The sequence below is a fragment of the Streptomyces sp. NPDC002403 genome (genome assembly GCF_053593015.1).
On record NZ_JBSFBQ010000028.1, the window covers coordinates 54,811 to 103,075 of the forward strand.

Genomic DNA, 48,265 nt, shown 5'->3' on the forward strand with positions numbered 1-48,265 from the left:
GAGGCGGCACGCCAGGCGATGTGACCGTCGGGGCGGATCAGTACGGCCCCGGTGGCGGGCAGGGCGCACAACCGGTTGAAGGACCCGGGGTGTTCCTCACGCAGCCGGCCCCCGTCGAGTCGGTGGACGGTGACGGGGATGCCGGCTGCCGCTGTCGCGGCGTCGGCCTGCTGCTGCCAGGCCGGGGTGTCCGCCGCGGTGACCAGGGTGAAGCCGGGGCCGATGAGGTCCAGGGTGGAGGTGCACCCGTGAGGCCCGCTGATCCGTGTGTGCGGGGCGCGGCGTCCGGGGTCACCGCTCGGGTGGTAGCCGGAGACGTCCAACGGTGGCCGGGTCGCGGTTGCGGGGTCGTCGGGGTCGGGGATGACGGCGGAGGAGCGGTAGGCGGCGGTGAGCAGCAGCTCGTCGTCGATGCGGTAGCCGGTGCGGGCACGTGCGTTGTCGGCGGACACGTCGATGACCTGCCGGGCCACCGGGCGGCGTTCGGCCTGGTAGCTGTCCAGCAGTTCCGGGGCGGCGCGGCCGGCCGTGACGGCGGCGAGTTTCCAGGCGAGGTTGTCCGCGTCACCGATCCCGGTGTTCATGCCGTGCCCGCCGGTCGGAGGAATGACATGGGCCGCATCTCCGGCCAGCAGGACGCGGCCGCTGCGATAGGCGGACGCCAGCCGGGCGTCCATGCGCCAGACCATGGTGTCGCGGACGGTCACCTCCAGGTCCGGGATGCCGGCCGCGGCCCGGACGAGGTCGTCGAGGTGATCCGGGTCGGTGAGGTCCTCGTCCCCGAGCCGGTGAGCGGGGTCGAAAGGGTACTGGTAGATCCAGTGGCGGTCGTTGTCCACCGCCATGAAGCCGCCCCGGCCGGGCGGGGTGAGGAAGTACGACGCGCTCGCCCGGTCGGCCACCACTTCGCCGAGCGGCGCCTCGAAGCGGACGCTCAGAAAGTGGCCCAGCCCCGTCGGACCGTCCATTCCGACGCCCGCACCGGTACGCACCGTACTGGCGGCACCGTCGCAGCCGACGAGCCACTCGGCACGCACGGTGCGCCGCGCGCCGTCGGCGCGGTCCTCCAGCACCGCGCGCACGCCGTCCTCGTCCTCGGCGAAGGACAGCAGACGCACGCCGAACCGGATCCGGCCGGCCGCCGACTCGCGGGCCCGCCGCAACAGGACCGGCTCCAGCGCGTCCTGGGAACAGATCATCCCTGGCGAAGGCGTGTTCACGTCAGCGTTCGCCGCGTCGTGGGCGACGCCGCTGCGCACGAAGTCCGGGTCGACCAGATCCCTGCCCCGGTAGAAGAAGACCTGGGAGGCCGGAAGGCCGACGGCGCGGACCTCGCCTTCGAGTCCGCAGCGTCGGAAGATCTCCATCGAGCGGGCGGAGACCCCGCGGGCCTTGGGGTGACGGGAGACGTCCGGACGGGCTTCGACCAGCAGGTGGTCCACGCCGTACCGGGACAGCAGGTTCGACAGGGTCAGACCCACCGGTCCGCCACCCACGATGAGTACGGGAGTCGTCGTCGGAAAATGCATGTGCTCTCCATGAGGGGCAGGCGGTTCACGGCTTGACAGGGCCGACGTCGGAGCGGCCGGCCACGAGGCGGACCAGGAGCGGCCGGACCGGCGGCCGCCAGCCGTAACGCTCATGTCTTCATTTTGACGTTACCATGGGGTGTGGTGCCCGCTGGACGAACCCACCTGGAGAAGACGAAGCCCATGACCGAGGACCTGGCCGGGGTCAACCCCCGTGGCCTGCACTTCATCGCCGAACTGGCCAACACCGTCCAGGACGGCACCGAGGTGAGCGCGGCCGCGCTCCAAGCCCTCCTGGAACAACACGGCGGCCCGCCGTTCGTGCTCACCGAGTCCGATGCCCGGCGGATGCGCCAAGCCACCGCCCGACTGATCGGCATTCTGGCGATGAGCGACGAGGACCGGGCGGCCGAGGCGATCAACACCCTCCTCGACGAGCACCCCGCCAGGCCCCACCTGGTTCGGCTCCCCGGCCGCCCCTGGTCCCTGCACAACAAAGTGCCCCACAGTGCCGACCCCACCCAATGGCTCCTGTCCACCACCGCCCTGGCCCTCGGTCTCTGGCTCAGCGAACGAGGCCGGTGCGCCTGGGGGCAGTGCGGCGCGCCCGACTGCAACCACTACTTCATCGACACCGGCCGCCGCGCCCCCCAGCGCTACTGCACACCCCGCTGCGCCACCAGGGTCCGGGTGGCCTCGCACCGAGCCCAGCGGGGCAGGTAGGGCCACCCCGACGCAGACCCCGGCCTGGGGTGCCGGACACGCGGCGGGCCCGGGTTCGACGGACCTCCGTCGAACCCGGGCCCGGTCAGAGCGCCGTTGTGGGATTCAGGCTCCGGCCCTGTCGCCGTCGCCGTCGACGACGGCCCGCTCGATCGCGGCATTGACGGCGGCGACGATGGTCTCCGAATCGGCGCCGGTACCGACGTGACCGGCGAGCGCGGTGATCGCGGCGGTCTGGGCCGCCATCCGCTTGTCCATGGACCGGATGCGGGCCTGCATGTCCTTCAGGATGGATTGCGGCTGCCATGTCGGGTTCGTCGAATGGTCCGCCGCGTCCGTCGGGCCGCCGATCGCGTCGGTCTTCCACACGGCGTCGAAGATGTCGCGCTTGGTGATTCCAGCCATGGGGTCCTCCTCGTGGTCGGAGCCGGGGTTCCAGCTCGCGGGGTGCTTGAGTCGCTCGGAGACGTCGGTGCGGAGCTTGGCCATGGTGAAACCACGGGGGTCGACCTTGTCGTTCGACCACTCCAGGTGGCCTATCACGGACTTCGCCGACCATTTGTGCGCCCGGCACAGCGCGGCCTGCACGCGGACGATCGCGTCGTACTGGGCGGCCGGCCACGGGTCCTTGCCGTCGCCGAGGTTCTCGCACTCCCATCCGTAGAACCGCGCGTTGCCGTCGACCCCGTCGCTGTTGCCACGGGTGGGCGGAGTCGGCCGGGAGCCGTACGACTCGGCTATGACCTGCGCCAGCACCTTGGGGTCACCGCCGCCGGCGTGATTCGCGCGGCCCCAGCCGACCATGTGCACCTGGCCGTTCTTCGCGATCATCCCGTGGCACAGCGGACCGGGCAGGTCGGGATAGCCGTCGCGGACCATCCGGACCGTCGCTGCGGTGCCCTTGGTCACGGTGTGATGCACGATACTGCCGTTGACCGGGCCCCAGGGACCCTTCGAGTTGCGGTTGTGGGTACGCCAGTTGCCGACCTCGACCACACGCACGCCCTCGGCGCGCAGCGCCTTGAGGACCGCAGAGGCGGACAGAGGAGTAGCCATTCGTTTCCCTTTCAGCCCGAGGTGTACGTGACGTCGAGGCGGCCCTTGCCGGTGAGACCGTTGTTCGTGCCGCCGCCGATCGATTCGACCGCTTCCACCCACAACTCCGGACCGCGCCGCGTGCTGTTCGCCGCGGACACCTTGTACTTCTTACCGTTCGCCACCTTCCGCACGAGGGTGCGGCGGGTCGCGGTGACGTCCGGTTCACAGGAGTTCCATACCCCCGTAACGACACCCGGACTCGGCCGAGTGGCCAGCAGTGTGTACGACCTGGGAGCAGCGCACAAGCCGGTGCCGATCTCCCATCGGCCCCGGCGAGGAAGCGCCGGGGCCGACAGCGGCGGATCCTGTACGTCTGGCGAGGGGGCCGTCGCCCTTCGGCGTCGAGGCGTTGATGGTGGGTCAGGGGGCTGTCGTCAGGAGCCCGGGCGCATGCGTCCTGGCTTGACGCTGCCCGGTGATCAGGGGAGCGCTTCGAGCAGGGGGATCGTCTGTTCGGGCCCCGGGAGCGCGTTGATCTCCTCTCGGACCCGCTCGGCGGTGCGGCGGAAGCGGGCGTCGGCGAGCACGGCCGATAGCTTCGTGCGCACCTCCTCCGGGGTGAGGCGACCGGGTCCGGAATCAGGGCGGTGCCGAGCTCGACGCACCGCCGCGCGGCGCGGGCCGGGTCGGCGACTATGCGCGATGCTCCAGCGTCCGGCGGGTGACCGGCAGTTGGCAGGCGCTGCCGGGCTCGCAGCCTTTCGACGGCGAGGTGGGCGTTGTCCAGCACAGCGAGGAGTGCAGGATCGAGTCGGTCTGTGAGGTCGAGCAGGCCCGAGCGGTCCAGGAGGCGGTTCGCGAAGCCCATCCGTACGAGGAAGCGGTCATCCATTTCCTGCCTCTGTATGAGCCGTGAGCCGGTCAACGACCGCACGCCTCGACGCCGCTCGCTGACATCGCTACGGGGACGGTCCCTTCGTCGCGGTTCGGATCGTCTCTGGGGCCGTGCCGCCGAGCCGAGAGCGTACGATCGTACGCCTCAAGGTGTACGATCGTACGCATGGAGACGCACTACTTCGCCGACGACCCGCGCACCAACCTGGAGCGGATGCTCGCGGGTGACCTCTACATCGCCGATGACCCGGAGATCGCCCGGCGCCAGCAGCAGGCGATGAGACTGGCCGCCCGCTATCAGGCTGCCTGCATCGAGGACGCCGGCACGGCCCGGCCGCTCCTCGCCGAACTGCTCGGCTCCGTGGGGGAGGGCGTCGATGTGCGGCCGCCGCTCTCCGTCGACTACGGCAGCAACATCACCATCGGCGCCCACACATTCATCAACTTCAACCTGACCGCGCTGGACGTCGCGCAGATCGTCATCGGTGAGCACTGCCAGATCGGCCCCAACGTGCAGTTGCTCACGCCCACCCATCCCGTCGAGCCCCAGCCGCGCCGGGACAAGCTGGAGGCCGCACTTCCCATCACCATCGGTGACAACGTCTGGCTCGGTGGTGGCGTCATCGTGTGCCCGGGGGTGACGATCGGTGACAACTCGGTGATCGGCGCCGGAGCGGTGGTCGTCAAGGACATCCCCGCGAACGTCGTCGCCGTCGGCAATCCGGCCCGCGTCGTCCGCGAGATCTGACGGCGCCCGCATGACCACCGGACGTACCGACCCGCAGCGCCGTGAACGGATTCTCGCCGCCACGCTCGACCTCATCGCCGACGAGGGCGTCGCAGGCGTCTCCCATCGCAAGATCGCCGCCCGTGCCGGAGTGCCGCTCGGTTCGATGACGTACCACTTCTCAGGCATCGACGAGCTGCTGCGCGAGGCCTTCACCCGGTTCGCGGACCGGATCGTGGCCGCTTTCGACGTCCGTCTCGGCCGGGCCGTCGGCCTCGAAGAAGTCCGTGAAGCCGTCACCGATGTCATTCACACGCTCTCCGAGGGCCCCCGCCGTGACCTGATCCTCACTCAGGAGCTCTACACCCTCGCGGCCCGCCGCCCGGAGTACCGGCAGCTGTGCCAGACGTGGATGCAGCGAAGCCGCCGCATCCTCGAACGGCACTTCGACGCCACCACAGCGCGCCAAGTGGACGCGCTGATCGAGGGGTTGACTCTGCATCGGGCCCTGGACGACACCCCCCTCGATCGTGAGCTGACACGCCTGGCCGTCGCCCGTATCACCACCGCGGCGTAGCCGCTCCTCGACAGCCCGTGGGGCACGGACCTGACACCGTGCCCCACGGGCCTTCCGGGCTTCGGCAACGTTGCAACGCAACAGCCTGGCAACAGCCGGGTCCGCCACCGCTTCGACCAGCCGGAATGCCTGGGGCGGGGTGGGTCGGCGCGATGGCAACAGGAAGCTGCGTTGCGCCTGTTCCCCGCCTGCGGACCGCAACGGCCCGGAGCTCCGCCATTCTGTGACTCCCCGTCCTGCAATCCGCCGGACGGGTGAAGGGTCCTGTCGCTCCGCGGCGGGCCGAACGGATAGAGGTCTTGATGGACCGGCCGCTGTTGTCGCTGAGAACGACCTTGGTGTTGCTGCTCGCATTACTCGCCGGCGCAGCGGCGGGCGGGCTGACCGCACTCGCCGGTGAAGGGACGCCGCGGAGCCTGCTCGCGGGGCTTGCCGCCGCAGGACTGGCAGTCCCCTTCTTCGACCGCCTCATCGACACCGAGGACAGCGGTCTTCGGCAGCGCGCGGATGCCGGAGCCCGGGAGGGGGAGAGAAATGGGTGAACTGCGGCCGCTGGGCGACGACCTCACCGAGCCTTCCCGCGCTCTCGCCCAGGCTCTGCGGGAGCTGTTCGAGGGCATGGAGGTGTCCGTACGGCGGTACGCGGCCCGGCGCCGACGAGATCCCGGCACCTTCTCCCGCTACCTGAACGGTACCCGCCTGCCCCCGTGGCAGGTGATCACCGACCTCTTCACGGATCTCGCCCAGCACCGTGGTTCCGCAGTCACGACCGAGGCCATCGAGTTCGTACGGGGGCTGTACGGGTCGGCCGTCGACGCCGCGTCCTCTCCCAAGCACGCGGTGGAGATCCTGGAGCAGCAGCTGGCCGACGCCGACCGGGTTTCCCGACGGTCGAGCGTTCGCGGCGACGTCCTGGGTGACGCCCTGCTGGACCGTACCCACCGCATCGCCGACCTGGAAGTGCGCCTCAGCCAGCTGGAGGCCGACCGGAGTGCCGAGCGGAAGCGGGCGGACGAGCTCGCGGCCGCCCACCCCGATGTCTCCGGACTGCTGCAGGAACGCGACTCGCTGCAGCTCGATGTGGAGCGGTTGGCGGCGGAGCTCCGGGAGGCACGCGCACAGCGTGCCGCAGCCGAGGACCGCTGCAGTCTGCTCGAACGCCAGCTGGACGCCGTCGAGAGGTCCACGGCCGCGCTGCCTGCCGCGCCGCAGCCCCAGGACATGCCCAAGATCCTCATCGTGGACGACCAGCCGGGCAACCTGCTGGCGATGACCGCGGTGCTGTCGACGCTCGATCAGGAGCTCGTCACCGTTTCCTCCGGGCGGGAAGCGCTCAAAGCACTGCTCGATCACGACGACTTCGCGGTCATCATCATGGACGTCCAGATGCCGGAGATGGACGGCTACGAGACGTGCGCGCACATCAAGCGCCGCCCTCGGACCCGCGACGTCCCCATCATCTTCCTCACGGCGATGGGGGTGGACTCGGAGCACTCCGCGCGCGGATACGCGGCCGGTGCCGTCGACTACATCAGCAAGCCGTTCGACCCCTGGGCCCTGCGTGCCAAGGTCGCCGTGTTCACTTCCATCTATCTGGAACGCCGTACCCAGCAGTGACTGCCCGGAGATCCGGCCGAGGGCGCGGTGACCCGGACGGCTTGCCGCGGCACGGCTTTCAACCGGTCCCGGGGCCGCCGCCCGACCTGCGGCTCGCCTTCGTCAAGGACGGTCTGGAGAGCAGCACCATGCTCCTGGACCGGGATTCGGCCGGCTGCGTGGTGGTCGCCGGTGGCCCATTCGCCGGTGAGCCCTGGCCCGAGGGAATGCTCGATGCCGGGCCCGGCCGCATCGGTGGTCCGGAGTGTGCGGTCATCGGTCCGCAGGCCCAGATCGAGATCAAGCGGTGACGCCCGTCTGGGACCCGTCCCGGCCCCGGCGAACCAAGGACGGGCGATGCTGGGACACTTTCAGCATGCCGACTGTTGAAACCTCGCCCGGAGTGTCCATCGCATACGAGACGTTCGGTGATCCCGCTGATCGGGCCGTCCTGCTCGTGATGGGCTTCGGCGCCCAGATGATCGCCTGGCACGAGGACTTCTGCCGTGCGCTCGCGGAACGTGGACGCCATGTGATCCGGTACGACAACCGCGACTGCGGGCTGTCCACCAAGTTCGACGATCACCCCGTCGACATGGGCCGGTTCACCGGCGCCGTGCGTTCGGGAGACATCTCCTCCGCTCTGGCGATGGCGCCCTACACCTTGCAGGACATGGCCGACGACGGGCTCGGCCTGCTCACCGCGCTCGGGATCGAGCGAGCTCACGTGGTCGGATCCTCGATGGGCGGCATGATCGCCCAGACGATGGCCATCAGCCATCCGGAGCGAGTGCTGACTCTGACGTCGATGATGTCGTCGACCGGCGAGCCCGACTACGGCCAGTCCAGTCCCGAGGCCCAAGCAGTGCTCCTCAGTCCGAAGCCGACGGATCGCGAAGGGTACATCGCAGCAGCGGAGAAGGACCTGGTGTGGGCCTCGAAGCGGTACGGCAGTCCGGCGCTCCTGCGTGAGCTGGCTGCCGCGAGTTACGACCGCGCCTATTACCCGGCCGGAGCCGGGCGGCAGCTCGCTGCGATGATCCTCAGCGGATCACGCGCCGACGCGCTCCGCGAGCTCCGAGTGCCTACCCTGGTGATTCATGGCCTGGACGATGTCCTGACCGACCCCAGTGGCGGGAGGCGCACCGCCCAACTGGTGCCCGGAGCGGAGCTCTTGCTGATCCCGGACATGGGGCACGACCGCCCCCGTGAAGTCTGGGGCGAGATCATCGACGCCTTGGACTCGCACACCGGCTGACGTGGCCGTCATCCGGGTCACACCGTGCCCGGGGCGCGCTGCGCTGTCCGGCCCGCTTGTCCGGAGCGGGTGGACGCTGTCCCGGGTGCGTCGGCCGTCATTCCGCCGCCCGGGCGGATCGGCGTACCTCCTAATGCATGAGGCCGATCCCGGCCAGTACCACCGCTCCGGCCACCAGCCGCAGGCGCCCGAAGGGTTCACGGAAGAACAGCGTGGCGATGACCGCGGCGACGAGGATGCCGGTCTCGCGCAGTGCGGCGACGGCGGTGACATCGCCATGGGCCTGGGCCCAGATGACCAGGCCGTACGCGGCCATGGAGAGCACCCCACCGAGCAGACCGGTGCCGAGGACCGGGCGGACCTGCGCGAACAGCGCCCTCCGGCGTCGGGTCAGTGCGATCAGCGGCAGGACCGGGCCCTGGCACAGGAAGAGCCAGGCGATGTACGACAGGACGTCGTCGGCCTGCCGTACGCCCGTGCTGTCGACGAGGGTGTAGGCGGCGATGATCACTCCCGTTCCGATCGCGGCGGCCAGGGCCGGAAGCCGGGCGCGGCCGAGGCGGCCGTTCGCCAGGGCCAGTGCGGCGAGGCCGCCGGACACCAGCAGCACGCCCGCGCCCTGGAGCGGCGTGAGCGTGCCGTCGAGGACGGTGACCGAGACGATGGCCACGAGCAGCGGCGCAACACCGCGGGCCAGGGGGTACATCTGCCCGAAGTCCCCCAACTGGTAGGCGCGCAGCAGGAACAGTTGGGAGGCGACCTCCAGCGCCGCGGAGGCCACCAGGAACGGCCAGGCCTGTGCCGGGGGAAACGGGGTCAGGCACACCAGGAGAGCCGCACACCCGGTGTAGGCACAGTTGATGAGCGCGAACCCCACGAGTTTGTCCGGAATCCGGTGGGCCATGGCGTTCCAGACCGCGTGCAGGACCGCGGCCGCGAGAACGGCAGCGGTTACGGCGGGGAAAGCTGATGCGGGCATGACGGAGTGACTCCTGCCGAGGGAGGTCTGGAACGGAATTCCACGATAAGCTACACGCATGGAACAGAATTCCGATGCCGGGGGCCGGCTCTCCGCACAGGTCAGGGCCCGACTCCCGGAGCTCCGCGAAACCGAGGCCCGGGTGGCACAGGTGGTGCTCGACCAGGGCGCCGCGTTGGTCCACCTCAGCGTCAGCGACGTGGCCGCGATGGCGGGCACCGCGCCCTCCTCGGTCGTGCGTGCCTGCCAGCGGCTCGGCTTCCGGGGCTTCCAGGAGCTCAAGATCGAGGCCGCCCGGCAGGTGGTGGAACCGCCCTCGCCGCCGACGGACGACCCCGCCGCCCACGCACTCGCCGAAACGGTCCGTGCCTCCCGCGACGCCTTGGACGGCGTCGCCTCGACCCTCGACACCACCGCGCTCTCCGCGGCGGCCGACGCGCTCCAGGCCGCACCACGCGTCGTCGTCGCGGCAGCCGGGCTGTCGGCCGCCGTCGCCCTCGACGCGGCGTACCGGCTGCGCGCCCTGGGCTGTGTCGTCGACGCCCCGGCCGACCCCCTCACCGCCGGCCTCGCCGCCGCCCAACTCCCTCCGGACGGTGTCTGTCTCACCATCAGTCACACCGGAGCGACCCGCACCACGGTCGACACGGCCCGCCGCGCCCGGCTCGCCGGGGCCACGGTCATCACCATCACCAGCTACGCCCGCTCGCCCCTCAGCGAGACCAGCGCCCATGTCCTCGTCGCGGGAGGTCAGGACCTCGTCTTCGGACTGGAGACCTCCGCCAGCCGTATTGCCCACCTTGCCGCGGTGGACGCCCTCGTCCACACCTTGATGGCCCTGCGCCCCGAGACGGCCAGGCGCCATCTCGACCTCTCCGCCGACATCACGGCCGACCATGCCTACTGAGTGCGGGATCCCGAAGGGTGTGGCCGGCCCCTGGACGGCGGTCGCCCAGCACCCCTTGACCTCAAGCCGACTTGAGTCTCCACCGTGATCGCGTTCTGTTGAACGTTGTCGTTCACGGGAGGTGCACCGACGTGATGCTGAAGGAGCACTCGCACGAAGAGCCGGTGGCCCAGTCCATCGGTGTGTGGAGCAGTCAGGCCTACCGGCTGACCGCGACAGGTGAGGCCGGCCGCCTCCGGGCCAGGGAGCGCAAACTGCGGGTGCGTCACCGGACGCACGAAGGCATCCCCGGAGCCGACTTCGTCACGACGGTCAACGTCCTGCGCCGCGTGGTCGCCAACCCCGGCGGCGACGGCGAGCTGCCCGACTGAGCCGGGACGACGGGACCGACGCCGTGCATCCCGGTGTCTCCATCGATCCGGGCAGGCAGGCCGCAGCCCGGCGTGCGGACTCGATCAACGGAGCCTGAACCGGTTCACCCCGGACCGCGGGACCCTGCACGAAGTGCGGGATCCCCCGGTCCGGGGGCGCTCCGGCGTGGGCGTGTCCGCGCCCGGGACTCGTGTGTTCCCTGACGCAACACGGATCAGACCAGCTCGGGTTGCGGCTCCGGCTGCCGTGCCGGTGCGGCCTTCGGCTCCCACAGCCTGGTGGTCCGTACATAGCCGTAGATCACCGAGACCATCGAAAGAATGACCAGCGGTCCGAACACCCATGGATATGCGGCCATCTGCGTCGACAGATAGCGGTAGGACACCAGGAGTGCGGCGAAGACCACCGTGCCGTGGGCGACCAACTGGATTCCCGCCCGGTCCCAACCGCGGTCGAGCGCGCGCAGCGCCGCCTCGATCATGAGCGTGAACACCACGCCGGCGACGATGTCCGCGCCGTAGTGGTAGCCGAAGCCCAGCGTCGCGGCGAGCGTGGCGATCAGCCAGAACGCGCCGGCGTATTGCAGGAATCGCGGCCCCTTGCGGGAATGGATGAAGATCGCGGTGGCCCATGCGGTGTGCAGGCTGGGCATGCAGTTGCGCGGGGTGATCTCGTCGAACGGCATGTGGTGCGGGGTGCTGAGGGGCGGCGGTGTGTCCGGCCACAGGTTGGCCAGCGCCCAGTGTCCGCCGTCGGCGCCGTAGGCGAAGATCGGCCCGACCACCGGGAAGATCATGTAGATGCCCGGCCCGAGCAGGCCGATGACCAGGAAGGTGCGCACCAGATGGTGGCCCGGGAAGCGGCGCTCAATCGCCACTTTACGTAGCTGGTAGACGGCGACGACGACCGCGGCCACCGCGAGCTGGGCGTAGACGTAGTCGAGGAAACGGGCGCCGATCGGACCGGTGGATTCGACGAGGCGGCCCACCAGCCACGACGGGTTGCCCAATGCGTGATCGGCGGTTGCCACGTACTGGTCGAGCACCTGCGTGCGGGTCTTGGATGTGATGAGGAGCCAGGTGTCGCCGGTCTTGCGGCCGGTCACCAGCAGCAGGCCCAGCCCGACGCCCTTGAGCAGAAGGAGACGCTCCGAGCCCGTGCGGCGCGTGACGGCGATGACCGCCCAGCCCAGAATCACCCACAACGCACCGTTGCCGAAGGGGTGGCCTTCGGTCACCCTGGCGTCGGCCGCCCACCGCACCAGGAAGATGACGAGGTCGATTCCGATCGCGACACCGGTCGCGATGAACCGCTGTCGCCAGGTGAGCACCACCATCATCAGACCCATGCTGGCGTACAGCAGGAATCCCGATTTGGGGGCGACTATCACCTCTTGTACCTGGGTGGTCATCGGCCCCGGTAGGCCGTAGTGACGCGCGGCGATCTCCAGTGCGATCAGGAATCCGAGGGTTACCACCGCCGCCGCGGTCCACAGTATCGCCCGCGGTTGACGCCACGCGGCGAAGATGGTTTTGCGGTCTATTCGCGAAAACACCCGCGATGCTCTAGGTATCAATTGTTTGGCCGATTTGTTAGATATTGGCTGGATGGGTCACTCTTCGTGCCGGACAGCATGGATTTCCGGTGAATGACGGGCGATTAGGGCGCTCGTCGCGAGTTCGAACATGCTATCGGAGTGATGTGGGCGGGTTTGCTGGTCACGGATGGTGCGGCTGACCGTGATCCCCGCTCCGATGGTTCGACGCCTCGGTCATGGCCGTCGCGCTCCCGAATGCCCGGCGAGCAACGGCAATACGGAAGCCGCCCCGGCGTGCGGGGCTTCCGGCGGCCGGTGACTCCGCCCCTGGGGTGACATCCTGGGCATGTTGGCCCGGGTGCCCGAAAAGGTGTGGATTCTCCTGGTACCAGCAGGGCATGCCCAAGCCTTCGAACTCGCAGCCCGACCACACGGAACCCGGCGCACCGTCCGAAGGGCGACGGCACCGGATCCGCGCCGCGTCACGCCGGGCGCTGCGCGGCATGGCCGGACCCGAGGCCAGGAGCCCGGGCGCGCCACCGGCGTTGCCCGGCCCGCGGTACACGCCACGCGTGAACCCCGTGCTCCAGACGGCCGCCGCCTACGCCTGGCGGATCCTCGTGGTGGGCGCCGTCGTGTACGCGGTCTTCGCGGCGCTGGGGCGGTTCCACGAGGTGGCGGCAGCCGTCTTCCTCGGCCTGGTCGTGACCGCGGTGCTGCGCCCCGTCGCCGATCTGCTGGCCCGTCCGATGCCGCGGCCGGTCGCCGTCACCGTGGCACTGCTCGGCAGCATCGTCCTCGTCCTCGGCGTCCTGACGCTCGTCGGCGAGGCGGTCGCCGGAGAACGTGCCGGGCTGGAACGGGAGTTCAGCGACGGCCTGGGCAGGGTCGAGCACTGGCTGGAAGGGCCGCCGTTCCGGGTGAATCCGAGCACGCTCGACGACCTCCAGACACGGATCGGGCAGTATCTGTCCAGTCATCGCTCCACCCTCATCAGCACGGCCGTCAGCGGTGCGGGCCGACTGATCGAGGTGGTGACGGTGTTCGCTCTGGCGCTGTTCTGCTCGGTCTTCTTCATCCACTCCGGCGACCGGCAGTGGGACTGGTTCTGCGATCAGCTTCCGGAGAAGTCCCGGGACCGGGTGGCGCTCGCGGGCCGGGCCGCCTGGCGTACGTTCACCGGCTACACCCACGGCATCATCCTGGTGGCGGGGACCAACGCCGTGTTCGTGGGACTGGCCCTGTTCGCCCTCGGAGTGCCACTGGCTCTGCCCCTGGCGCTGCTGGAGTTCTTCGCCGCCTTCGTCCCCCTGATCGGCTCACCGATCGCCCTCGCCATTGCGGCCGTGGTGGCTCTGGCGGCGAAGGGTCCGATCGTGGCGGCCGTCGTCCTCGTTCTGATCGTGGTGATCGGTCAGATCGAGGGCCACCTGCTCCACCCGCTCGTGATGAGCCGGGCGGTCCGGCTCCACCCGGTCGTGGTCGCACTGTCGGTGATCGGCGGCGCCATCGCGGCGGGAGTGCTCGGAGCGGTGGTGGCCGTGCCGCTGGTGTCGGTCCTCTGGTCGGTCCGTCAGGCGCTGCGCCGGGCAGGCGAGACCACGCCCGCGCAGGGCTGAGCGGCGTGCGCCGGGGGAGAGGCGCGGCACCGCCCCGCCCCACCGTGTCGTACCGCGGGGCGGGCGCACCGGCTCGCGTCAGCGGGGTGTCGGGTACTGCCTCCTCACCGTCAGGCCCTCCGGCGCATCGATGTGCGCCGTGCCGTCGGCATCGACGGTGATGTCCAGTCGCCCGCCCGCGACGTCGAGCCCCTCGACCTTCAGCGGCCGGTACGCCTCCGCGAAGCCGGGCGCGACCGTGAGCGTTCCGCCGGGGACATCGGCCGAGAGCCCCAGCACCGACTGGAGGACCATCACGGACGAGGCCGCCGCCCAGGCCTGCGGGCGGCACGACGCGGGATAGGGCGACGGGCGGGCGTCGATCGCCGAGCCATGGCCGGCGAACAGTTCGGGAAGCCGGCCGTCGAAGGCCGCCGAAGAATTCAGCAGACCCTCGGAGAGCGACGCGGCCTCCTGCGGGAACCCGGCCCTGGCCAGCCCGTGCACGGCGATGGCCGTGTCGTGCGGCCAGATGGAACCGATGTGGTAGCCGTACGGGTTGTACGCCACGGAGTCGCTGCTCAGCGTCCGCAGGCCATGGCCCGAATCGAGGTCGGGCGCGCCGAGCCTGGCGGCCAGCAGGGCGCTCTCCTCGTGATCGAGCAGGCCCGTGCCCAGCAGGTGGCCGAAGCCCGAGGTGACCGAGTCCACCGGCCTCCTGTCCCCGTCGAGAGCCACCGCCGGGTACGGTCCCCGCTCGTCCTCCACCCAGAAGTGGCGGCGGAAACGGTCACGGAGCCGCTCGGCCCACTCCTCCCACCGGTCGGCGCCGGGGCGGCCGAAGGCGCGCAGCAGGTCCGCACCGCCCCGGGCCGCCTCGTACGCGTACGCCTGGACCTCGCAGAGCGCGATCGGGGACGCGGCGATGCGTCCGTCGCTGTAGCGGATGGAGTCGCCCGAGTCCTTCCAGCCCTGGTTGGCCAGGCCCCGGCCGGTGTGGTCGATGTACTTCAGGAACCCGTCCCCGTCCGCGTCGCCGTGGTCGCGCATCCAGGCGAGGGCGGACTCAGCGTGCGGCAGGAGCTGCTCGACCTGTTCGGGCGCGAGGCCCCAGCGCCAGGAGTCGTGCAGCAGGGTGATCCAGAGCGGGGTGGCGTCGACCGTGCCGTAGTAGCAGGGCGGCAGGGAGAAGTTCTCGTGGAAGTCCTGGGTGGCGCGGCGCACTTCATGCAGGATCTTGCCCGGCTGCTCCTCGGTGCCCGGGTCGGACTTCGTGCCCTGCCTGCGGGCCAGGGTGCGCAGCGTACCTGCGGCGAGGCCGGTGCCCAGCGGCAGCAGCATGCGGGCCGCCCAGAGGGAGTCGCGGCCGAAGAGGGTGAGGAACCACGGGGCCCCGGCCGCCAGGAACTGGTCGGCGGGATTCTCCGGATCGGTGAGCCGCAACCGGTCGAGGTCGGCCGCGGACCGGCTCAGCCAGTGGTCGAAGCGGCGGTCCGCGCTGCGCAGCCGAGGCGTGCGCCAGGGCAGGCTGTCCGCAGGAGGCGCGGGGAACTGGTCGCCCTCCTCGTGCGCCGCGTCGCAGCGCAGCACGGCGCTCCACGAGGCCCCCGGGGCGAGCTCGATCCCGTACTCCAGCCGTCCGGCGGCCGGGTCGACGGCCGCGGGCTCCGGGGAACCGGTGAGACGGACCGCGAAGGTGTCCTGGGACCAGCCGAGGCCGCCCTCGGTGGCGGTGGCGGCGACCGGGGCCTGCGCATGCCCGGACTTGACGCGCTCGATCGGTGCGAGGTCCGTCCCCGCGGTGACGATCAGCCGGACACGGACATGCTGCCGCCCCGCGTTGGTGACGTCGAGGGTCTCCTCCAGGTGCCCGGAAGTGACGCGCCGGCGCCGGTGCAGCGTGACCGCCGGGTCCGGAGTGTCCTCGCCGAGGCCGCGCAGCACACTGCGGAAAGCCGCCCGGTCCGCGCCCTCCAGCCCGCCGCCCACCGGGGCGAGGACGATGCCGTCCGCCGCGACGGTCAGCCGGGACAGGGCTCTGCTGTCGCCGTGGTAGAAGCCGTCGGCGGCACCGTCGAGCTGCCCGTCCGCGCGCGAGATCACGAAGCTCGGCGCGTACAGCGTCACACAGGCGTCATGCAGGAACGGCTGGAGACCTTCGGCCGACGGGCCTGCCCCCGTCTCGGAGTTCGTTATGTCTTGGGTCTTGACAGTGGTGTGCAACAGAGCAGAACCTCTCAGGCATTGGAGCGTTCCAAGAACCCTAACGACGACCTCAGGGCGTTGACAACGGTTTTGGAACGCTCCAATGAACTCGTCCGTTCGCACAACCGGTTCCGGAGACCCTCATGCCCCGCTCCTCCAACACCTCCACGACCAAGGCCGCTTCGGTGACCCTGGCCACGGTCGCGCAGCGGGCCGGAGTGTCTCCGCAGACGGTGTCGAACGCGCTCAACTCGCCCGAGCTGCTGCGTCCGGAGACCCTGGACCGCGTCCTGCGTACCATCGACGAGCTGGGCTACCGCCCGCACCGAGCGGCGCAGACCCTGCGCACCCGCTCCAGCAAACTCATCGGCTACGGCATCCGCCCCACCGCCCCGGGCGTCTCGGCCCCGGTCATGGACCGGTTCCTGCACGCCCTGTCCCAGACCGCGGACGAGGCCGGCTACCGGATCCTGCTCTTCGCCTCACCCCCAGGCAGCACGGGCCTCGACGGGTACGAGGAACTCCTCGACCTTCACAACGTGGACGGCTTCGTGCTCAGCGGCACCGAACGGGGCGACCAGCGCCAGGCCTGGCTGGAGAAGCGCGGTATCCCGTTCGTCGCCTTCGGCCGCATGTGGTCCGGCCGGCCGATCGGCGACTGGGTCGATGTCGACGGCGCTTCCGGTACGGACGCCGCGGTCGAACACCTAGTGGGCCTGGGACACCGCAGGATCGCGTTCCTCGGCTGGCCGCGCGGCTCCGGAGCCGGTGACGACCGCGCCGCGGGCTGGCAGCGCGCCATGCGGCGGCACGGCCTTCCGGTACGCGGCCGGCGGGCACAGAGCGTCGACGACATCAGCTCGGCACAGGCCGCTGTCGGACCTCTGCTGGACGCGGGCGCGACGGCCGTGATCGCCGCCAGCGACATGCTCGCGCTGGGCTGCTACCACGCCCTGCGCGAGCGGCGGGCCGTGCCGGGCGCCGACGTCGCCGTGGTCGGCTTCGACGACAATCCCATGGCCGCGCTGCTGTCTCCCGGACTCTCCACCGTGGCCCAGCCGCTGGAGGCCGTCGGCCGCGAATGCGTCCGGCTCCTGCTGGCCCGGATGTCACAGGCCGGAGCTCCGCCCGAGCGCGTCCTGCTCGAACCGTCCCTCGTCGTACGCGACAGCACGTCCGCGTCGGAGGACTGAGTCACCCCCTGCGCGCCGGTCCACCGTCCGTCGCGCGCAGGCCCATCGAACCACCACCCCCCGCACGCCCGTTCCACGGGCCACCCGTTCACAGCGTGCCCCTTCCGGGCCACTGAGCCGCAAACCCCACCCCTCCTGGAGGAACCCATGGGAACCCGTACGGCCGTCGCAGCGCTCGCCACCTGCGCGGCGCTGCTGGCCGCGACCGGCTGCTCGTCCAACTTCGGCAGCGACAAGGAGCCGGAGCAGGACAAGGCAGCCAAGCAGAAGCTGACGGTACTGATCGCCACCTCGGGGGACGCCGAGACCCAGGCGGTCAAGGCCGCCGCCGCCGCTTACGCGAAGCAGTCGGGGAACACGGTCTCCGTCGAGATCGCCAAGGACATGAACCAGCAGCTCGCCCAGTCCTTCGCCGGGCACAAGCCGCCGGACGTCTTCTACGTCAACTCCGACCAGTTCGCCAACTACGCCAAGGGCGGCTCGCTGTATCCCTACGGCGACCGGATATCCGACGCCGACGACTTCTCCGAGCAGCTGCGGAACTCCTTCTCGTACGACGGGAAGCTGGTCTGTCTGCCGAAGGACACCTCCACCCTCGGCCTGGCCATCAACACCGACCTGTGGAAGAAGGCCGGGCTGACGGAGAAGGACTACCCCAAGAGCTGGGAGGAACTGAGGACCGTCGCCGGCAAGCTCACCAAGAACGGCGTCACCGGCCTGGTCACCAGCGACGAGTTCCAGCGGCTCGGTGTCTTCATGAAGCAGGCGGGCGGCTGGCTCACCGACACCGACCAGAAGAAGATGACCGCCGACACCGCGGAGAACGCCAAGGGGCTCTCCTTCGTCCAGTCCCTCCTCAAGTCGGGCTCGATGAAGTTCGCCAAGCAGGTGGACACCAGCTGGGGCGGTGAGGCGCTCGGCAAGGGCAAGGCCGCGATGACCATCGAGGGCAACTGGCTCGAAGGCGGCATGAAGCTCGACTACCCCGATGTGAAGTACGCCATCGCTCCGCTGCCCGCGGGGCCGGCCGGCCAGGGCACCCTCGCCTTCAGCAACTGCTGGGGCGTCGCCGCCGACAGCGCGCACCGCGACGCGGGCGTCGACCTGGTGAAGCACCTGACCTCCGCCAAGCAGCAACTCGCCTTCGCCGACGCGTTCGGAGTCATGCCGTCGCGGACGAGCGCGCTCAAGACGTACGCCGAGAAGCAGCCCGCCGCCAAGGCCTGGGTGGACGGCAGCGCCTACGCCCAGGGCCCGGTGACGATCGCCGGCTTCGACAAGGTCCTGAGCCAGTTCAACACTGACCTGCAGTCGCTGCGCACCGCCGACCCGAAGAAGATCCTCGCCGACCTTCAGCGCAACGGCGAACAGGCGATCGCGAAGGGCAACTGAGCCCCATGCCCATCCGCACGACGCGCGTGCGCGGAGTCTCCCGTACCACCGGCTCGCCCGGCGCACCTGACAGCGCACCCGGCGAGACCGGTACGACCGCGAAGGCCCGCGCCCGGCGCGCGGGCCTCCGCGGGGAGGGCACCTGGGGCTGGCTGTTCGTCAGCCCCATGGTGCTCGTCCTCGGACTGTTCATGGTGCTGCCCATCCTGATGGCGCTGTGGGTGAGCCTGCTGCACTGGGACGGCCAGTCCAACCCGTTCTCCGGCCAAGCCGATTTCGTCGGCCTGGATAACTACCGGTCGCTGCTCACCCAGGACGGCCTCGACCGCACCCTCTTCGCCACCTCCCTGCGCAACAACCTCTACTACGTGGTGCTGACCGTTCCCCTGCAGACCCTGCTGGCACTGGGCCTCGCCCTGATCGTCAACCAGCGACTGCTGCGGGGGCGCGGCGCCCTTCGTACGACGTTCTTCTTCCCGTCGGTCACCAGCTCCATCGCCGTCTCCACGGTCTTCCTCTTTCTCTTCCAGGGCAGCGGAGCCGTCAACTCCCTGCTGTCCTGGATCGGGATCAAGGGACCGAACTGGTTCGCGGACCCGCGCGGGGTGCTCTCCCTGATCCTGGGAGGTCTGGGAATCGTCGACCCCGAACGGCCCACCGGCATGCTGGCGGACCACTCCGCACTGGGACTGTCGTGGTTCGAATGGCTCTCGGGCCCCTCGGTCGCGATGTGCACGCTCATCCTGCTCGCCGTGTGGACGACCTCCGGCACCTTCATGCTGATCTTCCTCGCGGCGCTCCAGAACATTCCGCGCGAGCTGGAGGAGTCGGCGGCGATGGAGGGGGTCAACCGCCGGCAGATGCTGCGGTACGTGACGTTGCCCGCCCTGCGCCCCGTGCTGTTCCTCGTCCTGACACTCGGGCTGATCTCCACCTGGCAGGTGTTCGACCAGGTGTACGTGATGGGCCAGGGCGCTCCGGGCAATACGACGCTCACGCCCGCCTTCCTGTCGTACTCGGCGGGCTTCGACAACGCGGACTTCGGGCAGGGCTCGGCGATCGCGTTCATCCTGCTCGCCCTGATCCTCGTCCTGACCGCGTTCCAGCGCTGGGTGCTGCGGGAACGCGGCGCACGTACCGGGAGGAACCGATGACCGTCGCCGCCACGCCGGCACGCGACCGGGCCCGTCGCACTCCACAGGACCGGGGCCGACCCGTCCTGAACCGATTCCGCCTGCCGTGGCGGGTGGTGGGGTACGCCGCGGTGCTCGGTCTGGGCCTGCTCTATCTCCTGCCGTTCGCCCTCCAGCTGGTGACGGGCTTCAAGACGGACCCGGATGCCGCCGCGCACCCACTGGCCCTGCTGCCCACCACTCCGACCACGGCCGCCTACCAGCGGCTGTTCGGGCTGAGCCGGGCCGCGGACGGGGTGCCCTTCCTTCGCTGGCTGGGCAACTCGGCCCTGGTCGCGGTGCTGGTGACGGCGGGCCGGGTGCTGTTCGACTCCATGGCGGGATACGCGCTGGCCCGGCTGCGGTTCCGGGGCCGCTCGATACTGTTCGGCTTCGTGCTCGCGGTGATGGCGGTGCCCGGTGTGGCCCTGCTCATCCCGAAGTTCCTGGTGCTGAACACCTTCGGCCTGTTCGACTCGTACACCGGCATGATCCTGCCGCTGCTGGTGGACGCGGCGGGCATCTTCATCATGAAGCAGTTCTTCGAGTCGGTGCCGCGCGAGGTCGAGGAGGCGGCACGGGTCGACGGGGCGGGTGTGTTCCGGATCTTCTGGTCCGTCGTCCTGCCGATGGCCAGACCGGCGTTGATCACCTTGACGATCCTGTCGTTCCAGGGGTCGTGGAACGAGTTCACGCACTTCCTCGTGAGCACGCAGTCCGGCCAGTACGAGACACTCACCACGGGTCTGGCACGCTTCGTCTCCGGCGGACTCGGCGGCGGAACACAGTATCCGCTGAAACTCGCGGCGGCCCTGCTGTCCACCCTTCCGGTGGCCGCGCTCTTCTTCTGCTTCCAGCGCTACTTCGTCAGCGGCGCCAACGCGGGCGCGGTCAAGGAGTGAGAGCTCCCGGCGCTCGCCCGGAGGCGGTCTGAGGGCCCTGTTCCATCACGGTGCCACACCTCGGGTCGGCGCCTGGGGTGTGGTGTCCAGCATTTCCAGCCGGTGCCGCACGGCCTCGACCGCTCCGGGACGCCGGCCCGGTACGTGGTGGCGCAGGGCGTCCAGGGGCGGGCCGAGTTCCTGGGCCCGCCGCGGGTCGCGAAGCTGCTGCCACTGGTGGTGGGCGCGGTCCACGGCGCTCTCCACGGCCGGGTCGTCCGGCAGCTGTTGCCGGGCGAGGCGGGCGTCGGCGGCAGCCATCCACAGCTCGCAGCTACGCGCCGGATCATCGGCCAGACGAGCGAGGTCGGCCCGGACCTCCAGCCAGTGGATGGCCTGCACGGAGCCCGTGCCGTAGGTACGCAGCGCCCACCCCTCCCATATGGCCGCGAGCGACGCGGCCTCGCCGTGCCGCCCCGCGTGGGCCGCGGCGAGAATCGCGGGCAACGGATCCTCCTCGGCCGCCGCCCCGGTGCTCTCCACGGCCGGCGCAGGCGGCTGGTGGGGCTGTACCGGGACCTGGACGGCGGGCGCCGCGGGGGAGGGTACGGAGGGGACGGACGAGTCACCGATGGACAGGAAGAGCGCGTCGCCGGGGCCCACCTGGGCGGCGGCCTGTTCGTGGAGCCGGGCGAGCGGCGGGTTCAGGCCGCTGCGCCAGGTGGTGGCGAAGGCCTTCAGATAGGCCGGTTCCGCGATCTGGCGGCGGGGCGGTGGCGGGACGATCCGGCCGTAGACACGGATCCCGTAGCCGAGCACGAGACCCTCGGCACGGAGCTGCTGCCAGGCTTCCGGGGCGGCGACCATGTCGACGACGACGGTGGTGGAGCCCGGTCGGCGCAGCTTGAGTTCGCTGGCCAGCCAGTGCCACGGCAGCGCGGTGTAGCGCAGGGTGGCAGGCGTGGTCGTCCGGGCGAGTGCGAGGTGGATCAGGCGCTGCTTGTGGTCGAGATGGAGCTGACCGGCTATGTAGAGCGTGAGCGGGCCGGGCGCGGCCGCCGCCGCGCGGATGCGGGTGAGGACGGTCTGCGGGTCGGTCGGGTCCGCGAGTTCGACGATGGTGGCTGCCGACGCGCCCGCCAGGATGCTGGGCGCAACGGCGGCGAGCGTGGGCAGGACGCCGGCCGCGTCGATGAGACAGCCCTTGCCGGCCGGGGCCGCCGCGATCAGCAGCGCGGTCCCGGATCCGATGTCCTCCCCGTTGATCACCACAACAGCACGGTAGCTGCTGCCCGGCCCCTGAACGTAATCAACGACCGACTTCCGTCCGACGCGTGGGCGGTCAAGTGGCTGTTCCGCCGCCCGTATTCATCGCACGGTGAGCGGGGTCTCGGAGTCGACGCGGTTCAGTTTCTCGGGATTGCGCACGTAGTAGAGGCCGTTGACGCGGTCGTCCTCGACACGGATCGCCAGGACACCGTCGATCTCGCCGTCCAGGAGCACCAGGAGTGCCGGACTGCCGTTGACCACGACGGGAGAAAGCGTCATCGAAAGCCTGTTCTTTCTGAGGCCGCCGAGCATGTAGCGCGCCACCTTGCCGGCGCCGACGGTCGGCCGCAGTGCTGCCTGTTTGATGCCTCCGCCGTCGCCCACCAGGACGACATCAGGGGCGAGTACGTCGAGGAGGCCCTGGAGATCTCCGGTCTCCAGTACCCGCCGGAACGACTCCACGGCCGCCCGGGCCTCGCTCGGGGAGACCACCTTGCGAGGGCGGCGGGAATCGACGTGTTTCCGGGCGCGGTGCGCGATCTGGCGGACGGCCGCGGGGCTCTTGTCGACGGCGGCCGCGATGTCGTCGTAGTCGACCTCGAAGACCTCGCGCAGCACGAAGACGGCGCGCTCGGTCGGCGAAAGCGTTTCGAGGACGAGCATCATCGCCATCGAGACACTCTCGGCGAGGTCGACGTCCTGGGCCACGTCCGGCGTGGTGAGCAGCGGCTCGGGCAACCAGGGGCCGACGTACGCCTCCTTCCGGCGCCTCATGGTGCGCAGCCGGTTGAGCGCCTGCCGGGTCGTGATCCGCACCAGATAGGCGCGGTGGTCGAGCACCCGGGCCGGATCGACCCCGGCCCACCGCAGCCAGGTCTCCTGGAGGACGTCCTCGGCGTCGGCCGCCGATCCGAGCATCTCGTAGGCAACGGTGAACAGCAGATTGCGGTGGGCGACGAAGGCCTCGGTCGCCGGATCGGTCGCCCGGCCGTTCATGCCCCGGCCCCTCTCCGTCTCGTCCGGTCCCCGGTCGCCGGCGGCGGCCTTCGAACGTGCATCCACAGCAAGTCCTCCCTCCGGGTGAGCCGTTGGAGCCCGGCTCACCTGCTCCATGCGATCGAGAGTGGGACGGTCCTCGGCGCACGGCTGTGACACGCCGGGTCGAGAACCGCCCCTTGTCCGATGGCTATGCGGTCCGTCCGGCGGTCGCCGGCTCCTCGCCGCGCCCGGCCCGCAGCCGAAGCTGCCGTCGGCGCCCGGTACTTCCCGCGACCCGGTGCAAGCGGTACGAACCGGGCTTGCCCGCCTCGTCGGCCATGTGCTTGATGATGCCCTTGCACACGGCTTCCTTGAGCCTCGCCCCCGGCCGGCCGTCGATGTGGAGCCATATCGCGACGTCGTTGCGGGCGAACTGGAAGATGCCGGTGCGTCGGCCCAGGCTGACGCACTGGGCGGTGAACGCCTGCCTGAGGGGCGAGGGCCGCTCGCCCGCGATCCGGCTGAGGACCGTGTCTGCGGCCCGCGCGCCCAGCGGCATCGCGGCCTGACAGCTCATCCGCAGCGGCAGGCCCGAGGGCGCCGCCGAGTCCCCGGCGGCGACGATGCGCACGTCGTCCACGCTGGTCAACGTCTCGTCCGTGAGCAGGCGGCCCAGGGCGTCGGTGCTCAGCCCGCTTCGTACGGCCAGGTCCGGCACGCCGAATCCGGCGGTCCAGATGGTCACGCGGCTCGGCAGCCGACGGCCGTCGTCGAGCTCCACAGCGTCGCGGGTCACCGCCGTCACCCTCGTGCCGGGGCCGTCGAGCACGGTCACACCGAGCCCGGCCAGTTGCCCGGCGACCGAGCGGCGCCCCCGCGCGTGCAGGTACGGACCGAGCACCCCACCGCAGACCAGGGTCACGGCGTGGCCCGCCTCCGCCAGTTCGGCGGCGGTCTCGATGCCGGTCGGGCCGGCTCCGACGACCGTCACCGCGGCGCCCGCGGGCGCCGCGTCGAGGACCGGCCGCAGCCGCCCCGCCTCCTCCAGGGTGGCGACGGGACAGGCGAACTCGGCCGCACCGGGCACGCCCGGCTCGGCGCTGCCACTGCCCACCGCGTAGACCAGGTAGTCGTATTCGACGGTGCCGCCGGCCGCCAGGGTCACGTTGCCCTCGGCCGCGCCGATCCGGGTCACGGTGTCGACCGCCAGACGGACGCGCTCGCCCAGGACGTCCCGGTAGTCGACCACCGCGTCGTCGGTCCCGCCCACCAGTTGGTGCAGGCGGACCCGGTGCACGAAGGACGGGCGAGGGTTGATCAGAGTGACGGTCACGTCGTCGCGCTGCGTCAGACGATTGGCCGCCATGACGCCGGCGTATCCGCCGCCGATGACGATCACTTCGGTGTTCTCGGCCATGAGGTCTCCTCCGGTTCCGGACGTTCGGCCTCAAGACACCGGATGGCCGGCGGCTGTGACAACATGTGAGGCAGGTCACACCGAGGGCGCGGCCGGGCCGCCCGGAGAGCGATGGCGTCCAGCACCGCAGCAGGTCGGCCCCGCGAAGAAGAGCCAATGACAGCCCCTGGCCGACTTGTTCAGGCAGGACTCTTCGGCCCGGCTCGGCACACTCACTGCTTCGGGGGGCGAAGACTTCTCATGGCCGAACCATGGAAGTGCGGCGACCGGAACGGGATGGGGCCGACCGGATTCGAACCGGCGTCCTCCCACACGCGGTGAAGGCGCGACGACCACTGCGCTACGAGCCCCATCCCGCTGACGATCATACAAGTCGCCCGAACTCCACCGCTCTTGAATCGTCGAAGGGGACGACGGCTCGATCTGTTCCCTTGGGCCACGACGGTTCGATGCGGCGCTCGTTCGTCAGTGGCTCCGCTTCACACAGGTCCCGTCCCGCGCGGGCAGCCTTCCGGTGGCCAGGTACCGGTTGACCGCATCGTCCACGCAGGCGTTGCCGTACTGACCGTAGAGCGCGTGCCGGTTGGCACCCTTGAGGGTGAGCAGCCTGGAGCTCGGCAGCAGCTCGTGCAGTGCCACACTGCCCGAATACGGGGTGCGCGGGTCGCCGGTGGCGGCCACGATCAGGGCCGGCGTGTCACGGTGCACCCGGGTGGGCTTCTCACGAGGCCGGTCCCAGAAGGCGCACGGCCCGATGTTGTCGGTGAGCGGGCCGAACAGCGAGTGCGAGGCCCGACTGCGTTCGATGTCCCGCCAGTACCTCTCGGGATCGCGCGGCACGGACACATCGCCGCAGAGGATCGCGGACTGCACACTGCCGTTGCGTGACCCCTCGTCGGTGAGCGCACCGCGCAGCACCGCGGCGAACTGCGGCGACAGCCGGGTGGGCCTACCTGCTGCGGCCCTGGCGAGCACGGACATCTGCTCTCCGGCCGCAGCTCGCGCCTCATCGGTGTCGTCCGCGGTCCCGGAGAAGACCACGAAGGGCACCTGGGTGTCATCGAGCCGGAACGTGTCCGCACCGGTGCCGACGGTCAGAGAGTGGCGCGCGGAGGCCGCGACGACACGGTTCACCGTGGCGAGCACCTGGCCGCGCGTGCGGCCGAGACCGTAGACGCTGTGGCGCTTCGCCGCCCAGGTGGCCCAGTCCGCGAGGGCCTGCTCGTTCTCGCGCTCCACACCGCGCATCAGCCGCGGGTTGTAGCGGCGCGGATCCAGCGCACCGTCGAGGACCACCCGGTCGTAGCGACCGGGGAACATCTGGGTGTAGGCCGTGCCCAGGTACGTACCGTAGGACCAGCCCAGGTAGGAGACCTTCCGCTCGCCCAGCGCACCCCGGACGACGTCCATGTCGCGGGCCGTGTTGCGTGTGGAGACGTACGGCAGTACTGAAGCGTTGGTGGCCCGGCACTTGTCGGCCAGGCCCTTCTGCAGGGCGACCTGGCGCTCGAAGCTCGCCCGGCTCAGTCCGGCGGAGAGTATCGAGGAGCCGACGGGCCAGTCGCAGTCGAGCGGGGCGCTGCGCCCGACGAAACGGGGATCGAAGCCGATGACGTCGTAGCGTGCACCGGTCTCCTTCATCATGTGGCGAACGAGCGGGGAGTAGCCGAGACCGGGTCCGCCCGGGCCTCCGGGGTTGAACAGCAGAGAGCCGGCCCGGTGGCGGTTGTCGGTGGCAGCGATCCGGGATATCGCGACCTTGAGGGTGCGTCCCCGGGGGCGGGTGTAGTCGAGTGGAACGGTGACATCGGCGCAGCGTGCGCCGGCCTTCTCCAGATCACGGCCGGTGGCGTCGTCCGGGCCGAGGACGCAGCTCCTCCAGTCGAGGCGCTGGTGGTAGTAGCGGCCGAGACCTGCCCCGGCCGTCACCGCTCCGCCGTCGCGGCCCGCGGCTGTCGCCGTCGCGCCGGGCAGCGCGGTGAAGCAGGTGGTGAGGGCGAGGCCCACGGCCGATGCGCGGCGCGCAGCTGCGTTGATGGTGGTCACACGGTCTCCTTGGTGCATGAGGCGGCGGTAGGGAAGACGGCGACGAGAACAGCGAGGAGGCCCGGCCTGGCCAGGGCGACAGAAGGCGGATGGGGGAGCACGGAGCGCGTCCTCGACCCGCGGCCCCGGGCGTTCTCGTCACGCGACCCAGCCTTTCACCGGGCCCGACACCTGGTCATCGTCCCTGGGCAGTACCGTGCGCCTACGTCAGTGGTCCTAGCCACCTCATGGGACACGGCGTCCGGGCGTACGGCGCACCTTCCGGCTCAGCGGCCGACTGCGGTCTCCCGGTCGGTGCGTGAGAGCTTCTCGGGGTTGCGGACGGCGTAGAGCCCCGCGATGAGGCCGTTTTCGAGGCGCACCGCCAGGACCGTGTCGATCCGGCCCTCCCTGCGCAGGATCAGGGCCGGATGGCCGTTGACCTGGGCCGGTTGCAGGGTCGCGGACACGAGCCTGCTCAGCACGTCGACCACCGTCCCGGCACCCACGACGGGTTCCACAGCGGCCCGCACGACTCCGCCGCCGTCGGTCAACAGCACGACATCCGGAGCGATCATGTCGAGCAACCGCTGCAAGTCACCTGTTTCGACAGCCTGTTGAAAAGCCGCGAGCACACTGCGCGTCTCGGCCGGGGACACCACCTCGCGCGGCCGGCGCGCCGCGACATGGGCCCGAGCGCGGTGGGCGATCTGCCGGACCGCCGCGGGAGTCTTCTCGACCGCCTGCGCGATCTCGTCGTACCCGAGATCGAAGACCTCGCGCAGCACGAAGACGGCCCGCTCGGTCGGAGCGAGCGTCTCCAGTACGAGCAGCATCGCCATGGAGACGCTGTCGGCCAACTCGACGTCCTCGGCGACATCGGGTGCGGTCAGCAGGGGTTCGGGCAGCCAGGGGCCGACGTAGGACTCCTTGCGCCGGCGCAGCGTGCGCAGCCGGGTCAGCGCCTGGCGCGTGGTGACGCGGACCAGGAAGGCGCGTGCGTCCCGCACCGTGTCGTGGTCGACGTCCGCCCAGCGCAGCCAGGTCTCCTGGAGGACGTCCTCGGCATCGGCGGCCGAGCCGAGCATCTCGTAGGCAACGGTGAAAAGCAGGTTGCGGTGGGCGACGAACGCCTCGGTGGGTGAGCCCGTCCAACCGGCGTGAGTGCTGGGCCCGGTCATGCCGGCCGCTCGCCCGGTGCTCTCGTCCATGTCGGCTCCCGCCTGTTGCGTCTCTTGTTGTCCGTGTCGCGCACAAGACACCGCCCACCGCACTTCTGTGACGCCGCGGGGCGGTGGCCTTCGTCACATCGCCGTGCTGTCACAGGGGCGTGGCGCCCGGCGCCTCATGTGCGTCAGGACGCTGCGCGGACGATTCGCGCGGCACACGATTCCACAGCGAGGGCGTTGTGATGGAAACCCGTATGAACCTGTTCGACCACGAGATCGGCGCCAGGATCGGCAAGCGGATCTTCGCCGTCAGCCAGGTGATCCAGGAGTCGCCGCTGCCGAAGCCGACCCAGGAACTGGTGCAGCTGCGAGCCAGCCAGATCAACGGCTGCGGCTTCTGCGTCGACATCCACACCAAGGACGCCGCTGCCTCCGGCGAGACCTCGGCCCGGCTGAACCTGGTCGCCACCTGGCGCCACTCCACCGTGTTCACCGAGGCCGAGCGGGCCGCGCTCGCCCTCACCGAGGAGGGCACCCGCATCATCGACGGTTACGAAGGCGTCAGCGATGAGACCTGGGCCCAGGTCCGCAAGCACTACGACGACGACCAGGCCATCGCGCTGGTCTCCCTGATCGCCATGATCAACGCGACCAACCGGCTCGGCGTGATCCTCAACAACCAGGGCGGCGCCTACGAGCCCGGCAAGCTCGCCACCGTCGCAGGCTGACCACATCCACGCCGTCTGGCCGGCCCGCGATCGTCCGATCCGGGCCGGCCAGACGGCACGGTCACCGCATCCCCACCACCACAGGCCGAGCCGCTGCGACGGTTCGGCTCCCGACCCCGATCACTTGACCTCAAGTGCGCTTGACACAAGAGAGTTGGCTACATGACACGTTTCCTCGACATCGTTCGTCCAAGCGCCCGTACAGCCCTGATCAGCGAGTGGCTCACGGGTACCTTCGAGCGTTCGCACACCGCGGCCGATGCCGTGATCGACGAGTGGGCTGCGGCCGAGACACCCGCAGGGCGCTTGGCACAACACGTCTTCCTCTCCACGGACGGCGCCGGTCTGCTCTTCTACGCCCAGTGGACCAGCGACGAAGAGCACCTGTCGTGGGCCCGAGCCCGTCGCGCCGACGTGGTCGGTCGCATCGACACGCTCGTACCGGGAATCGAGCGTCCCGGACTCGACCGAACCCGTCTGCACCGCAGTGTCCTTCACGATGAGGTGAGCCCTGCCGGCATCTTCGCGGTCGGCACGGTGGCGACCGCCGATGCGCAGAGCCTGGTGGGACCGGCTCCGGGCCTGCTCGCGGCACATGTCCACCTCGCATCCAGCGAGGAACGCGCGATCGTGATCACGGAGTGGACCGATGCCGCATCCCACGACGCGGCCGGCTTCGGGGGCACTTCCAAGCGGTACACGCTGCACCACTCGTTCCGTCAGGGATAGGGAGGACACAGCGCCGCGCGGAGCATGGGCGAACCCTCGGACGGATCGCGACACCACGGGCCCCTCGACCCCGGCCCCGACCTGCGAAGGGCAGCATGATCTTCGAAGTCGCCGGCCCATAGGATTGACCCGTATTCCACACGGAGGGGGCTGCGCGTCGTGGATCTTCAGCCGAGAGGGGCTATGCGGTGAGCGCCGGCAGAGCGAGCGCGACGGGGGCACGGGCCGACGACCTGGCGCTCGCGCTCTACCAGGAACTACGGCTCCGCGGCGCGGCCAGTTTCGACGAGGCCGTCGCCGAGCTGGACCTCGGGCCGAGCGAGCGCGAACGTTGCCGCCGCGATCTTCTGAACCTGGGCCTGATCGTGCCCACGGGCACCGAACACGACAACGGGCTGGCCCTCGCCTCCGGCGGCGCGCCCGAAGCGGAGTCCGACGCGGTCGCCGTGGTCAGCCCGGAGATGGCGCTGATCAAGCTCCTGGAGAGCGAACGGGGCCGTCTCGCCGAGGACCTGCGCCACGCCGGGGAGGTCAACGGCCGACTGGAGTCACTGGCCACCCGCTTCCTGCGTGCAGAGGTCCTCGCACCGTCCGCCGAGGTCGAGGTCGAGGTCATCACCGACTACCGGCGTATCCAGCAGGTGTTGGAAGACATCACCGAGACCGTGGAGCACGACCTCTGCGCGTTGCAGACCCAGGTCAGCCACAGCCGCGAGATTCCCGAGCGGACACTGTCCCGCGACCGCCGCCAACTGGCCCGGGGGACACGGGTGCGCTACTTCTTCTCCAGTACGAGCGCCGGCACTCCGCAGGGCATGGAACACCTCACGCACAAGGCGGTCGCGGGAGCCGAGATACGGGTGGCCGCGGACCTCCCGATGAACATGATCATCGCCGATGGGCGGTTCGCCCTGGTGCCGATGGACCCGGACCACCACGACGCGGGCGCGATCCTGGCCCGGGGCCCGTCCCTCGTACGCTCGTACCGTGCCTGGTTCGAGCAGTGCTGGCGCGGCGCCGTTCCCTTCGAGCAGCAGCGCCGGGACGAGCAGGACGCCGCCAGCCTCACCGACCAGCAGCGTGCCATCCTGCGGATGCTCGCCACCGGGATGAAGGACGAGCAGATCGCCCGCAACCTCGGTGTCTCGCTGCGCACCGTCAGCCGCATGCTCTCCGAACTGATGCAGGAACTGGGGGCTTCGAGCCGCTTCGAGGCCGGAGTGCGGGCCATGCGGCTCGGCTGGGTCGACTGAGGCCGAGGAAGCCGCGTCGACACGGACCGGTTTCGGGTCCGGCCTCGGGATCCCGAGGTGTCAGAAGCCGAAGACCGGCTCCTTGGGCGCCACGATCGGGCTGCCGTGCGACGGCGGTACGAGCGCCTCGATCCCGACCGGACGCCCGGCGGGGACCCGGAGCACCGCGGCGAGCCGGTCCGCCCCCTCCGGCATGACCGGACCGGCCCAGGACGCGAGCGCGGATGCCACACTCAACTGAGCCGCGATCAGGGCGAGATGACGCTCACCGCGACCGGGCCTGTGACGTTCGTGGGAACCGGCCTCGGCGAAGGCGGAAACCGACCGGACGACCTCGTCGAGCAGGGCCACCGCCCGACGGGGATCGAAGCCCTCGACACCGTAGGCCTGCCGCAGTTCGGCAACCGCGGCCGTCAGCCGTCGCAGCTCGGTGTCCCAGCCGGGCCCACCCGGCGCGACGTCCGGCACACGACCACCGCACTCGGCCCGGACATCCCCGAACAGGGCGCTCAACCAGGCATTCCACGTGCCGTCGAGCATCTGCCGAGTGCGCTCCAGCCGCTCCGGTCGGAACCCGGACCGGCGCTCCGCGCCGAATATCTCCAGGACATGGCGCCTCACCGTGTCCGAACCGAACTCATTGAGCAGGTCCAGTGCCCACAGACCCGCTCCGCCCTCCGGCGTCAGGCGGTAGAACTCGCTGGTCATATACGTCAGGTCCGGCTCGACCCCCCGCTCCGTCAACAGCGCGGGCAGCAGCACGGCGTCGTAGAAGGCATGCCCGAGGCCGTGGAAGCGGACCGCACGGCCGGGCAGCGGCCTCTCACCGCCCTGCTCGCACAGTTGCAACGCGACCGCCTCGAACTCCGCGTCGACCACCTGGTCCTCGAACCCCTCCACCTGCACCGGCACGCCCCAGCGTCCCGGATGCGAAACGGGCACGTCCGGTAGCCCCTCCTCGGCGAGCCCCTCGCACAGCGCGGCGATCCGGGACGACAGCCCGGCTCCGCCCCAGTGAGCGGCAAGGTCCGCACGGAAGGGCTCCAGGAGCAGGTACAGACGGCGCATCCGCCGCAGGGCGGCGCCCGCCCCGCACCGTGAACACCGCGGGTCCCTCAAGTCACCCCCCTCACCGGGGCGTCCGCAGGAACGACACGCGCCCGCAGGGGTGAGGGCGCCGCAGTGCGGGCATCCACCGGTGACCTGAACACCATGAAGCCACCGTCCGCACGGTTCGCAGTACGGCAGGGGGCGCACCCGTGGAACGACTATCCCCTCGGCGTGCAGCCGGCCGACGACGTTCTGCACCCAGCTGCTGTAGCCACCCGGATGCTGCGGCCGGGCAATACGGTCGAACACGACGCGGGCACGCATCAGATCGGCCTCTATGGCCACGGCGTGCCCGTCGGCCACATCGGCCGGTGTCCTTCCCGTGTCCAGTGCCCTGACCTCCACCGAGCCGGCATGGTTCGCGATGCCGGTGGTGAACAGTACGTCCGTGCCTTCGGCCCGCAAGAACCGCGCCATGACATCGGCCGCGACGTAGGGACCCGCCAGATGCCCGAGATGCAGTTCGCCCCGGGGAGCGATGGGCGTCGCGGTGATCCACAAGGGAGCGGCCGCAGCCGCACCGTCACCTGGCCGGGCCCCCGTACCGCAGCCCGCCGCCGGGCCGCCGGGGGAGGCCGCTTCCTGGCCGCGCAAGATGCTGTTCCGCATGAATATCCGCTATCCGTCCTGGAGATGAGTCGGTGCAAACGCCAACACCGGGCTGCCTCACCCGTGCGGCAAGACCCCGTCCCTCACCAGCCTGGCAAAACAATTCGCGGCCGGGGCGGCCCGGAGCGTGCGCGTTCACGCCGTGACGTGGATACGCCACACCATCCCCGGGAGCCGGGAGCCGGGAGCCGGGAGCCGGGAGCCGGGAGCCGGGAGCCGGGAGCCGGGAGCCGGGTGCTCCTTGATCTCCACGCCGAGATCAACTGCCGGCTGACACGTCATCCTGTTCCCCCGGTCAACCGAGTATTGACAGCACGCGTCTTCAAGATCGAAGCAAGCCACGAGGACGAACATGAGGGGACAGGAAACATGGAAGAGGTCGCGGGTTCTGCGGTCGTGCGAGTCCTGAAGGGTGTGAGCTGGCTCGTGTTCAACGTGGTCGGCGCGGTGGGCGAAGTGCTCGCCACCCACACCCCGTGGAACAGGCGGAGCGGGCGCTCGTCCAGAGGCAGGTAGCCTCGCCGAATGAGGGGCCCCGGAGCGGGCGCTGTCCCCGCGCACCCACCGCTCGGCGCGAGCCGTCCGGCTGCCCGATGAGTGCGTCCCGCAGCACGTCCGGGCCGAGGAGCCGGCCGCCGAGCCCGGGACCGAGCGTGGCCGGCGGCTGTTCGACGAGCACATCGGAGTCGGTGGTCGCCGGCGACATGGGGGAGCGCCCGCGCCGCTTGGGTGAACCGCTAGTGCTTCCAGCCGGAGTACCGTAAGGGCAGATCCGGGTCGACGCCCGCCACGAACGTCACGGCGCACATGGTGGGGCGATCGAATCCCTTGTGTGTCGAGTCGACGGAGTGACCCCTGTGCCGGAGTTGGAGACGCCTGCTGTCCGTGACGCCCGAGAGGTGCTGACCTGCTTCTACCAGGCCATACTCGACAAGTCCGCAGACGATCTCGCCGACCTGTACACCATCGACGCGGTGCACGAGTTCCCCTTCAGCTCTCCCGGTTTTCCCCCGTGTTACGAGGGGCGTGAGGCCGTGCGTGCGGGATACCGGGCGGCCTGGGGATCCAGTCCTGTCCGGATCGACGAGATCAGGAGGATCGCGGTCCACGAGACCGCCGATCCGGGAGTGGTCGTCGCCGAGCACGTCGCGGTGGGAACGCTGCCGGCCAGGAGCACCACCTTCACCGTCCCCGGCCTCCTGGTGCTGCACGTCCGCGGCGGACTGATCGTGCGGGCTCGCGACTACATGGACGGTCTGGGGGTCATCGGCGCCAGGGGGTGAATGCCGGCCACCGGGCCCTGACGGGCGCGGGTCGGCGCCGCCGGGATTCGAGTGAGCCGGCCGGTCGGCATTCCCGCGTCGAGCCGGTGTCGGCCGCGACGACCAGGCCCGGCACGATGGGATCACTTCGGGACGGTGCGGACGCAGCCGCCCCCGCAGACCTGGGCGGGCTGCGGGGGAGCCAGTACCCTTCGGGCATGAGTGATCATCGAACTCCCGTCGTGGAGGGTCGCAGCCTGCCGAGGGGCGTCGCCGGGTATGCCGAGGCGGCGGATGCGCTCGCCGTCCAGTACGAGGAGGTCTCCTTCGACGAAGTCCACCGTGACGTACTGCAATTCGTTCCCGTCGAGCCGGGCCGGATGCTGGACGTGGGGGCAGGGACCGGGCGCGATGCCGCCGCACTGGCGGCTCGCGGACACGATGTCGTGGCCGTCGAGCCGACTGCTGAACTGCGGGAGCATGCCCGGCGGCTCCATACGGGCAGCGGCATCGTCTGGGTGGATGACGCTCTTCCGGACCTGGCGCTGAGCGGTCACCCGGACCGGTTCGATGCGGTCTTCGTCACTGCGGTGTGGATGCATCTGGACGCCGGGGAACGCCGACGCGCGATGGCCAGGGTCGCCGCGTTGCTGGTGCCTGGTGGACGCTTCTTCGTGAATCTCCGTCATGGCCCTGTGCCCGAGGGCCGCCACATGTTCGACGTCTCTGCCGCGGAGACGGTTGAGTTGGGCAGTGTGCATGGCTTGCACACCGTCCATCGCGCCGAGCGTCCCGATCTTCATGGCCGTGACAACGTCCGATGGAGCTCCCTCGTCCTCCGAGCGGACGGGAATCAGTGACCCTGGTGGCCGGCGAGCTCGTGGCGTGACCGGTCCACGCAGCTGGTCCGTCACGCCCCTGCGCGGCTTCGGGCCCGGGATGTTCCGATGGACCGCCCTGCGACCCCGAAGCCGGTCGGCTCTTGACGGGTGGGGCCGCGGCCCGTTGCGGTGCCCGGTCGAATCGGGCGCGGGACTCCTCGATGTGTTCCAAGTACCGGCGCGTCCATCCGCACATGCCGTGGACGGTGTGCCGCAGCGCTTGGCCCGCGTCCGTAAGCGCGTATTGCGTGTGTAGCCGCTGCATCGGCGTGGCCGGACGAGTCCGGGGACGGACGCTCCGTCCTGCCGACCGCGCTCCGGCCGGTTCGCGGGTCCGGCGTCCGAGGCTTCCGCCCGACGTGCGTGCGACAGGTTGCCCGCCATGACTGAGCCTGGCACTTCGCCATCGGGCCACCGATCGGTCGTCGGCCTCGCGCCGCCGAGCCGGGAGCACGGCAGACCCACGGTCGGGCGGCCGGTTGTCACAGGCGTCTGCTGGAATGCGGGCATGACCGTTCATGACGTCGCACGGCGGCTCCCGGACATCCCGACCCTGCGTGACCGGTGCCGTTCCATGGCGATGACGGAGGCGATCCTCGCGCCCGGCAGCCCGTACCGCCGCCACGGGTTCGACGCACACTGGTCTCCGGGGCGTGAACTGGGCTGGATGTACAACGGAGCAGGCGACGAGTACTCGGTCGTCTTCTCGCCCGAGGGCGTGTACATCCGCGGGTTCGATCACGAGTCGCCCATGAGCCCGTACGCGGGTGACGGAAGTGTCTGGCCGGGAGTCGTGGACTCGGTGCCGGAGGTGTTCCGGTCCTGTGTCGATGAGCCGTCCTTCGCCGCCGGCGGGATACCGCATGTGACGGCCTGCCTGTGGCGCGAGAGCGGCGACGACCGGTGGCGAACGGGACAGGTCGAGTACGACGCCGGAGGCAGCGACCCCGACGGGGCGTCGTACCTGTTCTCCTTCCTCGTGGACGGTACGCCCGAGGAGTACGCCGACTGGGCCCGCGGCTACTACGAAACCCCGGTGGACCTCGATGCCGTACGCCACATCCACGCACTGCGCCCGCTGACCCCAGAGGTCGTGGCGGCGCTCAACTCCGATATGACGTTCGAACAGCTGACGGCCGAAATCGCCGCCATCGGCTATCCGCAGTCCGTCCCGGCCCCGCTCCATCCGGACGGCCCATGGTTGTAGTCGGTGGCGGCAGGATGTCAGGCCCCTACGGCAACGACGCTTCGTCCATACACCCTCGGCACCAGCTCTTCGTCGGCACACGGCTGTTCGCCGGCGTCATCGTCCACGGTTCCTGCCCGGCCGGTCGGTGCGTGAGGCGTGGCGGTCCTGGGCGTCGAACGCCACCAGAACGTGCACTCCGGGCCGGAGGGCCCGATCCAGAGCGCGCAGGAGCATGTCCTCCATTCCTCCCAGGGCCTCGGAGAGCTCTTCGGTCACATCGCGTGTGATCTCCTCCGCAACCGCGTCCACGGGGGTGTGGGGCCCGAGCTTGCTCACCGCGGCGGCCGCGCGGGCAGGGGTGAGCAGTGCCGATGCCTGGACCAGGAGCCAGGCGGGAACACCCGCCGCACCCTGCGGCGGTGCCGGACAGGGACGGGCGCCGTCGAAGCGCTCGTCCTCGGCGAAGGCCTTCTGCTTCACCTTCACCACCGGGCGGATGCCGGCGCCCGCAGGACCTGCCTCCTGCCATTCGCCGGCCGGCTTGAGGACGTAGCCCTCGGCGAGGTTGTCCATCAGCTCGGGAAGCCCGAGGAGAGCCGGGACCTTGGTGGGGAAGGCGCAGGGCAGCTCCTGGAGTCTGTTCACCGAGCCGTGTCCGACAGCGGGAACGCAGATGAGCCCGGCGGCGGCCGCGGCTTCACGCAGCACACCGTCGGAGATCCACCACCGGCCCCCGTCCTTCTCGGCCACGGCGTCGAACGGCAGCCACTGCAGGGCCGGCGCGTACCAAACGCCGGTCTGTACCGGCTCGGCTCCCGCGACGGCGGGGACATCCGCGTGCGGGTAGCATCCACCGGCGAGCTCGCCGTAGATCGTCACCACCGCCGCATCGCCCCACGTACCGCGCATCGCCGAGGCGAAACGGGACGCCGCCACCGACAGCGCCGGCCAGATTCTGCTCACGCCGAAGAAACCGTCCAACGCATCGTCACCCAGCAGCTCGCGCCGCTTCGCCGGATGGACCCCGGTGCCGTCGCAGACCACCGCGAAGTGTGCCCCGTGCACCTTCTCCGCCGCGATCCACTCCCGGGCCCCGGACATGCCAAGCCGTTCCCTCGCGGAGATCTTGGGATAAGGACGTAGTACGGAAGCAGTCTCAGTGTCGGACACACGAGGAATTGTTGCTGTGCGCCCACAGCCGGGCAACAGGGATTCACTGCCACGCAGCGTCGGTGATCGAGCCTCTTCACCGGCCAGAAGGTGAGGGGGAGACAGAACCCCGCCCGAGTGGCCGTCGGGGGCGCCCGGAGGGAGTGAACGGGGGCAACCCGCGCGTTCGGCGCGCAGATTGTGGCTCCGGACGCCCTCTCGTCACTCGTGTGGGTGACGACTGTGGGTGCCCTCGTCCGTAGGCTGACTCTGCGTGTGCACGGGGTGGGCGTTCACCCTGGTTCCATTTTCAGTACCGGTACTCGTCCTGGCTCTCGTTCCAGCTGTCACGTCACCTCGCACCTCGCAGATGTCCCGCTGTAGGCCTCCAAGCAGTGCCGTGCGGCGCCCCGGAGGACGGGGCCGTCGGCGGTGGCTTCTTCTCCCCTTCTTCGGTCCCGCGCCGTTTGTCCCTGCTCGCGCAGGCTGGATAGCGCGCCGGCCTTCTCCGGAATCTTCCAAGTAACTGTCTGTACAGAGGAGTTGCTGTGGTCGCGCGCTGCGCTTTCGTCTTCCCGGGGCAGGGGGCCTACCTGCCCGCTGCTCTCGCCCGGCTCGCTGTCGATGAACCCCTGGTCGAGGAGACACTGCACCTTCTGGACGCCGCTGCCGTCCGCCTCGGGCGGAGGGTCCCTTCCCGCCTTCTGCTCGGCGAACGGGCGCCGACACTGTCCGAGTTGGCGGACGAGGCCCCGGCCGACCTGCACACGGCACTGTTCGCCGCCGAGATGGTGCTGTTCCGAATAATGACGGAGCGTCATGGAATCTTTCCCGACGTGCTGCTGGGCCACAGCTTCGGCGAGTTGGTGGCCCTGACCGCGGCCGGTGTGTACGGGCTGGAGGACGGCATGGCGCTGGTGGCCGCCCGCGATGAGGCCTTCGCCGCCTGCCCGCCGGAGCGCGGCGGAATGCTGGCACTGGAGACGTCCGCTTCCCGGGCCGAGGGACTGCTGGTGGGTCTCGGGGAGTGGGAGGTGACCCTGGCCGCGGACAACAGCCCCCGTCAGTGCGTGGTGTCCGGCCCCGCCGAACCCTTGGGCCGGGTGCGGCGAGCCGCCGAGGCGGTTGGCGTCAGGGCGACCTCGCTACGGGTCCCGTACGCCTTCCACCACCGCATGCTTGCCGCCGTGGCCGGCGACTTCACCCGCCGGGCGACCTCGCTGCGGGCCGGACCGGCGCGACATCTGCTGCACTCGGCGATCCTGGGGCGGCGGGTGGACGGCACCGACGCGGTGGCGGAGCTGGTCGCCGCCCACTTGGTGCGGCCCACGCGGTTCACCGATGCGGTCCGCCTGCTTCACGCGGAGGGCGTGGGGGTGTTCGTGGAGTGTGGACCTCGCGGTGTGCTGAGCGACCTCGTGACGGCGACGGTGCCGGACGTAAGGGTCGTCGCCCCGCTGCGACGCCGGGTGAGCGGACCCGAGCTGTCGCAGGCCCTGGGCGGCCTGACGACGCTCTCCACGGCGGTCGTGGTCACCGGGGCAGGGAAGGCCACCGCGGCCTTACCGGGTGAGGGAGTCGGGACCGCCACCGTGGCCGAGGAAGCCTTGCCGGGAGCGGAGGTGCTCCCGGACCGGCGGTCCATCGTGGCCACACTGCGGTCGCTGTACGCGGCGGCGTTGGGGTATCCGCCCGAGGTACTGACCGACGATGCCGATCTGGAGGCGGACCTGGGAGTGGACTCGATCAAGCAGACCGAACTGTTCGCCCAGGCCGCCGCACGTTTCGGACGTGCCCTGCCGACGGACGGCTCGCGCCTGACCAGCTACACCACCCTGGACGCGCTGGCCGGGCTGTTGGGAACACTGCCCACGGACGGCACACGCACGGGGGTGCCGGCATGAGCGGCCGGTCCGACATGCCCGCAGCGCTGGATCTCGCCGGAAAGATCGCGTTGGTCACCGGGGGAGGCAAGGGGGTCGGTGCGGCGATCAGCCGTGAACTGGCCCGGCACGGGGCCCTCGTGGTGGTCAACTCCTTCCACTCGCCGCAGGCCGCCGAGGAGACCGTCGCGTCGATCCGTTCCACCGGGGGCCGGGCGGAGACATGGCGGGCCAGTGTGGCCAAACACGACCAGGTCACCGCGATGTTCGCGGCCCTGGCCGAGAAGCACGGCGGCGTGGACATCCTGGTCAACAACGCCGCACGGGGTGTGTTCGCCCCCTTCCACGACCTCACCGACTCCGAGTGGCAGCGGGCGCTGGACACCAATGTCCACGGAGCCCGCTGGTGCGCGCTTGAGGCGGCACCTCTGATGGCCGCGCGCGGTGGCGGCGCCATCGTGAACGTCTCGTCCATCGGCGCCGGACTGGCCATGGACAACTACCTGCTGGTGGGGGTGTGCAAGGCGGCGCTGGAAGCGATGACCCGGTACCTGGCCGCCGATCTGGGCCCGTCGGGAATCCGGGTGAACACCGCCTCGGCCGGGCTGCTGGACAATTCCACGGCCGCGCTCTTCCCCGGTGCGGACGCCCTGCGGGCGACCTGTGCGGCGGCGGCCCCGCTCGGCGGGGTGGGCCACGAGGACGACCTCGCCCGGCTGGTGGCCTTCCTCGCCTCTCCGCAGGCACGCTGGATCTCCGGCCAGTGCCTGCTGGCCGACGGCGGACTGTCCGTGGGCCGCGCCATGCTCACTCCGCACCGACCCGCACCATCCGTCGCCCCGTCTCCTCCGGCTCCGGCCCGGACCGGTCCCGCGCCGGCCGTCCGCTCTCCCCAGCCGGCTGCGGCGGCCACGCGGCCTCCCGCCGCGGACAAGAACCCGGCCACACCGGCAGCCGTGCGGGTCGGTGACGGCGCCGAGCCGGAGACGGCACGCACGGTGGCCGTCGTGGGCATGGGCCTGGTGGCCCCGGGGGCCGGGAGTCCGGACGAGTTCTGGCGACGGCTGATGGAGGGCGTCCCCCAGTTCAGCGAGCCCGGAGAACGGTTTCCGCTGGAGCACTTCTGGTCGCCCGAGGAAGCCGTGGACCGTACCTGCAGTCGGGTCGCGGGCTACGTCCGCCCCGTACCGGAGCCCGGGAAGGACACCGACGAGGACAACGTGAAGGATGCCGAAAAGGACGCCGAGGAGGACTTCCTCACCGAGTGGACGCGCGCCGCGCTCGTTCAGTGCGACGCCCCGCGTCTGGCGTCCGGAGCCGATGTCCGCACCGTGTGCTTCGCCGGTGCCTGGGCCGAGGGTTCGCAGCATGTGGAGGAGAGCCTGCTCGTCGAGGCCGCCGCCGACGGCATCGTGGAGCACTGGGACGGGAGCACGGCCGAGAACCCCGAGGCGCTGCGTGCGCTGCTCGTCCCGTGGCTGCGGTCCGCGCACCGGCACGCGGGCGTGCCGGCCGGGCACCTGCCGCCGGCAGCCCTGCGCGCCGCCGTGGCGTCTCTGCTCCCCAAGCCGACGCCGGTACAGGTCGTCGACACCGCGTGCTCCTCCTCGCTGTACGCCATCGACCTGGGCGCCCGCGCCGTCCTGGACGGGGAGTGCGACCTCGCCCTGTGCGGCGGGGTGTTCTCCCTCGGCCCCCGCTACAGCGTGTTGTTCTCCCGACTGCGCGGTCTGAGCCGGTCGGGTGCGGTCCGCGCCTTCGACGCGGACGCGGACGGGGCGCTGTTCGCCGACGGGGCGGCATTCGTCGCCCTGAAACGGCTGGACGCCGCCCGGGCCGACGGCGACCACGTCCTGGGGGTGCTGGCCGGGTTCGGCGCGGCGTCCGACGGACGTGGCAGGGCCGTCCACGCCCCCAACGCCGGCGGCCAGGAACGGGCGTTGGCCCGTGCCCGCGCCGTGTCCGGCGTCACGCCCGAGCAGATCGACTGGGTGGTCGCCCATGCCACCGGCACACCGGTCGGCGACCGGGTCGAGCGCGGAGTGCTGTCGGAGCAGTTGCCCCGAGCCTGGTGCACATCGAACAAGTCGGTGTTCGGCCACACCGGTTGGGCGGCCGGAGCGATCTCGGTCGTCCACGCCCTGCAGGGACTGGCACACTCCACGATCCCGCCGCAGATTCCCTACCGCGGCCCTGACGAAGCGCCGCCACTGCGAGTGCCGGCCGATCCGGTGCCCTGGCCACGCCCGGCCGGCCGGCCACGGACAGTGGGAGTGTCGGCCTTCGGGTTCGGCGGGACCAACGGCCATCTGCTGCTCCAGGACGCACCCCGGCCCGGCGAGGCCGCGCCGGCCTCCCTGCCCGCCCCCGTCGAGGACGATCCGGTGGTCGTCGTGGCCTGGTCGACCCATCTGCCCGGAAGCCCGGACGCGGCGGACGTCGCACGCCGTCTGGCCGATGGGCGCAACCCCGCGGCACAGCGCTCGTTCGGAGCGCGGTACCCGCTCCCGCCCTTCGCCGAGGTACCCATCCCCGCACCCACCGCCGAGGGCATCGACCGGGCCCAGCTGATGGCGTTGCAGGCCGTCGCCGCACTCGTCCCGCCCGGCGCCTCGCCCTGGTGGGAGGGACTGGGGGAGTCCTGCGGGGTCTTCGCCGCCCACACCGGTGTCCCCGCCATGTCGCCCGACACGACGGTCCGCTGCCACGCCGCCTCGCTGGGCGAGGCGGTGTGGCGCCCGCTGCCCCGCGGACTCGACCGTGCCGTATTGCGGAAGGCCACCTCGGCGTTCCTCGACGCGGTGCGCGAGCGCACCCGGCCGGGGGAGGACACCCTGGCCGGGCTGATGCCGAACGTGATCCCCGCCCGGGTCGCCGCCCTGCACGACCTGCACGGTCCCACGATGACCCTCGATACCGGGCTCACCTCGGGCCGCAGCGCCCTCCGGGCCGCCGCCGCGCACCTGCGGCGCGGGGAACTGGAGTTGGCGCTGGTACTGGGCGTCAACGGCGCAACCGGGCCCCTGTTCGCACGCCTGCACGGCATCGACGGTTCCCGGGAGCCGGCGGAAGGGGCCTTCGCCCTGGTGCTCACCCGGGCCTCCGTCGCTCGCGACCACGGCTGGCCCCGCCTCGCCGCTCTCGACGCCCTGTTGGGCCGACTTCCCACCGGGCGCAGCGAACCGGACGGGTGGAGCTACCCGGGAGCCGACGACCTGGTGGCTGCCCTGCGGCACATTGTCGGCCGTGTGCCGGTCCCCGCGCCGAAGGTTCCGGCACCAGCGGCATCGGACCGTCCCACCGCAGGTGCTCCGGACTCGGCTCGGCCTGCCGAAGGCGCCCCGGCCCCTGTCACCTGGCGGCACACCCTGAGCTGGGAGGCGGCCGGACCGTGCGGCACCGGCGCACGGCCGCTGCCGGCCCGCACCCTGGTCATCACCGGCTCCCGCCACGCGAGTGCTCTGCGCGCCGAGGTCGAGGCCGGTGTCCACTGCCGCCTGGCCGCCGTCGACGGGGACCAGGACCCGCAGCAGGCCGTCGACCGCATCCTGCACGACAACCCCGAGGGGTTCCGGCATCTGCGGGTCGTCGCCGATCTGCACTCCGCACCCGCATGGCCCGCCCCGCCCACCGCCGGCGTACTGGCCGTGCAGGAGGCGGCGTTCTGGGCGGTGCGCCGACTGCGCGACCGGATCGCCGCGGGCGGCTCCGTCGCGGTGGGGGTGACGGCGCCGTTCCTCGGCGAGGAGGCCGCCCCGCACGCCCATCTGTTCACCGGTTTCGTCAAGTCCCTGGCCTGGGAATTGACCGACTGCACCGTGCGCGCGGTGGTCGCCGACGGTGCCGGACCTTCGGCCGTACCGGGCCTACTGGCCGCTCTGGAGGACGAGCTCGCCCGTCCAGCGGATGGGTTGCCCGTGGTCCGCCATCGCGGCGCCACCCGTTTCGTCCAGCGCATCACCGAGCACGGTCCTCCCGCGGCGGGCGAGGCCCTGCCGCTCGCTCCCCGGGCGGTGGTCGTGGCCACAGGCGGCGCCCGCGGCATCACCGCCGCCTGCCTGCTCGGCCTTGCACATCACCTGCCCCTGCGGGTCCACCTGGTGGGGTCGAGCCGTCCCGACGACGTACCGGACGATCTGTTGCGCAGCCCCGACCAGGACCTGCCCGCGGCGCGCGCCCGTTACATCGCCGATCAGCGCTCCCGGACGCAGGGGCGTCCGGTGGGCGAGATCAGCGCCGCCTTCGACCGTCTCCTGCACGCCCGTGAGTCCGCCCTGACCCTGCGGGCCCTGAGCGAGTTGTGCGGCGCCGACCAGGTCCACTTCCACACCTGCGACGTCACGGACGCGAACGCCGTACGAGTCCTGGCCGACGCCGTCCGCGCCCGGGAGGGCCACGTCGACCTGCTCGTCAACGGCGCGGGACTGCACCACCCGGGCGACATCACCCGCAAGACCCTGCCCGGCATGCGCCGCATCCGCGACGTCAAACTGTCCGGCTACCACCATCTGCGCGCCGCGTTCACCGGCGCACTCGCCCCGCGCCTGTGGTGCAACTTCGGCTCGGTCACCGGTGTGGCCGGCCTGCCCGGCGAGAGCGACTACTCCCCGGCCAACGACTTCCTGTCGGCCGCCGCGCTCGTCGGCGACGACGGCGAGTTCACCATCTCCTGGACCGTCTGGGACGAGACCGGCCTCGGCTCCGGTGCCATCGTCCAGTCCCACACCGCACGCACCGCGCGCCTGTCCCGCATGACCACCGCCGAAGGAGTCGCCCACTTCCTGACCGAGCTGCGTCGCCGCAGCCACGACGCGGGCAGGACGGACAGGCACGTCACCTTCGTCGGCGAGGCAGAACACCGCTCCTTCGACGCCCGCTTCCCGGGCCTGCGCGCCACCGGGAACAGCGGCCGGCACCACCCGGCAGCCCTCGCTGCCACCACACGTCCCACCGATGACGACGTCCCGCCCCGAACGCCCGGCGACACCCCGGCGGGACTGCTCGGCGACCCCGTCACCCGCCACGCCGACCACGCCACCTGGCACCTGAGCCTCGACCTGGACACCCACGGCTTCCTGCGCGACCACCTGGTGGACGGCAAACCCACCGTGCCGGGCGTGATGCTGGCCGACATCGCGGTCCAGGCGGCCCGTGCCCTCGCTCCCGATCTGCCACCACGCGGTGTCGACGGCCTCACCTTCAGCGCCTGGGTCCGCGCCCGTACCGACGGCAGACCCGCCCGATTCCGCGTCGAGGCCCGCCGTCGCGGCACCAGGACGGCCTGCTCGGTCGGTGTGACCATCCGCTCGGACGTCATCGCCCCCGACGGACGTGTCCTGTCGCACGACCGGGAGCACGTCCGCGCCACCGTCCGCCTGGGCGGCCCGATCCCGCTGCCCGAGCCGTACGGCACGCTCGCCGGAACCCGCCGTACGGTCGACGATCCGTACTACGACGCCGCCTCCCCGGTCCTGCTCACCGGCGCCTTCCGCGCGACCGACCAGTGCCGCACCACCGGTTCGGGCACCTGTGCCCGCTGGCGTCCCGACCCGGAGCAGCTGTCGGCACTGCCCCGACTCTCCACCCCGGCCGTCCTCCTGGACAGCCTCGCCCGTACCCCCGCCCTCGAACCCACCCCGGACGGACACCACCCCGTCGCCGTCCCCCAGCACATCGAACGCATCGCCCTGTACGAGACCGGCGATGACTACGACCTCATCCGGACCCACCCCGACGGGCTGCGGCTCCACCACTCACCCGCCACCGACACCAGCACCGCCACCACCCAGGACGGCCGCGTCGTCGCCCAGATCTCCGGCATGCGCGCCACCGTCCTGGCCCGCGTCCCGGTCCGCCCCCACACCTCGGCCACCCCGACCACCGCGACCACACCCGCCGGGGACGGCCACCGGGCCGAGGGCGACGCCCCGTGACGCCGACGCGCCACCCACTCGTCGACGCCCACCACCGCCGGGTGACCACCGCGGCGGGCCCGGTCGGCCTCTGGTGGTACATCGCCCCGCAGCCGCGTCCCGTACCCGGCCGGGTCCTGCTGCGCCACGCCGTCGCGGCGCGGCACGACCGCCCGGCCGACACCGTCACCGTGGTCCGCGATCCGCTCGGCCGCCCCGCACTCGCACCGGAACAGAATCTGCCTCCCCACTGCCTCACCGCCGCCCACTGCGGCCCCGTCACCGTGGCCGCACTGATCGCGGCGCCCCGGAACGGCACCCGGATCGGCATCGACATCGAGCACCTGGCCTCCCCGCCGTCGCCGAACCTGCTGCGGTACGCCCTGCGCCCGGGCGAGCGTGCTGCGCTGGCCCGCCGGCCCGCGACCGTACGGAGGGCGGAGTTCCTCACCCTGTGGACGGCCAAGGAAGCCATCGCCAAGGCCCTGGGCTGGTCTCTGCTGCGCGCCCTCGTCGACGTGGAGATCACCCTGCATCCGCGGCTCTCCCTGGCCCGGCTGGGTCGGGACCCGGCACCCCTCGGCTGGCAGTTGCTCTCCTTGCGCCTGCCCGGGACACCGCACACCGTCACCCTCGCCACCCACCACCCGCCATCCGGCCCCACGACGGGAGAACCCATGGACCTCACCGGCAGCACCGCACTGATCACCGGGGCCACCCGCGGCATCGGCCTGGCCATCGCCCACACGCTCCACGCCCACGGTGCCCGGCTCGTCATCACCGGCCGTTCCGAGGAGAGCGGCCGGGCCGCCCTCGCCCGCCTCGACGCCGGAGACGACATCACCCTGTGCGTGGCCGACGCCACCGACCGGGCCGACGCCGAACGCGCGGTCGACGAGACGGTGGACCGCTACGGGCACCTCGACATCGTCGTCAACAACGTCGGCGGTGCCACCGACTTCGCCACCGTCGCCGACATCACCGACGACACCTGGCACCGGACCCTCGCCCTCAACCTCGACTCCGCCCTCTACACCACCCGCCACGCCCTGACCCACCTGATCCCACAGCGCTCCGGCCGCGTCATCAACATCTCCTCCATGGAAGGCCGCGACCCGGACCCGGGCCTGTGCGCCTACGCCGCCGCCAAGCATGCGCTGATCGGGCTCACCCGGGTCCTGGCCAAAGAGGCGGGCCCGTACGGAGTCACCGCCAACTGCGTGTGCCCCGGGGCCGTCGAGACCGACTGGTTCACCGAACAGGGCCCCCGGGCCGCACGTGTGCTCGGCACCGACTACCCCGGTCTGGTCCGCCACTTCACCGGCCGCACCGCGACCGGCCGCCTGACCCGGCCCGAGGAGGTCGCCGCCGCCGTCCTGCTCCTCGCCTCCCACGCCGGCTCCGGCATCACGGGCACGTGCATCCCCGTCGACGGAGGAGCCACCGTGTGAACGCCCCTTGCAGCGGCCGCAACACCGATCGCACGCGTAGTGGTGGAGCCGGCGACACCGAACCAGTGGACGAGCGAGTCGGGGGCGGCGTCGTACCGGAGGAGCCAGATCTCGTCGGCGCGCGGACCCAGGACTTGCGGCCAGGCCGCCGCAGCGCCCGATCCCGGTTCCAGCATCGCTCTGCGGGCAGAGAGATCCGCACCGCGCGAGCATCGAAAGTCATGAGGCTCAGCCATAGAAGAATGCGCTTTTATGACCCCCTGCTCAGGCCGCAGGATGGCTGCGGACCGGCTTCCGGGGAGGAACGCATGACGTCAGCCATCGAAACGGGCCTGCTGCCCGGCACATCCGAATTCCGTCCGGAAGGGCTGGCCGTCGGCGGCGTCCCGCTCACCGAACTGGCACGGCGCTTCGGAACACCCCTCTTCGTGTACGACGAGGAGCATCTGCGCCGACGCTGCCAGGAGGCGGTCGCCGCCTTCGGCCGGGACAACGTCGCCTACGCCTCCAAGGCGTTCCTGTGCACGGCCATGGCCCGGCTGGCCCATGAAGAGGGGCTGCTGCTCGATGTCGCCTCCGGCGGCGAGCTGCGGGTCGCGCTGCACGCCGGGGTGCCGGCCGGGCGGATCGTCCTGCACGGCAACAACAAGGACGACGCGGAACTGCGCACGGCGATGTCGGCCCGGGTACGGCACGTGGTGGTCGACAGCTTCGACGAGATGGACCGCATCGAGCGCCTGCACGCAGAGGAACACCTGCCGCCCGTCCGGATCCAGCTGCGGGTGGCGCCGGGAGTGGCCGCCGGTGCGCACGAAGCGATCCGGACCGGTGGCAACGACTCGAAGTTCGGCTTCGGCCTCGCCGGCGGAACCGCGGCGGCCGCCGTGCGCCGGGCCGCCGGTTCTTCGGCGATGATCCTGGAAGGCGTCCACGCGCATGTGGGCTCGCAGGTACTGGACACGGCGGAGCTCGCGGCCGGCGCCGCGGCCGTCGCCCGCTTCGCGGTCGACACACGGATGCAACGGCTCACGGTCGGCGGCGGCCTCGGCGTCGCGTATGAGGCGGGACAGACCGCGCCGTCGTTCGCCGAGTGGGCGGCCCGGGTGCGGGCCGCGGTACGCGATGCGGGCTGGGGCTCCTCGGTGACCGTGGAACCCGGCCGGTCCATCGCCGCCCGCGCCGGGCTGACCCTCTACCGGGTGGGCACGATCAAGCGGATCGAGGGCGTGCGGACGTACATCGGTGTGGACGGCGGGATGAGCGACAACCTGCGACCCGCCCTGTACGGCAGCCGCTACGAGGTCTTCCTGCCGCGCAGCCCGCGCGCCCTGCGGCCCATGCGGGCACGGCTGGTCGGCAAGCACTGCGAGAGCGGCGACGTGATCGTCGACGAGGCCGCCCTGCCCGCGGACGTCGCGGTGGGCGATCTCCTGGCCACGCCGGTCACCGGCGCCTACGGATACGCCATGGCCTCCAACTACAACAAGCTGCCGCGCCCCGCCGTCGTCTTCGTACGCGACGGCCGTGCCCGCACGGTGGTGCGCCGGGAGACCGAGGCGGACCTGCTGCGCCTGGACGTGGACGAGCCTGCCGGGCTCCTCGCGCCGGATTCGGCCCGGTCCGGTGCCGGAGCGGCGCAGCGCGTCGGCACGGCCTAATCTGACCCGATGCTGAACAGTGCCCGACTGCTCGTCCTGCTGGAGATATCCCGTACCGGCACCATTGTGGCCGCGGCCCAGGCGCTGCATCTGAGCCCGTCCGCGATCTCGCATCAACTCGCCCGGCTGGAGCAGGAGCTCGGCGTGGCGTTGGTGGAACGTCAGCCGCAGAGCCTGCGGCTGACCGCTGCCGGGGTGCGACTGGCCGAGCACGCGCAGGCGGTCGCCGACCTGATGGCCGTCGCACAGGACGACCTGCGGGCGCACTCCGAGGGGGAGGCCGGTGTCCTGCGGCTGGGCTTCTTCGCGTCCTCGGGCCTGGAGCTGCTGCCCCGGGCCCTTTCGGGGTTCGCGGCGAACCGGCCCCAGGTCGAGCTGGAACTGATCCTCGGGCAGCCGCACGAGCTGGTGCCCGACCTGGAGGCGGGCCGGCTGGACGCCGCAGTCGTCTTCGAGCACCCACTGGACCCCTGGTGCAGACAGGCGGCCGTGGACGTGGAGATGTTCTTCGACGAGCCGCAGCTGGTGGTCCTTCCCCTGCGCCACCGCCTCGGGCGGCACGCCACGGTCCGGCTCGCCGCCCTGGAGGGGGAGAGCTGGATCGGTACGCACGGCGGCCACACCGGCGAACCGGTCCTGGAACGCGCGTGCGCGGCCGAGGGATTCCGGCCCCGGGTCCGCTGCCGCAGCGATCACTATCAGGTCACGATCAATCTGGCCCGCGCGGGCATGGGCATCGCACTCGTCCCGGCCCTCGGACTCGGCGACACCACCGGCGTGCATGTCTGCCGACTGGACCACCCCCGACTGCACCGGCGCATCGGGGTCGCCACCCGGTCCACCAACCGCAACCCGCTGCTGCGGATCTTCCTCGCGGAACTGCGGTCGGCCGCCGAGGAGATCCGGTCGCTGCTGGAGGTCGAACTGCTCGGGCAGGGGCATGAAACGCTCCAGTACGCGGACCGCGACCTCCGCGAAGGGGTGGGGGACCCGCGACCCGCCGCTCGCGTCGCCC

42 protein-coding genes and 1 tRNA gene (1 of these 43 cut by a window edge) are annotated in these 48,265 nt (G+C 71.1%); 27 read left to right on the forward strand and 16 right to left on the reverse strand.

Annotation, left to right across the window (positions count from 1 at the left end):
* Window positions 1-1,529 carry the 5' portion of an FAD-dependent monooxygenase gene (locus tag ACWCPY_RS26955; protein WP_451269115.1) on the reverse strand. Its footprint begins 61 nt before the window's first position, so only the first 1,529 of its 1,590 coding nucleotides appear in the window; its start codon is at window positions 1,527-1,529; the stop codon falls past the left edge of the window.
* Window positions 1,530-1,673: 144 nt separating this feature from the next.
* Between ACWCPY_RS26955 and ACWCPY_RS26960 the strand changes: the two genes are divergently transcribed.
* Window positions 1,674-2,252, forward strand: a complete 579-nt coding sequence (locus ACWCPY_RS26960) for a CGNR zinc finger domain-containing protein (RefSeq protein ID WP_451269117.1) — start codon at window positions 1,674-1,676, stop codon at window positions 2,250-2,252.
* Between the two features lie 105 nt (window positions 2,253-2,357).
* On the opposite strand, the gene ACWCPY_RS26965 is transcribed toward ACWCPY_RS26960, so the two are convergent.
* From ACWCPY_RS26965 to ACWCPY_RS26975, 3 genes are all read right to left on the reverse strand, one after another.
* Window positions 2,358-3,308: an N-acetylmuramoyl-L-alanine amidase gene (locus ACWCPY_RS26965; RefSeq protein ID WP_451269119.1), complete on the reverse strand. Its 951-nt coding sequence runs from the start codon at window positions 3,306-3,308 to the stop codon at window positions 2,358-2,360.
* Window positions 3,309-3,319: 11 nt separating this feature from the next.
* Window positions 3,320-3,472 carry a hypothetical protein gene (locus ACWCPY_RS26970; RefSeq protein WP_451269121.1) on the reverse strand — a complete coding sequence of 51 codons (153 nt, stop codon included), beginning with the start codon at window positions 3,470-3,472 and terminating at the stop codon, window positions 3,320-3,322.
* Between the two features lie 297 nt (window positions 3,473-3,769).
* The gene (locus tag ACWCPY_RS26975) at window positions 3,770-3,898 is read right to left on the reverse strand and encodes a hypothetical protein (protein ID WP_451269123.1); all 129 of its coding nucleotides are present in this window, start codon (window positions 3,896-3,898) and stop codon (window positions 3,770-3,772) included.
* 113 nt (window positions 3,899-4,011) lie between these two features.
* Here ACWCPY_RS26975 and ACWCPY_RS26980 point away from each other — a divergent pair, with 113 nt between their 5' ends.
* The 7 genes from ACWCPY_RS26980 to ACWCPY_RS27010 all read left to right on the forward strand — a co-directional run bounded on the left by ACWCPY_RS26980 (window position 4,012) and on the right by ACWCPY_RS27010 (window position 8,342).
* Window positions 4,012-4,206, forward strand: coding sequence for a hypothetical protein (locus ACWCPY_RS26980; protein ID WP_451269125.1), 195 nt, complete (start codon window positions 4,012-4,014; stop codon window positions 4,204-4,206).
* Window positions 4,207-4,350: 144 nt separating this feature from the next.
* Window positions 4,351-4,932, forward strand: a complete 582-nt coding sequence (locus ACWCPY_RS26985) for a sugar O-acetyltransferase (protein WP_451269127.1) — start codon at window positions 4,351-4,353, stop codon at window positions 4,930-4,932.
* Window positions 4,933-4,942: 10 nt separating this feature from the next.
* The gene (locus tag ACWCPY_RS26990; RefSeq protein ID WP_451269129.1) at window positions 4,943-5,488 is read left to right on the forward strand and encodes a TetR/AcrR family transcriptional regulator; all 546 of its coding nucleotides are present in this window, start codon (window positions 4,943-4,945) and stop codon (window positions 5,486-5,488) included.
* 302 nt (window positions 5,489-5,790) lie between these two features.
* Complete coding sequence (locus ACWCPY_RS26995) at window positions 5,791-6,030, forward strand: hypothetical protein (protein ID WP_451269131.1); 240 nt, start codon at window positions 5,791-5,793, stop codon at window positions 6,028-6,030.
* Window positions 6,023-7,105 carry a response regulator gene (locus ACWCPY_RS27000; protein ID WP_451269133.1) on the forward strand — a complete coding sequence of 361 codons (1,083 nt, stop codon included), beginning with the start codon at window positions 6,023-6,025 and terminating at the stop codon, window positions 7,103-7,105. Before ACWCPY_RS26995 ends, ACWCPY_RS27000 begins: the two co-directional genes overlap by 8 nt.
* Before the next feature lie 41 nt (window positions 7,106-7,146).
* Window positions 7,147-7,395, forward strand: coding sequence for a hypothetical protein (locus tag ACWCPY_RS27005; protein ID WP_451269135.1), 249 nt, complete (start codon window positions 7,147-7,149; stop codon window positions 7,393-7,395).
* A gap of 65 nt (window positions 7,396-7,460) precedes the next feature.
* Window positions 7,461-8,342 (forward strand): alpha/beta fold hydrolase, encoded by an 882-nt coding sequence (locus ACWCPY_RS27010; RefSeq protein ID WP_451269137.1) that lies wholly within the window; start codon window positions 7,461-7,463, stop codon window positions 8,340-8,342.
* Window positions 8,343-8,472: 130 nt separating this feature from the next.
* Here ACWCPY_RS27010 and ACWCPY_RS27015 read toward each other — a convergent pair whose 3' ends face one another.
* Window positions 8,473-9,321 carry an EamA family transporter gene (locus tag ACWCPY_RS27015; protein ID WP_451269139.1) on the reverse strand — a complete coding sequence of 283 codons (849 nt, stop codon included), beginning with the start codon at window positions 9,319-9,321 and terminating at the stop codon, window positions 8,473-8,475.
* A gap of 58 nt (window positions 9,322-9,379) precedes the next feature.
* Here ACWCPY_RS27015 and ACWCPY_RS27020 point away from each other — a divergent pair, with 58 nt between their 5' ends.
* Window positions 9,380-10,228 (forward strand): MurR/RpiR family transcriptional regulator, encoded by an 849-nt coding sequence (locus tag ACWCPY_RS27020; protein WP_451269141.1) that lies wholly within the window; start codon window positions 9,380-9,382, stop codon window positions 10,226-10,228.
* A gap of 134 nt (window positions 10,229-10,362) precedes the next feature.
* On the forward strand, window positions 10,363-10,599 hold the full coding sequence (locus ACWCPY_RS27025) for a hypothetical protein (protein WP_451269189.1): 237 nt from the start codon (window positions 10,363-10,365) through the stop codon (window positions 10,597-10,599).
* Window positions 10,600-10,814: 215 nt separating this feature from the next.
* Here the strand turns inward: ACWCPY_RS27025 and ACWCPY_RS27030 are convergent, their stop codons facing one another.
* Complete coding sequence (locus ACWCPY_RS27030; protein WP_451269191.1) at window positions 10,815-12,128, reverse strand: phosphatase PAP2 family protein; 1,314 nt, start codon at window positions 12,126-12,128, stop codon at window positions 10,815-10,817.
* Window positions 12,129-12,535: 407 nt separating this feature from the next.
* Between ACWCPY_RS27030 and ACWCPY_RS27035 the strand changes: the two genes are divergently transcribed.
* The gene (locus ACWCPY_RS27035; protein WP_451269143.1) at window positions 12,536-13,756 is read left to right on the forward strand and encodes an AI-2E family transporter; all 1,221 of its coding nucleotides are present in this window, start codon (window positions 12,536-12,538) and stop codon (window positions 13,754-13,756) included.
* 78 nt (window positions 13,757-13,834) lie between these two features.
* Here ACWCPY_RS27035 and ACWCPY_RS27040 read toward each other — a convergent pair whose 3' ends face one another.
* Window positions 13,835-15,862: an amylo-alpha-1,6-glucosidase gene (locus ACWCPY_RS27040; protein ID WP_451269144.1), complete on the reverse strand. Its 2,028-nt coding sequence runs from the start codon at window positions 15,860-15,862 to the stop codon at window positions 13,835-13,837.
* 221 nt (window positions 15,863-16,083) lie between these two features.
* Here ACWCPY_RS27040 and ACWCPY_RS27045 point away from each other — a divergent pair, with 221 nt between their 5' ends.
* The 4 genes from ACWCPY_RS27045 to ACWCPY_RS27060 all read left to right on the forward strand — a co-directional run bounded on the left by ACWCPY_RS27045 (window position 16,084) and on the right by ACWCPY_RS27060 (window position 20,599).
* The gene (locus tag ACWCPY_RS27045) at window positions 16,084-17,133 is read left to right on the forward strand and encodes a LacI family DNA-binding transcriptional regulator (RefSeq protein WP_451269145.1); all 1,050 of its coding nucleotides are present in this window, start codon (window positions 16,084-16,086) and stop codon (window positions 17,131-17,133) included.
* 147 nt (window positions 17,134-17,280) lie between these two features.
* Complete coding sequence (locus ACWCPY_RS27050; protein ID WP_451269147.1) at window positions 17,281-18,525, forward strand: sugar ABC transporter substrate-binding protein; 1,245 nt, start codon at window positions 17,281-17,283, stop codon at window positions 18,523-18,525.
* A gap of 5 nt (window positions 18,526-18,530) precedes the next feature.
* A complete protein-coding gene (locus ACWCPY_RS27055) occupies window positions 18,531-19,679 on the forward strand; it encodes a carbohydrate ABC transporter permease (RefSeq protein WP_451269149.1) in 1,149 nt (382 codons plus the stop codon).
* Window positions 19,676-20,599 (forward strand): carbohydrate ABC transporter permease, encoded by a 924-nt coding sequence (locus tag ACWCPY_RS27060; RefSeq protein WP_451269151.1) that lies wholly within the window; start codon window positions 19,676-19,678, stop codon window positions 20,597-20,599. Before ACWCPY_RS27055 ends, ACWCPY_RS27060 begins: the two co-directional genes overlap by 4 nt.
* 45 nt (window positions 20,600-20,644) lie before the next feature.
* Here ACWCPY_RS27060 and ACWCPY_RS27065 read toward each other — a convergent pair whose 3' ends face one another.
* The 6 genes from ACWCPY_RS27065 to ACWCPY_RS27090 form a co-directional block, all read right to left on the reverse strand.
* Window positions 20,645-21,850, reverse strand: coding sequence for a hypothetical protein (locus ACWCPY_RS27065; RefSeq protein ID WP_451269153.1), 1,206 nt, complete (start codon window positions 21,848-21,850; stop codon window positions 20,645-20,647).
* 96 nt (window positions 21,851-21,946) lie between these two features.
* Entirely contained in the window at window positions 21,947-22,843 is an 897-nt protein-coding gene (locus tag ACWCPY_RS27070) for an RNA polymerase sigma-70 factor (RefSeq protein WP_451269193.1), read from the reverse strand.
* Between the two features lie 190 nt (window positions 22,844-23,033).
* On the reverse strand, window positions 23,034-24,242 hold the full coding sequence (locus ACWCPY_RS27075) for an NAD(P)/FAD-dependent oxidoreductase (RefSeq protein ID WP_451269155.1): 1,209 nt from the start codon (window positions 24,240-24,242) through the stop codon (window positions 23,034-23,036).
* 277 nt (window positions 24,243-24,519) lie between these two features.
* A tRNA-OTHER gene (locus ACWCPY_RS27080) sits at window positions 24,520-24,593 on the reverse strand.
* A gap of 114 nt (window positions 24,594-24,707) precedes the next feature.
* Window positions 24,708-26,306 (reverse strand): alpha/beta hydrolase, encoded by a 1,599-nt coding sequence (locus ACWCPY_RS27085; protein WP_451269157.1) that lies wholly within the window; start codon window positions 26,304-26,306, stop codon window positions 24,708-24,710.
* Window positions 26,307-26,554: 248 nt separating this feature from the next.
* Window positions 26,555-27,448 (reverse strand): RNA polymerase sigma-70 factor, encoded by an 894-nt coding sequence (locus ACWCPY_RS27090; protein ID WP_451269195.1) that lies wholly within the window; start codon window positions 27,446-27,448, stop codon window positions 26,555-26,557.
* Window positions 27,449-27,678: 230 nt separating this feature from the next.
* On the opposite strand from ACWCPY_RS27090, the gene ACWCPY_RS27095 reads away from it, so the two are divergent.
* The 3 genes from ACWCPY_RS27095 to ACWCPY_RS27105 all read left to right on the forward strand — a co-directional run bounded on the left by ACWCPY_RS27095 (window position 27,679) and on the right by ACWCPY_RS27105 (window position 30,146).
* Window positions 27,679-28,164 (forward strand): carboxymuconolactone decarboxylase family protein, encoded by a 486-nt coding sequence (locus ACWCPY_RS27095; RefSeq protein ID WP_451269159.1) that lies wholly within the window; start codon window positions 27,679-27,681, stop codon window positions 28,162-28,164.
* A 162-nt stretch (window positions 28,165-28,326) separates the two neighbouring features.
* A complete protein-coding gene (locus tag ACWCPY_RS27100) occupies window positions 28,327-28,893 on the forward strand; it encodes an antibiotic biosynthesis monooxygenase (protein ID WP_451269161.1) in 567 nt (188 codons plus the stop codon).
* A gap of 188 nt (window positions 28,894-29,081) precedes the next feature.
* Entirely contained in the window at window positions 29,082-30,146 is a 1,065-nt protein-coding gene (locus tag ACWCPY_RS27105) for a LuxR C-terminal-related transcriptional regulator (protein WP_451269163.1), read from the forward strand.
* Window positions 30,147-30,206: 60 nt separating this feature from the next.
* Here the strand turns inward: ACWCPY_RS27105 and ACWCPY_RS27110 are convergent, their stop codons facing one another.
* Window positions 30,207-31,865, reverse strand: a complete 1,659-nt coding sequence (locus tag ACWCPY_RS27110; RefSeq protein ID WP_451269165.1) for a class I tRNA ligase family protein — start codon at window positions 31,863-31,865, stop codon at window positions 30,207-30,209.
* A gap of 234 nt (window positions 31,866-32,099) precedes the next feature.
* Here ACWCPY_RS27110 and ACWCPY_RS27115 point away from each other — a divergent pair, with 234 nt between their 5' ends.
* Both ACWCPY_RS27115 and ACWCPY_RS27120 read left to right on the forward strand, forming a co-directional pair.
* The gene (locus ACWCPY_RS27115; protein ID WP_451269167.1) at window positions 32,100-32,381 is read left to right on the forward strand and encodes a hypothetical protein; all 282 of its coding nucleotides are present in this window, start codon (window positions 32,100-32,102) and stop codon (window positions 32,379-32,381) included.
* A gap of 332 nt (window positions 32,382-32,713) precedes the next feature.
* Window positions 32,714-33,148 (forward strand): nuclear transport factor 2 family protein, encoded by a 435-nt coding sequence (locus ACWCPY_RS27120; RefSeq protein ID WP_451269169.1) that lies wholly within the window; start codon window positions 32,714-32,716, stop codon window positions 33,146-33,148.
* Between the two features lie 122 nt (window positions 33,149-33,270).
* Here ACWCPY_RS27120 and ACWCPY_RS27125 read toward each other — a convergent pair whose 3' ends face one another.
* The gene (locus tag ACWCPY_RS27125) at window positions 33,271-33,609 is read right to left on the reverse strand and encodes a hypothetical protein (RefSeq protein ID WP_451269200.1); all 339 of its coding nucleotides are present in this window, start codon (window positions 33,607-33,609) and stop codon (window positions 33,271-33,273) included.
* Here ACWCPY_RS27125 and ACWCPY_RS27130 point away from each other — a divergent pair.
* Together ACWCPY_RS27130 and ACWCPY_RS27135 are read left to right on the forward strand one after the other, a co-directional pair.
* Window positions 33,508-33,987 carry a class I SAM-dependent methyltransferase gene (locus ACWCPY_RS27130; protein WP_451269196.1) on the forward strand — a complete coding sequence of 160 codons (480 nt, stop codon included), beginning with the start codon at window positions 33,508-33,510 and terminating at the stop codon, window positions 33,985-33,987. The two genes, ACWCPY_RS27125 and ACWCPY_RS27130, sit on opposite strands and share 102 nt — an antisense overlap.
* Window positions 33,988-34,516: 529 nt before the next feature.
* Complete coding sequence (locus tag ACWCPY_RS27135; RefSeq protein ID WP_451269171.1) at window positions 34,517-35,215, forward strand: hypothetical protein; 699 nt, start codon at window positions 34,517-34,519, stop codon at window positions 35,213-35,215.
* Window positions 35,216-35,311: 96 nt separating this feature from the next.
* Here ACWCPY_RS27135 and ACWCPY_RS27140 read toward each other — a convergent pair whose 3' ends face one another.
* Window positions 35,312-36,298, reverse strand: coding sequence for an RNA ligase family protein (locus ACWCPY_RS27140; RefSeq protein WP_451269173.1), 987 nt, complete (start codon window positions 36,296-36,298; stop codon window positions 35,312-35,314).
* A 596-nt stretch (window positions 36,299-36,894) separates the two neighbouring features.
* On the opposite strand from ACWCPY_RS27140, the gene ACWCPY_RS27145 reads away from it, so the two are divergent.
* The 5 genes from ACWCPY_RS27145 to ACWCPY_RS27165 form a co-directional block, all read left to right on the forward strand.
* Window positions 36,895-38,250 (forward strand): acyltransferase domain-containing protein, encoded by a 1,356-nt coding sequence (locus ACWCPY_RS27145; RefSeq protein ID WP_451269175.1) that lies wholly within the window; start codon window positions 36,895-36,897, stop codon window positions 38,248-38,250.
* Window positions 38,247-44,162 carry an SDR family oxidoreductase gene (locus ACWCPY_RS27150; RefSeq protein WP_451269177.1) on the forward strand — a complete coding sequence of 1,972 codons (5,916 nt, stop codon included), beginning with the start codon at window positions 38,247-38,249 and terminating at the stop codon, window positions 44,160-44,162. Before ACWCPY_RS27145 ends, ACWCPY_RS27150 begins: the two co-directional genes overlap by 4 nt.
* Window positions 44,159-45,592, forward strand: coding sequence for a glucose 1-dehydrogenase (locus tag ACWCPY_RS27155; RefSeq protein ID WP_451269179.1), 1,434 nt, complete (start codon window positions 44,159-44,161; stop codon window positions 45,590-45,592). Before ACWCPY_RS27150 ends, ACWCPY_RS27155 begins: the two co-directional genes overlap by 4 nt.
* Window positions 45,593-45,900: 308 nt before the next feature.
* Window positions 45,901-47,250 (forward strand): diaminopimelate decarboxylase, encoded by a 1,350-nt coding sequence (lysA, locus tag ACWCPY_RS27160; protein ID WP_451269181.1) that lies wholly within the window; start codon window positions 45,901-45,903, stop codon window positions 47,248-47,250.
* A gap of 9 nt (window positions 47,251-47,259) precedes the next feature.
* Window positions 47,260-48,265 (forward strand): LysR family transcriptional regulator (locus tag ACWCPY_RS27165; RefSeq protein WP_451269183.1); only part of this gene is annotated, 1,006 nt, incomplete at its 3' end.

Coding starts and splice junctions, on each gene's coding strand:
- ACWCPY_RS27035 (WP_451269143.1), top strand. CDS start 12,536: ATGCCCAAGCCTTCGAACTCGCAGCCCGACCACACGGAACCCGGCGCA.
- ACWCPY_RS27135 (WP_451269171.1), top strand. CDS start 34,517: ATGACCGTTCATGACGTCGCACGGCGGCTCCCGGACATCCCGACCCTG.
- ACWCPY_RS27060 (WP_451269151.1), top strand. CDS start 19,676: ATGACCGTCGCCGCCACGCCGGCACGCGACCGGGCCCGTCGCACTCCA.
- ACWCPY_RS27070 (WP_451269193.1), bottom strand. CDS start 22,843: ATGAACGGCCGGGCGACCGATCCGGCGACCGAGGCCTTCGTCGCCCAC.
- ACWCPY_RS27050 (WP_451269147.1), top strand. CDS start 17,281: ATGGGAACCCGTACGGCCGTCGCAGCGCTCGCCACCTGCGCGGCGCTG.
- ACWCPY_RS26965 (WP_451269119.1), bottom strand. CDS start 3,308: ATGGCTACTCCTCTGTCCGCCTCTGCGGTCCTCAAGGCGCTGCGCGCC.
- ACWCPY_RS27015 (WP_451269139.1), bottom strand. CDS start 9,321: ATGCCCGCATCAGCTTTCCCCGCCGTAACCGCTGCCGTTCTCGCGGCC.
- ACWCPY_RS26995 (WP_451269131.1), top strand. CDS start 5,791: ATGGACCGGCCGCTGTTGTCGCTGAGAACGACCTTGGTGTTGCTGCTC.
- ACWCPY_RS27085 (WP_451269157.1), bottom strand. CDS start 26,306: ATGCACCAAGGAGACCGTGTGACCACCATCAACGCAGCTGCGCGCCGC.
- lysA (WP_451269181.1), top strand. CDS start 45,901: ATGACGTCAGCCATCGAAACGGGCCTGCTGCCCGGCACATCCGAATTC.
- ACWCPY_RS27095 (WP_451269159.1), top strand. CDS start 27,679: ATGGAAACCCGTATGAACCTGTTCGACCACGAGATCGGCGCCAGGATC.
- ACWCPY_RS27125 (WP_451269200.1), bottom strand. CDS start 33,609: ATGCTCCCGCAGTTCAGCAGTCGGCTCGACGGCCACGACATCGTGTCC.
- ACWCPY_RS27010 (WP_451269137.1), top strand. CDS start 7,461: ATGCCGACTGTTGAAACCTCGCCCGGAGTGTCCATCGCATACGAGACG.
- ACWCPY_RS27090 (WP_451269195.1), bottom strand. CDS start 27,448: ATGACCGGGCCCAGCACTCACGCCGGTTGGACGGGCTCACCCACCGAG.
- ACWCPY_RS26990 (WP_451269129.1), top strand. CDS start 4,943: ATGACCACCGGACGTACCGACCCGCAGCGCCGTGAACGGATTCTCGCC.
- ACWCPY_RS27020 (WP_451269141.1), top strand. CDS start 9,380: ATGGAACAGAATTCCGATGCCGGGGGCCGGCTCTCCGCACAGGTCAGG.
- ACWCPY_RS27045 (WP_451269145.1), top strand. CDS start 16,084: ATGCCCCGCTCCTCCAACACCTCCACGACCAAGGCCGCTTCGGTGACC.
- ACWCPY_RS27055 (WP_451269149.1), top strand. CDS start 18,531: ATGCCCATCCGCACGACGCGCGTGCGCGGAGTCTCCCGTACCACCGGC.
- ACWCPY_RS27100 (WP_451269161.1), top strand. CDS start 28,327: ATGACACGTTTCCTCGACATCGTTCGTCCAAGCGCCCGTACAGCCCTG.
- ACWCPY_RS27150 (WP_451269177.1), top strand. CDS start 38,247: ATGAGCGGCCGGTCCGACATGCCCGCAGCGCTGGATCTCGCCGGAAAG.
- ACWCPY_RS27110 (WP_451269165.1), bottom strand. CDS start 31,865: ATGCGGAACAGCATCTTGCGCGGCCAGGAAGCGGCCTCCCCCGGCGGC.
- ACWCPY_RS27075 (WP_451269155.1), bottom strand. CDS start 24,242: ATGGCCGAGAACACCGAAGTGATCGTCATCGGCGGCGGATACGCCGGC.
- ACWCPY_RS26985 (WP_451269127.1), top strand. CDS start 4,351: ATGGAGACGCACTACTTCGCCGACGACCCGCGCACCAACCTGGAGCGG.
- ACWCPY_RS27000 (WP_451269133.1), top strand. CDS start 6,023: ATGGGTGAACTGCGGCCGCTGGGCGACGACCTCACCGAGCCTTCCCGC.
- ACWCPY_RS27140 (WP_451269173.1), bottom strand. CDS start 36,298: ATGTCCGGGGCCCGGGAGTGGATCGCGGCGGAGAAGGTGCACGGGGCA.
- ACWCPY_RS27130 (WP_451269196.1), top strand. CDS start 33,508: ATGCTGGACGTGGGGGCAGGGACCGGGCGCGATGCCGCCGCACTGGCG.
- ACWCPY_RS27025 (WP_451269189.1), top strand. CDS start 10,363: ATGCTGAAGGAGCACTCGCACGAAGAGCCGGTGGCCCAGTCCATCGGT.